The following is a 57,671-nucleotide window of genomic DNA, read 5'->3' as shown; positions in this document are numbered from 1 at the left end:
CAGTGCGAGGCGCACGATCGGGTCGGCTCCGAGCCGGCCCACCGACTCGCCGCCGACCTGGGCGAACGAGTCCGCCCGTCCGCGGGCCGGCTCGCCGGGGGCGACGCCCAGGGCGTCCAGCATCTCCCGGCCGGCCTCGAGCGAGCGCTCGTCCCCCGTGACCACGTACCACTCGACGAGCCCCGCCGCGTACGGCGCCAGCACCCCGGGATGCGCCCACTGCTCGTGCCAGAAGTCCAGCGCGCACTGCCCCACCCTGATGAACGCCAGCAGGTCGTCGTCCAGGACCGAGCCGGCCGCCCGAGCCCGCGTGAGCTCCACGAGCGCCAGCAGCGTCTGCGACCTGTCGCGGCTGCCCGGCGCCGATTCCGCGGCCGCGAGGTAGGCCCTGACCAGGTCCTCCTCGCCGGGCGCCGCCAACGCGAGCGCCGCGGCCAGCTCCGCCCGGTAGGCCACCTCGCCGGGCGCCCCCAAGGCCGCCCTGAACAGCACGTGCACGGCGTCGTCGAGGAGCTCCCGCGCGCCCGTCTGCCCGTGCAGCCGGACCAGCCCGCCGCCGAGCAGCGCGAGCGCGCCGGGCGCCCAGGATGGGTCGGCCGAGCGCATGGCCTGCTGTAACAGCAGCTGCTCGAGCCGGTCGGCGGCGTCCACGGTCGGGTGGGCCACCGCACGGCGGACCAAGGCGTGGATGAGCAGCCCGACGTGCTGGTACGCGGCCGGGTCCACGTGCAGGAAGATCTCCTCCAGCAGCCCGGCCCACGTGCCGGCCGATTCGCCGGGCGGCATGCCCGAGCTGCGCAGCTTCTCCGGCAGCCGCCCGGGGTCGACGACGGCTACGGCGGCGAAGAAGGCGCCCGCGACCGCGGCGTCCTGCGTGGTCCGCTGGTCGAGCCGGTAGCGGGCCAGGTGGAGCATGCCGATCAGGCGCCAGGCGGCAGTGTCGGACCGGTCGCCGGCGCACGCCCGCATCGCCTGCTCGGCCTCGTCCAGCGCCGCGGGATCCCAGATCAGCCCGGGATCCGCGGCCTGCTCGAACCGCTCGATGCGGGCGGCGAGCGCCGCGGCCGGATCGGTCATGGGCACAGGGTCCCACCGGCGGACGCGCCCGTACAGGACCGCGGCTCAGCCTGACAGCTCGATGAAGGACACCCCCGGCATGGGCAGGTCGAAGCGCAGCGTGACTCCGGTGCCGGTGACCGTGGCGGGCGGGTCCAGCTCGTCGAGGGTGTTGGCGGCGCGGAGTTTGTCCCACTGCTCGTCCGCCGGCCAGTCTCCACCCCCCATAGCGTGCCAGACGGTCTCGATGTTGGAGTGATCGTGGTCGATGCGGTGGTGGGTGAGCGTGCGTGGGCGGCCGTCCAGGCCGTCGACGGTCAGGGTGATCGTGCGGGCCAGCTCGGGGGCGCCGGTCGCCTGGGAGTGGTTGAGCGTGCCGTTCCAGAGCAGCACGCCGATCCGGCCGTCGTCGTGCCGGGCCGCCCACGCCTCCACGCCGGCCACGTCCCCCTCCAACGTGGCCGGCAGCTCGGCGTCGCCGAGGCGGGCGGCGAGCGCGAGCGCGTGGAAGCGGGGTTTGCGCAGGTTGCCGACGGTGAGGAGGCCGAAGCCGCCATGGAAGAGCCGGGGCGGCCGGCCCAGCTCCTCGAAGTGGTCGGAGGCCACCCAGTGCGACAGCGCGCCGATCCTGCCCGCGGCCGACTTCATGCCGTGCAGCAGGAACGCCGCCCCGAACGGCCCGTCGCCGATGCCGTGGAAGTGGGTCGGCGTGGGACCCCATTCGGTCCACCAGATGGGGATGTCCCGCCCGTGCCTGGCCAGGGCCGGGCGCCAGTCGAGCGGGGCGTTGCCGTAGGTGTGCGTGGACAGGAAGTCGAGTGCCGCCCCGGACTCGGCGACGTGGGCGAGCAGCTCCTCGATCCAGCCGTTCGCGGCCGAGGCGGGGCCGCCGACGCGCAGGTCGGGGTGCACGTTCTTCACGGCGGCGGCGGTGACGTCGTAGAGCAGGAAATACTCCTCGGGCGTGCCGGACCAGAAGACGGCCAGGTTGGGCTCGTTCCACACCTCGAAGGCCCAGTGGTCGATCAGCTCGTGGATGCCGTACCGGGCGGCCAGGTGCTCGACCAGGGCCCGCACCAGATCGCCCCACGCTTCGAAGTCCTTGGGCGGCGAGATGATCGCCTCATAGCCGAACACGGTCTTGGACGGATCGGCGGCCAGGTCCCGCGGCATGAACCCGAGCTCCACGACCGGGCGCAGACCCAGGCCGGTGACGGTGTCGTAGACCCGGTCCACGCCGCTGAAGTCGTAGACGTCTCCCTGCTTGTACACGCCCAGGTCGTCGCAGAGGATGCCGTGCGCCCGCACCGTCTCGACGCCGAGCTCGTCCCGCATGATCCGCAGCGCCTCGGTCAGCTCCTCGCCGATGGGCCGCCCGCCGCTCTCATCGGTGTTGAGGAGGTACGACAGGTGCTCCGAGCCCACCATGAGCTTCCATGGGCGCGGCAGGTCACCGCTCGTCCGCCGGGCGTCGACGTGGACGGAGACCTCCCGGGCGGACGCGGCGGGCCCGGTCTCGACCGCCGGAGACAACGGCCCGATCGTGTCCATCGCGGAGATGGCGGCCACCGCGTAGTCCGCCGCGCCGTGGCCCGTGTCGACGTACCGGCAGGACGGGACGGCCGGCACGTCCACGTCCGGCTGCCCGATCGGCTCCTCGTCCCTGTGCAGCAGGTAGCCGATGGCGCCGGGCACGGGATCCCAGGTCAGCGTCACGGCCCCGGCGCCGGGCACCGCCCGGAGGCCGGTCGGGGCCTCTAGGACGGGCCGGGAGGCCGCGGTGATCTCGCCGGACGCCTGGCCGATGCGGTCCTGCCAGTCGCGATGGGCGGGCGTGTTACTCAATGGCTCTTCCCCGTTTCATCGAACATCCCATTCCTCGAGCTGCATCACCGGGCGGAGCTTGGCCTCAACGCCGGAGCCGGCGAAGTAACGGTGCAGGTTGCCGCCGGCGAGCACGTTGCCGAGGGCAGCCATGACCATGCCCTGGTCGAGCGCCAGGTACCACGTCGACACCACCCCGGAGCGGACGGCGATCGCGTCGTAGAAGCCGCCGGGGCCGTAGGCGTCGAAGTCGCGGCGCAGCTTGGCCAGGTTGTCCATGGCCGCCGCCTTCGCGTACGGCAGCGCCAGGAAGCTCGCGTGCGGCGTCACCACGCCGTCGCCGTAGGCGGTGGGCTCCGGCTGGGCGGGGCGGCAGCCCTCGTAGCCGGGGTCGGTGCTGGTGCGCTCGCGGTCGGAGGTGTAGCCCGGCGCGTCCATGCCGAGCGGGTCCACGCCGTACTCGCGGTAGCCGCCGTGCGGGTCGTTGGACGGGGAGAAGCCCCAGTAGCCGTACTTGGCCTCGTTGAGCCCGTGCTCGATCTGGGCCTGGACGAAGACCGGGTGGTTGCGGCCCCAGCTGCGCGGCGCCCACGCCGCCTCGGGGACGACGAGGTCGGGCATGAGGGCCTCGAACATGGAGCCGCCCCAATTGGGGACGTACCGCATGCCGCGGTAGCCGTAGGTGCCCTCCCAGACGTTCACGCCCAGATACCGCTTCCACGAGCCGACCGGCTTCTGTTCCTGCCAGCCGAAGTCGCAGCCGTTGTCGGGGAAGGTCCGGTACGGGCCGAAGTAGCTCTCGCGCGGGAGCTGGCCGAGCGCGATGCCCACGTACTGGCCGATACGGGTCTCGGCGGGCGCGCCATAGTGGTGGCAGGTGGAGTAGACGGTCGTGCCGGTGCCGGCGTAGTCGCTCTCGACGTAGCAGCCGTCGGGCGGCTCCGGCCAGAATCCGCCGCGCAGCAGGCCCGTGCCGGCATCAGGGCGGGCCGCCGGATCGTAGTACGACGTGAAGTTCATCGAGGTCAGCAGCCGGTTGGAGCGGACGGCATGCTGCGGGGTGGCGTTGCGGACCATCATGAGGGCCGTGGCCAGCCAGCCGTTGTCCACGCTGGAGGCGAACAGCCGAACCTGGTCGCCGGTCTCCGGCCAGGTGCGGACGAGCTGGAGGGTTGCGGGGTCGTACCAGTTGTAGAACTGGCCGGTGGGGGCGTTGCGTTCCAGCCGCTCCAGCGCCGTGAGGACCCTGCCGATCCTGGCGGCGGCATCCTGGCCGGTGATCAGGCGCAGGTCGCGGGCGGTGAGCGTGCTCCACAGGTACGTGCCGATGTTGGTGGGCGAGGTGACCTTCGCCCGGGTCTTGAGGTCGCCGGTCACCTTGTCGGCGGGCAGGCCGGTGGCCGGCTCGACCATGGCGGCCATCGACCGCCAGGTGTCCTTCGCGTAGCGGTGGAGCGTGCTGTCGGCGTTCGCGGGAGCGGCCGGCACCGTGAGCGCCAGCACGACTAAGCCGGACAGGACGGTCTTACGCATGAGGGGCTCCTCTTACTTGAGTCCGGAGGTGGCGATTCCCTGGATGAAGAAGCGCTGCAGGAACACGAACAGGAACAGGATCGGCGCGATCACCACGACCGACCCCGCGACCAGCAGGTTGTAGTGGGTGCCTTCGTTGCCGTTGAGGATGTTGAGCGCGACCGGGAGGGTGTACATGTTCTCGCTCTGCGCGACCACGGCCGGCCACAGGAAGTTGTTCCACGAGCCGAGGAACGTGATCAGCCCCAGGGTGGCCAGCGGCGGCCCGCAGAGCGGCAGGATGATCGTGAAGAAGATCCGGAACTCCCGCGCGCCGTCCACCCTGGCCGCGTCGATCAGCTCGTCGGGCAGGTCGGAGATGAACTGCCGCATCATGAACACGCCGAGCGGCGTCACCACGGTCGGCAGGATGATCCCGATGAACGTGTTGACCATGCCGAGTCTCGCGATCAGCACGAACTGCGGCATCATGAGCACGATCGCCGGGATCGCCAGCTGGACCAGGACGAGCCCGAACGCCAGATTCTTGCCGCGGAAGTCGAGCTTGGCGAAGGCGTAGCCCACCATGGAGCAGAACAGCAGGTTGGTGGCCACCAGCACGAGCGCGATGATCATGCTGTTGGCGAACGCGGTGCCGATGTTCACCCTCTCGAACAGCTCGGCGAAGTTGTCCAGCGTCCACGTCTCGGGCCAGAACGTCGGCGGGTCGCGCCTGATCTCCCGCTCGGGCTTGACCGCGCTGAGCGCGGTCCACAGGAACGGCCCCACGACCAGCGCCAGGCCGAGCGTGAGCCCGAGGTAGACGACCGCGTGCTGGCGGCGAGTCCTCTTCACCTGCTCCTCCCCAGCCTCAGCTGCAGGACGGCCAGCGCCACGATCACGGCGAACAACACCGTCGAGGCGGCGCCGGCGTAGCCGTAGTTGCCGACCCCGAACTGGTTGAAGATCGCCAGCGACGCCGACAGCGTGGCGTTCAGCGGTCCGCCGCGGGTCATCACCAGCGGCTCCTCCAGGAACTGCATGAACCCGACCGAGCTGTAGACGGTGCAGAACAGCAGCACGGGGCGGAGCGAGGGCACGGTCACCGAGCGGAAACGGGCCCACCGTCCGGCGCCGTCCACCTCCGCGGCCTCGTACAGCTCTCTCGGGATGGTCTGGAGCGCGGCCAGCAGCACGACCATGTTGAAGCCGAAGCTACGCCAGGCGGTCATGACGATGATCGCGGGCAGGGCGGTGCTCTGGTTCTGCAGCCAGTTCGGGCCCTGGACGCCGACCAGCTCCAGCAGCCGGTTGACCAGGCCGGCCTCGGGCTCCAGGAGGAACTTCCACGCCACGGCGATGCCGATGATGCTGGTGATGTTCGGCAGGTAGTAGCCGAGCCGGAAGAACGCCGCGGGCAGGCGGGCGATGCCCGAGTTGAGCAGGACGGCGGCGGCCAGCCCGAGCCCGATGGTCAGCGGCAGCGTCGTGACCACGAACACGAGCGTGTTGACCGCCGCCCGCCGCATGGCGCCGTCGTTGACCAGCCGCAGGTAGTTGTCGACGCCGACGAGGTCGACGGCGAACGGGTTCGTCACGTCGGTGCTGCGCATGTCGGTGAAGCTCATGCCGATGCCGACGAGCAGCGGCCCCAGGTAGAACACCACGAACAGCACCACGAACGGCAGGATGAACATCCAGCCGATCCAGCTCCGGCGTAACGCGATCCGGACGACGTCCGCCGCCCGTCCCGTCGTGGGGACCGCCAGGTTCACAGGCCGGTCCCGATCGTGTCGGCCTGCGACTGGATGGACTTGGCCGTCTGCTCGGGGGTCTGGGCGCCGCGGGCCAGCTTCTCCAGCTCCGCCTCGAGCACCCTGGCCACCTGCTCCCACGTCGGGAACGGCGGCGGCGTCTTGGCGTCCTTGAGCTGCTCGCCGAAGACGGCCAGCTGCTTGTCGGCGGTCAGCTCGGGCTCCTGCCAGGCCACCTGCACGGCAGGCAGCGCCTTGACCGTCGTATACCACTTGGCCTGCACCTTCGGCTCGCTCAGCCACTGCAGGAACGTCCAGGCGGCGTCACGGTTCTTCGCCTTCTTGAACACCGCCATGGCGGAGCCGCCGATGAAGCTGGTGCCCGAGACGGGCCCCTTGGGGTAGGGGGCGACGTCGAACTTGTCCTTGAACTCCGGCCCGCCGTCGTTGTTGAGCACCCCGATCATCCACGGGCCTGAGAAGAAGCCGCCGACCTCGCCCTTGATGAAGGTCTGCGGGAAGGCGCCCTCGGCCGTGTTGGTCGGGGCGAGCTTCTGCTTGAACAGCGACTCGTACTGCTTGAGTGCGGTCACCGCCTCGGGGGTGTCGAAGGTGTATCGGCCGTCCTTGACGATCTCGCCGCCGGCCTGCCAGATCAGCGGCAGCGTCTCCTGCCAGGACGCGCCGAGCGTGTAGCTCTGCTGGAAGCCGTCCTTGGCCCCGCCCTTGTCCTTGAGCGCCCTGGCGAACTCGGTGAACTCCCGCCAGGTCTTCGGCGGCTCCACTCCGGCCTTCTTCGCCTGGTCGGTGCGGTAGTAGAGGACGCGGGTCTCGACGTACCACGGCACCCCGTACGCCGTGCCGTTGAGCTCGACCGTCTGCCACGCGCCGGGGAAGAACGCCGCCTTGTCCACCAGATTGGGCGGGGTGGGGTCGAGGGCGCCGGTCTTGGCCAGCTCGCCCGACCAGGTCGAGCCGATCATGCTCACGTCGGGGGTGGCGCCGCCCGCGATGGCCGCGGTGATCTTGTCATGCGCCACGTCCCATCCGATCGCCGTGACGTTGACCTTCACGCCGGGGTTGGCGCTCTCGAAGTCCTTGACGAACGTGCCGAGCGCCTTGCCTTCCTCCCCCATCGCCCAGACCGTGACCTCCCCCGTGACCTTGCCGGTCGTGACGTTCTGCGCCTGCTCGGGCGCCTGGGCGGCGTCGCGGCCGCAGCCTGCGGCCAGGATCGCGAGAGCCAGCAGGCCGCCGATGGCGCGGGCTCCGGCGCGCCGGGTGATGGTGTTCACGTTCTTACCTCCTGGGGGTGGGGACCGCAGCTGGCGCGCACGACCAGCTCGGTGGTCAGGATGAGGTGGCTCGGCGTGTCGCGGACGCCGGTGATCAGCTCGTCGAGCGCGCGGGCGGCGCGGGCGCCGAGCTCGCGCATCGGCTGGCGCACGGTGGTCAGCGCGGGTCTGGCGTGGCGGGCGGCCATGATGTCGTCCCAGCCGGTGACGGCCACGTCGCCGGGCACGTCGAGGCCGAGCTCCTCGGCGGCGAGCAGCGCCCCCAGCGCCACCTCGTCGTCGGAGCAGACGATGGCCTCCGGCCGCTTGTCCTTGAGCAGCGCCCTGGCGGCGTCGAAGCCGCACTCCACGGTGTACTCCCGCGTGGCCACGGCCTCGATCGCGCCGCCGAGCACCGACCGCACGCCGCGCCAGCGCTCGTCCACGTCGTCGCCGCTGGTCAGCGGCGCGCCGAGGAACGCGAAGCGCTCGTAGCCGTGGCCGGCCAGGTGCTCGGCCAGCGCCCGCGCCGAGGCGGTGTTCTCGCTGCGCAGCGTGTCCGCGCCGGGCAGCGGGTCGCGGGAGATGACCACCAGCCGCACGCCGAGCCTCACCAGCTCGGCGATCAGCGGGTCGGGGACGGCGTGGCCGAAGACCAGCAGGCCGTCCACGCGCCCGGCCAGGTCCTTGATCAGGTCGTTGACCCTGGTGCGGCCCTTGGTCGACAGGATGACCACCGAGCGGCCCAGCTCGGAGGCGACCTCCTCGTAGCCGAGCAGCACCTCGGTGTAGTAGGGGCCGGCGAGGTCGGGGAAGACGACGCCGTTGGCGGCGTGCCGGCCCTCGGCCAGGCTGACACCGAGGCGGCTGGGCGTGAAGTTGAGCTCCTCGACGGCCTTGAGCACCTTCTCGCGCGTCTTGGCCGCGACGGGTCCGGTGCCGCGCAGGGCCCTGGACACGGTCGCGATCGACACGCCGGCGCGTTGGGCCACCTCGTAGATGGTCACGTCCATAGAGCCACTCCTTTGTGTAAGCGCTTTCATCATGGGGCGGTGTAAGCGCTTACACAAATGCAGTGTGCCAGTCTTGTTAACTTCTCGTACAGACCCCGTCGAGTAACGGTGAGGTCACGCCGGAGGTGGGTAGCTGCACGGCATGCTCTATGGCAAGGAACACGTCCGGCGCTATCAGGAGACCGACGGCGCGGAAGGACACGACTGGAACAACACCACAGTCCTCCTCCTCACCACCAAAGGCCGCAAATCGGGCAAACCATACACGACCCCGCTCATCTACCAGCGGCACGGCGACGACCACGTGGTCGTGGCCTCCAAGGGCGGGGATCCCGACCATCCCGAGTGGTACAAGAACCTGAAGGCCAACCCTGACGTCGAGGTGCAGGTCAAGGGCGACAAGTTCAAGGCCCGTGCCCACACGGCGAGCGGCGAGGACAAGCCCGTGCTCTGGCGGCTCATGACGAGCACGTGGCCGGACTACGACGAATACCAGCGCAAGACCGACCGCGACATCCCGGTCGTCGTTCTCGAGCGCATCACCTAAATGGCCGGAAGGCCCCGCCGAAGCGGGGCCTTCCGCTTGAATCACTTGATCTGGTACGCCCTGATGACGGTCTCGGCGAAAGCGTTGCCGCCGGTGTCGGCGGCCTTGACGCGCAGCGAGGCGAATGTCCCCCGCGCCCCGGCCGGGTGCCAGGTCTCGGCGGACCAGCCGCCCTTGGCCGACGGATGCACCAGCGTGGGCAGCCAGGTGCGGCCGTCGTCGTAGGAGATCTCCACCGTGAGCGTGCGCAGCTTCAGGTCGGGCGAGCCGTCCTGGCGCTGCAGGCGTAGCGGGATGCGCATGTGGCCCACGGCTGCCCGGTTGCGCTCGTCCAGCTCTGGGCTGATCTTGACGGCCAGCAGCGGCAGCACCTGCCGCTTGCCCGGCTCGGGGGTCTTCGACCGGAACCGCCACTCGGCGCTGACCCGCGTGGACATCTTGGTCTGGGCCGGATCGCGGTCGGCGGTCATGGTGAGCCGGTAGTCGCTCTCCTTCTGCTCTGCGGGCACGTCGATCCAGCCGGGCAGGTAGTCGGCGGCGTAGATCTCCTTTCCGTCGCGGTAGAGCTTGGCCTGCGGGGAGGCGTACTCGCCGTAGGAGATGCGGTCGGGGGTGCCGTCCTCGAACAGGCCGGCCGCGAACTGCAGCATGTTGTCCTCACGCCAGTTGAGGTCCCCGCCGGGGCTGAGCCCGGCCGCGAAGACGCCGTTGTTCCAGCGGTCGGTGGTCTTCTGGCCGGCCCGGTAGACGGTGGTCTTGCCGAAGAAGAACTGGTCGAGGTCGTTCAGGCCGTCCGGGGGCGTGCGGTACTGGACGAAGGACGGGTACCAGCCGGTGTCGCCGGGCGTGTAGTACTCGGTCCTGCGGAAGGGCAGCGAGAGGCGGGAGACGTGGCTGTAGGGCATCCACGCCAGCTCCGTTCCGTACAGCACGGGCAGCGCCATGTGCTCGCCGAACTTCACGTCGTGCTGCGTGGCGTACGTGGAGGTGACCTCGGCCAGGTCGCGGCGGCGCGGGCGGTAGCCGGGGTCGGCGGGGATGCGCGGCTCGGCCTTCATCAGGTGGTAGAAGTACGGGCTGTCGTCATAGCTGCCGTCGTCTTTGGGCTTGGCCCACTGGGTCCAGCGGTAGTAGGCGAAGTTCTTGCTGGCCGTGCGGGTCGTCGGGATGGCCTTGATGCCTTCGATGCGGTCCGCGCCCCACAGGGAGTTCAGGTCCACGTCCAAACCGAAGGGCTGCATGCCCTCGACGAGCTGCAGCATGCCGAACAGGCCGATGGCCAGCCGCGCGGTCGGCTCCTCTGTACGCACGTCCACCGGCTTGGCCCGGCGGGCGTCGGCGGTGACCGTGCGGTCGGCGTCGAGGGTGAACTCCGGCTCGGCCGCCATCACCAGCGTGCCGTCGTGGTCGGCCATCAAGGTGACGACCGTGTAGCGGTGACCCTTGAGCAGCCGCAGGTCCAGGGTGCCGCCGGCGATGTCATAGTTGGTCTGTTCCTTGACGTCGAGGTCGATCACCCCGGCGAAGGCGTTCTGGGCGGGCCGCCCGTCCGTGCCGGTGAAGGTCAGCTTGAGGCCGCGCTTCTCCGGTTCGACGCGCATGCCGATGCCGGTGCGTACGGTGACGCCGCCGCCCTCGGCCACGACCGTGCCGCTGTAGATGCCGGTGGCGCCGGGCCGGGCGGTCACAGTGACCTGGGCGGTGCCGTGCGCGGGCACCTCGACCGTGGTGGCGCCGAGCGCGAACACCGTCGCCGGCTCGCCGTGCCCGTCCTTGGCCGTCACCTCGAGCTCCAGCCGGATGGCGGCGTCGCCGTCGTTGCGGTAGGTGAGCGTGCGCTCCTTCGGCTGGGTGTCGGGCAGCTCGACGTCTCCCATGGAGAGCGAGACCGGCTCGGCCGTGACCTGCTGGGTGATGGCCCGGGCGACGTCCACGCGGCCGGAGCCCTGGACGTAGGCGCCCAGCTCGGCACCGGGGGCGGTGGACGCCATGAGCGCGGCCTTGATGCGGCCGGCCTTCCAGTCGGGGTGCAGGCCGGCGACGATCGCCGCGGCGCCCGCCACGTGCGGGGTGGCCATGGATGTGCCGCTCATCGCCGTGTAGGAGTCCTCACCGGGTTGTCCGGCGGCGGCCCTGGCGGCGACGATGCCCACGCCGGGCGCGATGAGGTCCGGCTTGACCGCGGCGTCGCCGGGGCGCGGGCCGGTGCTGCTGAAGTCGGCCACCCTGTCGGCGTCGCGGTGGGAGGCGCCGACCGACAGCGCGCTGTCCGCGCTGCCCGGGGAACCGAGGTGCTGGGGCCCGTCGTTGCCCGCGGCGATCACGAACAGCGTGCCGTACTTCTCCGTGAGGTTGTCGACGGCCTGCTCCAGCGGGTCGGTGCCGGGCGCGTCGGGGCCGCCGAGGCTGAGGTTGGCGACGCGGGCGCCGTTCTCCGCCGCCCACGTCATGCCCTCGATGATGCCCGAGTCGGGACAGAACCCGCTCTGGTCGCAGACCTTGCCGACGAGCAGCCGGGCGCCGGGGGCGACGCCCTTGTGCGTGCCGCCCGAGGCGGCGCCGGAGCCGGCGATCGTGGAGGAGACGTGGGTGCCGTGGCCGTGCAGGTCGCGCGTGTCCGGCTCGGAGGTGAAGTTCTCGGCCTTGACGACCAGGCCCTGCAGATCGGGGTGGGCGGGGTCGTAGCCGGTGTCGAGGACCGCGACGGGGACGTCCTTGCCGGTGTGGCCGGCCGCCCAGGCCGCGGGCGCGCCGATGTGCGGGACGCTGACGTCGAGCGACACCTTGGCCTTGCCGTCGAGCCAGATCTTCGCGGGCGTCACCGCCGTCCTGGCCTGCGCGGTCAGTGTCTTCCAGAGCGCACCGGTACGGGGCTCGTTCCTGGCCACGCCGTTGATCGCGGGCAGCGGGCGCCCGCCCGCGGCCCTGAGCGTGGCGACGCCGGCCTGCTCCGGGTACGTCAGGATGAGCGGGAGCCCGGGGCTGGCGGCGTCGTCGTAGCCGAGCGCGGCCAGCTTGGTGACGTTGAACAGCCGGGGGTCTAGTGTGCCCGTCGCCAGGAGGGGCATGGCGTCCACGGGCACGATACTGAGCCCCTCTGTGGACCGGCGGTGCACGAAGTCGATCTTCTCCCGGCCGGGGGCGGGAGCGATGTCGAGCTGGGTCTGCTTGTTGGGGAGCGCGCGGAGGGTGACCTTGTCCCCGGTGATGAGGGTGATCGTCTTCGCGGGCTCTACCTGGGCGGGGGGCGGGGTGGGTGCCGCCTGAGCCGGTACGGCGGCCGTTGTGACGGCCAGTAACACGGCGCCCAGAAGGGGGATTCTCTGTTGCACACCCCGCTTTCTAACTGCCAGTGAATTTTGGGGACAAGGTGATTCCTGTGGCCTATTGCGGCAACTGCCGGAAATGGCCAAGATCGGGGCCATGCTAGAAGACGGCCGGGCCCTGGAGGTCGTGGGAATCAGCGCGTTCGATGAGCACGTCTACCGGTGCGTGCTGGCCTGCCCCGGCATCACCGTGCAGGAGCTCGTCATGAGGAGCGGCGAGAGCGCGGGGCGCATCCAGTCGTCGCTGAGCAGGCTCCGCGCCAGGGGCCTGATCAGCCGCCTATGGGGGCGCTCGCCCCGCTGGACGGCGACGAATCCGGGCACCGCGATCCGCTCGCTGGTCCGGGGCATGCAGAGCGAGCTGGACCGGCTCACCGACACGGCCGACGAACTGGAGGCGGCCTTCCGCAACGTCGGCACGGACCCCGAGGGGAGCGGGCAGTTCGAGGTCCTGGCCGGGCCCGAGGAGCAGGCCCGCTGGTACGTCCGGCTGCAGCAGGAGGCCAAGGAGGAGGTGCTGACCTTCGACCGGCCCCCGTACGTGCTGGACTACCACAACCCGCTGCAGACCGACCTGCTCCGCAGCGGCGTGCGCTACCGCACCATCTACGTGCCGGAGGCGTTCGACCACACCGGGGCGCTCGACGAGGTGGGCAGCCTGATCAGGGCGGGCGAGGAGGCGCGGATCCTGCCCTCGCTGCCGTTCAAGATGGCGCTCGTCGACCGCCGGCGGGCGGTCATGCCGCTGCACATGGACCCGCCGCTGACGCGCGGCGTGCTGATCAGGGGGTCCACCATGGTCGTGGCGCTGGTGGAGCTGTTCGAGCGCCTGTGGCGGGAGGCCCTGCCGGTGCGCCCCGAGCTCTGGTCGCACGACAGCTCGCCGGAGCCCGCCCAGGAGGACGAGCCGGCGACGGACCTCGGCCTCGACGACCGCAGGCTGCTGGCGTTGCTGGCGGCCGGGCTCAAGGACGACGCCATCGCCCGCCAGCTCGGCACCAGCCCGCGCAGCCTCCGCCGCCGCCTGCGCCACCTCCTCGACGAGCTGAACGCCGAGACCCGCTTCCAGGCCGGCGCCCAGGCCAGCCGCAGAGGCCTCGTCTGACCGCCACCGCCCTTGCTCAGGGGCGCAGTGCCGAGTACAGCTCCATGGTGCGGTGGGCGATGCGTTCCCAGGAGAAGTGCTCGACGGCCCTGACGCGGCCCGCCTTCCCCATCGCGGCGGCCCGGCCCGGGTCCGCCAGCAGGGTGTTGACACGTTCGGCCAGGTCCGCGGCGAAGCGGTCCGGGTCGTGCGGCGTGCCGTCGGCGCCCTGCTCGATCGGCACGAGCAGCCCCGTCTCGCCGTCGGCCACCACCTCGGGGATGCCGCCGGTGGCGGTCGCCACCACGGCCGTCTCGCAGGCCATGGCCTCCAGGTTCACGATCCCCATCGGCTCGTAGACCGACGGGCACACGAACACCGTCGCGTGCGTCAGCAGCTGGATCACCTCGGGCTTGGGCAACATCTCCTGGATCCAGACGACGCCGTCGCGGTCGAGGTCGCGGACCAGCTGCGTCACCTCGGCCGCGATCTCCGTCGTGTCGGGCGCGCCGGCGCACAACACGAGCTGGGCGTCGGGGTCGAAGGAGCGTGCCGCGTGCAGGAGGTGGATCAGGCCCTTCTGGCGGGTGATGCGGCCCACGAAGACGACGTAGGGCCGGCTCAAGTCCACGCCGTGCTTCCGCAGGACGTCCAGGCCCGGGTCAGGGACGTATTCGGCGGTGTCGATGCCGTTGTGGATGACGCTGACCTTGTCCGGCGAGATCTCCGGGTAGGCGGCCAGGACGTCGCGGCGCATGCCCTCCGAGACCGCGATCACCGCGTCCGCGGCGGCCAGGGCGGTGCGCTCGGCCCACGACGAGATCGTGTAGCCGCCGCCGAGCTGCTCGGCCTTCCACGGCCGCAGCGGCTCCAGGCTGTGCGTGGTGACCACGTGCGGGATGCCGTGCAACAGCTTCGCGACATGCCCGGCGAAGTTGGCGTACCAGGTGTGGGAGTGGACGACGTCGGCTCCCTGGCAGGCGGCAGCCATCTCCAGGTCGACGCCGAGCACCTGCAGGGCCGCGTTAGCGTCCTGCAGCCCGCCCGGCACCCGGTAGGCGGAGACGCCGGGCTCGTCGCGGTCGGCGCCGAAGCAGCGCACCCGCACGTCGGCCAGCCGCCGCAGCTCTCTGGCCAGGTATTCCATGTGCACGCCGGCGCCGCCGTACACCTCCGGCGGGTACTCCCGGCTGAGCAGATCAACACGCATGAGACGACCTTACGGTCAACGTGAGCATAGGGAACACAATCGACGAGCCCAAGGTCGGTAACCCCGGCTCGGGCCATTGAACGGCAAATCAGGACACGAAGGAAGTTCTCCGTGCCGGGATTCGTCGATAGATCGGCCATTTGAGGGTAGCGTCTCGGGCATGAGGTCCCGGAGGGTGCTTGCGGTTGTGCTGGCAGGTGGAGAGGGTAAGAGGCTCATGCCGCTCACGGCGGATCGGGCGAAACCGGCGGTGCCGTTCGGGGGGATATATCGGCTCATAGATTTCGTGTTGTCGAACCTGGCGAACGGCGGGTTCCTGAAGATCGTCGTCCTGACCCAGTACAAGAACCACAGCCTGGACCGGCACGTCTCGCGGACGTGGCGGCTGTCGGCGATGCTGGGCAACTACGTGACGCCCGTGCCCGCGCAGCAGCGGCTCGGGCCGCGGTGGTTCTCCGGGTCCGCGGACGCGCTCTTCCAGAATCTCAACCTGATCTACGACGAGATGCCCGAGCACGTGATCGTGTTCGGGGCCGACCACATCTACCGCATGGATCCGCGGCAGATGGTCGAGCAGCACGAGGACTCCGGCGCCGACGTGACGGTGGCCGCGATCAGGCAGCCGCTGTCGCTGGCCGACCAGTTCGGCGTGATCGAGACCGACCCCCAGGGGCGCAGGATCGTCGCCTTCAGGGAGAAGCCCAAGGACGCGGTGGGGCTGGCGGACTCCCCCGACGAAGTGTTCGCCTCCATGGGCAACTACGTGTTCAAGACGCAGTCGATGATCGACGCGCTGCGGGAGGACGCGCTCGACCCGACCAGCAAGCACGACCTGGGCGGAAACATCATCCCGATGCTGGTCAAGTCGGGCGGCGCCGACGTCTACGACTTCGCCAACAACATCGTGCCGGGGTCGAGCGAGCGCGATCGGGGCTACTGGCGTGACGTGGGGACGCTGGACGCCTACTACGAGGCCCACATGGATCTCATCTCGGCGCACCCGGTGTTCAACCTGTACAACGACAAGTGGCCGATCTTCACCGGGCACGACCCGCTGCCGCCCGCCAAGTTCGTGCACAACGACGGAGACCGCGTGGGACGGGCGATCGACTCGCTGGTGTCGCCCGGCGTGATCGTCTCCGGCGGCACGGCGATCCGGTCGGTCCTGTCCCCCAAGGTGGTGCTGCACTCGCACGCGCGGGTGGAGGACTCGGTGCTGATGGAGAACGTCAAGGTCGGGCGGGGCGCGATCGTGCGCAAGGCGATCATCGACAAGAACGTGGTGATCCCTGACGGGGCGCGGATCGGATTCGACCTTGAATACGACCGCACCCGGTTCGCCCTGACCCGGGGCGGGGTCGTGGTCATCGGCAAGAACGAGATCGTCGACCGGTAGGCGGCGCGCGGCGGCTCGGGCAGGGTCGGACAGGCGCGCGGCAGGGAGCCGTGGTGCCGCCTGAGGCACTAGTAGCCCAGGCTGTAACCTGCGGGATCGCCCGTGCTGCTGCCATTGTCGGTGCTGACGTCGTCGTAGCCACTCGTCGAGTCGTCGCTGTACTGCTCCTCGCAGGAGATGACCTCGTGCTGGGCGGCGTAAATGCCCGAGCCGCCGCTGCCGAGGGTGTGGACCTGACCGCCGATGGTGAGTTCACATTCGGCCGGGCGGGCGTCGGCCGGGCTCGCCATGGCGACGACCGCGGTGGCGGCAAGGGCGCCACCGGCAGCTATGAGGTTGACTTTCATGATCTCTCCCTGCGGTCGCTTATGGCAACACATCATCACTCTAAGTAGTCATTCCGGGAACATGCGGTAACGCCACGCGCAGTCGTTGCGTCGCGTTGCGGAGGCTGTTGCACAAGATCGCGAGATATGGGTGGTTTCAAGGCCGACCGCCAGGACGCGTGGTCCGTCCATCGCCGATTGGGTCTTGATGCGGCCGTCGTTCGGGATCACGCTGAACGACAGGAGGCAGTGATGTCGCACCCACTCGGAGTCAGCCGCCCGGATCTCGAAGTCACCGACCTGCCCACGCCGGAGGAGGTCTTCAAGGTCTCCAAGATCGGCCCCAAGGAACTCTTCAAATACGCCGTCGGCCCCAGCCTGATCGCACTCGGCATCTCGATCGGGAGCGGCGAGTGGCTGCTGGGCCCGCTGAGCGTCGGCCAATACGGATTCGTCGGCGTCGGCTGGGTCATCCTGGTCTCGGCGCTGCTGCAGACCTTCTACAACGTCGAGTGCTCCCGGTATGTCCTCGCCACGGGCGAGACCCCGGTGGTCGGCTGGGGGCGGGTGCCGCCGGGCTGGCCGCTCTGGGTGCCGCTCTCGGTCTTCATCGTGATCTTCGCGTTCATCGCGGGCGGCTGGGCCGCGTCGGCGGGGCAGGGCGTGTACGCGCTGGTCCACGGCGTGCCCCCGGCGGCCGGGGACGCGGAGCCGCGCTGGTGGGCCATCGGCCTGCTGGTGCTGGTGTTCCTCATCACCGCCGCCGCACGCCGCGTCAGCCGCGCGCTGGAGCTGGCGAACTGGGTGCTGGTCGGGACGATCCTGCTCGCCCTGCTGGCCGTGGACCTGCTCGTGGTGCCGTTCAGCCAGTGGTGGGAGGGCATCCGCGGCTTCATCACGCCCGCCGCGCCGCCCGCCGGGATCACCGCGACCCAGCTCGGCGCCCTGGCCGGCTTCACGGCGCTGGCGTCAGGACTCAACTGGTACGTCATGGGTCACTACCGTGACAAGGGCTATGGCATGGGCCACCGCGTCGGCTACATTTCGGGCCTGCGCGGCGAGCGGCGGCCGATCCTGGCCAGCGGCGTCACCTTCCCCGACGACGAGCGCAACCGGGGCCTGTGGCGCCGGTGGTATCGGCTGCTCATGGTGGACATGTGGGGCGTGTTCTTCGTCGGCGCGATCCTCGGCATGCTGCTGCCCACGATCCTCATGGCCCAGGCGGTGCAGCTGTCGGGCGAGCGGCCCACGCGCGCCAACGTCCCGACGTTCGTGGCCAGCGCGCTGGGCGGCGAGTACGGGCGCACGGTGTTCTACATCGCGCTGGTGGTGGGCGTGCTGATCCTGTTCTCCACGCAGCTCGGCATCTTCGAGGCGATGGTGCGGGTGACGACGGACGCCGCCAACGCCACCAGCCCCCGCCTGCGCCGGCTGATCGAGGGCGACCCGCGCCGGTTCTACTACCCGTTCATGCTCCTGCTGCTGGTGATCATCTCGATCATCATCTTCCAGTCGCTGCCGGTGGGGCTGGTGGAGTGGTCGGCCAACATGTCCAACCTGGGCGCGCTGTTCTATCCGTTCCTGCTGATGTATCTCAACAGCAAGCTCCCGCGCCCGGCGCGCCCGCGGCCGTGGCATTACATCATCCTCGTCCTGAACTTCCTGTTCTTCGGCTTCTTCTTCGTCAACTTCATCGCCGACTTCGTGGGCGACCCGCTGGTGACCTTCTGAGCTCAGCTGATCAGGAAGACGTCGCCGTTGCCCAGTGCGGCGCCCCCGGACGGGGCGCCGTACGTCAGGCCGGAGATCGCCACCTGGCCGGCAGCGGTCGTGGTGGCGTACAGGTTCGGCTCGGCGAAGGGGTCGACGGCGTCGTCCCTGGCGGTGCCGAGCTGGGCGGCGGCACGTTGCGTGCCCCGGCCGTCCAGGCGTGCGGTCAGCACGTCGGCGCCGCCTGCCGGCACCCCGATCCGGCCGCGGGTGTAGCCCACGACCTCCACCTCGCCGCCCGGCAGCGCCGCCACGGCGGCGCCCTCGTCGGCGGCCGGGGTGGCGAGCGTGTGCTCCCAGCGGCGGCGGCCCTGCCCGGTGTGGGCCACCGTGTACCCGTCGCCGCCCGATGCGCCCGTGGCGACGGCGAGGCCCTCCGTGGTGACGGTCACCGCATTCAGCCGGTCGTCGCCGGAACCGCCTGCCGTCGTGGCCCACGCCCTGCTGCCGTCGGCGGCGGCGAAGGCGGCGAGCCAGCCGTCGAGGCCGCCGAGCGCGGTCGTGCCGGGCGGGGCCGCGGTGGCGCTGCCGGTGACGTAGAGCGTCGTGGCGTCCGCGGCGACACCGTACGCCTTGTCCTCGCCCGTGCCGCCGTACTGCCTGATCCAGGACACCTCGCCCGCGGGGGTGAGCCTGGCGACGATGGCGTCCTTGTCGCCGCTGTTCGGCCCGTCCAGGGAGCCCTTGGTGTAGCCCGCCACGTACGCGCCGCCGTCGGGCGCGGCGGCGAGCCCGTAGAGGCGGTCGGCGGCGTCCGGCGCGCCGAACTGGGTGATCCACCGGACCGTGCCGTCGGGGCCGAGCCTGGCCACGAACGCGTCGTCGGCCGTAGTGCCCGGATGCCGGCCGTCGAGGTCGCCCTTCGTGTACCCGGCAGTGAGCACGCCGCCGTCGGGCAGCGGCGCGACGCCGTACAGGCGCTCGTCCGCCGGGGTTCCGAACTGCCTGGTCCAGCCGCCGATCCGGGACACCACGGCGTCGAGCCGGCCTGCGGGAGACTGGCCCGCCGCGTACCCGATGGTCAGGGCCCCGTCCGCGTGGGCCGCGACGCCGCCCGCCCAGTCGGTGGCGGCCGTGCCGTGCAGCGGGGCGGGCAGGCCGGTCGGGGGCGTGACACTCAGCCCGGGGCCGAGCTCGGCCATGGCCTGCTCGAAGGCCGGCGTCCAGACCGACCAGTCGTGGCCCCCGTCCATGACGCGCAGCTGCGCGGACAGGGCGGGTGAGCGCCTGGCGGCGTTATAGAGGGCGGCGGACTCGAAGTCCAGGTCGTGGCGGGCGTCGGCGGGGTCGGGGTTGGCGTACTCGTCGTCGCCGACGGCCACGAACAGCCGCACCGGCAGATCGGGGTCCAGATCGGGCAGCGGCGCCGGGTAGGCGAGCTCGCGGTAGACCTCGTCGGAGAACTTCTCCTCCCCTCGGCCGAAGGCGCCGTAGTCGCGGGTGGAGGAGTCGGACGGCGGCAGCGGCGTGTAGACGGCCGGACTGAGCACGGCGGCGGCGCTGAACACGTCCTGGTGGGCGAGCGCGAACCGCAGCGCGCCCGCGCCGCCCATCGAGTAGCCGCCGACCAGGCGGGCCTCCCGGATCGGTGCCGTGCGGTACGTGGCGTCCACGTGGGCCACCAGGTCGCGGGTGAGGGCCGTCTCCACCGGACGTCCCGGCAGGTCGACGCCGGTGTAGCGGGAGTCGACGTACCAGTTGCCGCGCTCGCTCCACGGCGCGTCCGGCATGACGGCGATGACCGGCGGGATGCGTTTGGTGCGAATCATGTCGTCGAGAACACTCTTGACGCGGGTCCACGCCTGCATGGTGTCGCCGCGGCCGTGGAGCAGGTAGAGGACCGGGTGGCGGGCGGCGCCGCGGTCGTAGCCGTACGGGAGGTAGGCGGTGTAGGCGATGCGCTCGCCGTCCAGCGCCGGGGACGGCGCGGAGCCGGTGATGAGCGTGCCGGCCGCGCGGATGTCCGTCTCACCGGGAACGGCGAGGAGGAAGAGCGCGGCGAGTGCGGCCAGTGTGGCGGCGCCGAGCTGGCGAGGTAAGGGCATCGACCGCTCCTGTAAACGTTTACGGAAGGCACCTTGTGGTGTTTCGGCAGAGTTTCCAGGGAGGGGTGTTGCGATGTCAACCAAGGCGGCTCGATAGGTTGGAGCGTCATGTGTGTGCACATCGACGCCGTAGCCACAGTCCGGCGGCCGGCCGACGGCGGGGACGGCGAGCCCGGCGACGGGCGCAGCGACCGGGGCGAGTGCAGCGACCGGGGCGGCGACGGGCGCGGCGACCGGGGCAGCGGCGGGGGCGGCGATGTCTGAGGGGGACGGTCGCGGGAGGCGGGTGACCGCCGTGTTGCTGGCTCACGCCGCCGCCACGCAGGTCATCACGTTCGTGCTGCGTCCCACCATGTCGTACCGGGCGATCGAGCTCGACGTCCCCGCAGCGTTGCTCGGCCTGCTGGGCGCGAGCTTCGCGATCGCACCGCTGCTCCTGGCGCTGCCCGCCGGGCACGCCGCCGACCGGTACGGCGAGCGGCGCCTGGCCTTGACCGGTGCACTCCTGCTCACCGCCGCCAGCGTCGCGTTCTTGACGATCGGGCACACCATCCCGGGGCTGCTCGCGGCCGGGGTGCTGCTGGGCACCGGGCATCTGGGCTGCGTGATCGCCCAGCAGGCACTCGTGGCCAACACCACCCGGCGCGGCGGCCACGACACCGCCTTCGGCCACTACACATTCGCCGCCTCGCTGGGCCAGGCCGCCGGCCCGGTGCTGATCGCGGCGTTCGGCGGGGAGCGGGCGATCCCGGACACCGATCGCATCTTCGCCTGGTCGTGCGGTCTGGCCGTGCTGCTCGTCGTGTTGTCGGCGCTGCTGACCCGCAGCCCGCACCCGGCCGACGGTGAACGAGAGGCGGCGGGCAGCGTGCGCTCCCTGCTGCGCCTGCCCGGCCTGCCGCACGCCCTGGTGACGAGCTGCGTGGTCATTGCCGCGCTCGACATCACGCTGGTCTACCTGCCCGCGTTCGGCACCGAGCGGGGCCTCACCTCGGGCACGATCGGGCTGCTGCTGACCATCCGCGGCGTGGCGTCGATGGCCTCCCGCTTCTTCCTCGGCCGCTTGTCGCGGGCCGTCGGCCGGCGGCGGCTGCTGGTGACGAGCACGGTGGCGGCCGCCGCCGCGATGCTGGTCACGCCCGTGCCCATGCCGCTGTGGGCGCTGGCCCTCGTGCTACTGATCCTCGGGTTCGGGCTCGGGGTGGGGCAGCCGCTGACCATGTCATGGCTGGCCGAGTCCGCCCCTGCGGGGCTGCGCGGCCGGGCGATGTCACTGCGCCTGGTCGGGAATCGTACCGGGCAGCTGATCCTGCCTGGCCTGGCCGGGCTGGTGGCGGCCGGCATGGGCGCCGCCGGAGTGCTCCTGGTCACCGCGTTGGGGCTCGGCTGGGCCGGCGTGGCGGCCAGGCGGCTGCCCGTCGACCCGTGACCCGCGTGCCGCAGGCTCCTTGCGCCCTCAGAACGGTGACCTGCCGCCCCGCCGGGGTGCGTTGTGTGCCGCCGACCTCCACGAACGATGATCAGAGCGAGTTCCTGACGCGGTCGCGCCGCCACGCGCCATGGGCTGAAGCTCCTCGAGTACAAGCCGCGCGAGACGACCTGGTGCCCGGTCGACGGCTCCACCGGCTACGTCTGGGTCACCACTCGAGCCGTGGTTCAGCGGGTCAAGCGGGCGGCCTCGGGCAGGGCGCCGTTCCAGGCGGGGCCGTGGACGTACGCCAGGTCGGCCTCCATGCGGGCGGCCGCGTCCTGGAGCGCGGGCAGGACGTCGCGCACCAGGTCATCGGGGGTGGCGCGGCTGGCGTGCGTGGCGACGTTCACGGCCGCGACCACCCGCCCGGCGCGGTCCCTGATGGGGACCGCCAGTGAGCGCACGCCCTCCTCCAGCTCCTGGTCGACCAGGGCGTACCCGTCGGCGGCCGCCTGCCGCACCGCCGCCTTCAGCTCGGCGGTGGTGGTGATGGTGTGCCGGGACAGCGGTCTTGGGGTGATGGCGTCCAGCCGCTCCTCCGGCTGGCCGGCCAGGAGCACCCGCCCCATCGAGGTCGCGTACGCGGGGAAACGGGTGCCGACGGTGATGTCGACGCTCATGATGCGCTGGGTCGGCACGCGGGCCAGGTAGACGATGTCGTCGCCGGAGAGCACGGCGACCGAGGCGGACTCGTGGACGCGGGCCACCAGGTCGGCCAGGTGCGGCTGGACGACGGCGCGGAAGGCGCGGCCGGACAGGTGGGCGTAGCCGAGCTCCAGGACCTTGGGCAGCAGGACGAAGCGGGGGCCGTCGGCGGCCACGTAGCCGAGCCGTTCCAGTGTCTGGATGGCGCGGCGCACGGTCGCCCGCGGCTGCCCGGTGACCCTGGCCGCGTCGGCCAGGGTCGAGCCGCCCGGCACCGTGCCGAGCGCGACCAGCACGGCCAGGCCGCGGGCCAGCGACTGCAGGTAGCCGGCGCCCAGTTCCTTCTTGGCGGCCCGGGAGGTGTCCTCGGCGGCGATCCCCCTGCGCGGCTCGGGGGCCGGCCGGGCCAGTCTGGCCTCCATCTCCGCGACCGTCTTGAGCAGCCGGGGCAGGGCGTGCTCGCGCAGCCCGGCGACGGTGTGCCTGCTGGTGTGGCTGACCACGCTGACCGCGCACACCGGCGTGCCGTCCGGATCCCGTACGGGCACCGCGACGGCCACCAGGCCCGGCTCGACGAGCTGGTCGTCCTCGGCCCACGACGCCGCCGGGTCGAGCAGCGCGAGCCCGGCCGCGCACCGGCCGGCGGGCAGCAGGTCCCCCACCCGGAAGGCCACCGACATGGTGCGCCGCCGGGTGAACTGGCCGATGAAGCGCACGTGCTCCGGCCCGGGGTCGCCGTCCTTCACGGCCAGCGACACCGACTCGTCGAGGTCCTCGGCCAGCCGCTCGGCCAGCGGGGACAGCACGTCGCGCACGCCGCCGCAGGCGAGGTAGGCCTCCCCGAGCTCCATCAGGCGCGGCGTCAGGTGCACCTCGCGCCCTTCCAGCCGGAGGTAGCCGAGATGGGCGAGCGTGGCCAGCACGCGGTCCACCGTGGACCTGGCCAGGCCGGTCGCGCGGACCAGGTCGGTGGGCCCCAGGCGGCGGCGCGGGTCGCCGGCCAGCACGCACAGCACGGCCAGGCCGCGGTCCAGGGTTCCCGCCGGTTCCATCGCCCACCTCCTCGAGATCCTTTGACAGGAGCGCCTCTCATTACAGATACTCGACCACACAATAGTGGACAAAAGTTCACTATGCGAACACTCCCGGTGAATGGAGCGTCGTGCGGAGAGACAAAGTGGTCGCGACCGCCGAGGAGGCGCTGGCCGGCGTGCGTGACGGCGCGTCGTTCGCGGTCGGCGGCTTCGGGCTGAGCGGCATCCCCAACGTGCTGATCCAGGCCCTCTACAACACCGGGGTGACCGGCATCGGCGTGGTGTCGAACAACTGCGGCGTCGACGGCGGCGGCCTCGGCGTGCTGCTGGCGGCCGGACGCATCGCCCGGGTGACGGCGTCGTACATCGGCGAGAACAAGGAGTTCGCCCGGCAGTACCTCGGGGGCGAGCTGGAGGTGGAGCTGACCCCGCAGGGCAGCCTGGCCGAGCGGCTGCGCGCGGGCGGCAGCGGCATCCCCGCCTTCTACACCCCGGCCGGGGTCGGCACGCCGGTGGCCGACGGCGGCCTGCCGCTGCGCCACAACCCGGACGGCTCGATCGCGGTCGCCTCGCCGCCCAAGGAGGTGCGGGAGTTCGACGGCCGCCCGTACGTGCTGGAGTACGGCATCACGACGGACTTCGCGCTGGTCCGGGCGGCGAAGGGCGACCGGCACGGCAACCTGGTCTTCAGCAAGGCCGCGAGGAACTTCAACCCGCTCGCCGCCATGGCGGGGCGGATCACGATCGCCGAGGTCGAGGAGCTGACCGAGTTGGACCCGGACGAGGTGCACCTGCCGGGCGTCTTCGTCCAGCGGGTGCTCGCGCTCACCCCCGAGCAGGCCGCTGACAAGGGCATCGAGAAGAGGACTATCCGCTCATGAGCTGGACGCGTGACGAGATGGTGGCCCGCGCCGCGGCCGAGCTGCGCGACGGCGACTACGTCAACCTGGGCATCGGCCTGCCCACCCGCATCCCGTCCTTCCTGCCGGCCGACGTGGACGTGATCCTGCACTCTGAGAACGGCATCCTCGGCGTCGGCCCCTACCCAGCCGAGGACGAGGTCGACCCCGACCTGATCAACGCGGGCAAGGAGACGGTGACCGTGCGGGATGGGGCGGCGTTCTTCGACTCGTCGCTGTCGTTCGGCATGATCCGCGGCGGGCACATCGACGTGGCGGTGCTGGGCGCGATGCAGGTCTCGGCCGGCGGCGACCTGGCCAACTGGGTGGTTCCTGGGAAGCTGGTCAAGGGTATGGGCGGGGCGATGGACCTGGTCCACGGCGCGCGCAAGGTCATCGTGATCATGGACCACACCGCCAAGGACGGCTCACCGAAGATCGTCAAGGAGTGCTCGCTGCCGCTCACCGGCAAGGCGTGCGTCCACCGGATCATCACCGACCTCGGCGTGCTCGACGTCACGCCTGACGGGTTGCGGCTGGTGGAGTGCGCGCCGGGCGTGAGCGTGGAAGAGCTGCGGGACCGTACGGGAGCCGAGGTGCTGGCATGAACACCGTTTACATCGTGGACGCCGTCCGCACCCCCTTCGGCCGGCACGGCGGGGCGCTGGCCGGCATCCGCCCCGACGACCTGGCCGCGCACGTCGTCGCGGCGATCGCCGAGCGTAACAACGTGGTGGCCCCGGACGAGGTGATCTTCGGCAACGCCAACGGCGCGGGCGAGGAGAACCGCAACGTCGCCCGCATGGCCGCACTGCTGGCGGGCCTCCCGGTGACCACCCCCGGCGCGACCGTGAACCGGCTGTGCGGCTCCGGCATGGAGGCCGTGATCCAGGCGTACCGGATGATCGCGCTCGGCGACGCGTCCACCGTGATCGCCGGCGGCGTGGAGTCCATGACCCGCGCCCCTTGGGTGCTGCCCAAGCCGGACCGGGCCTTCCCGGCGGGCGGGCAGGAGCTGGTGTCCACCACGCTCGGCTGGCGGCTGATCAACCCGAAGATGCCGGCCGAGCACACCGTGCCGCTCGGCGAGGCCGCCGAGCTGATCGCCGACAAGCACGGCATCTCGCGGGAGGAGCAGGACGCGTACGCGCTGGCCAGCCACCAGAAGGCGGCCAAGTCGTCCTTCGAGCGCGAGATCGTCCCGATCGGCGACGTGACCAGGGACGAGGGCATCCGCGAGGACACCTCGCTGGACAAGCTCGCCCGGCTCAAGCCGGTCTTCCGCAAGGACGGCACGGTCACCGCGGGCAACTCCTCCCCGCTCAACGACGGCGCGGCGGCGTTGCTGCTCACCGACGAGGCCGGGCTGCGCGGCCGCGAGCCCCTGGCGCGGATCACCGCGGGCGCCGCCAGCGCGCTCGAGCCCCGCTACTTCGGGCTCGGGCCGGTCGAAGCCGCGCAGAAGGCCCTCGCCAAGGCGGGCAAGGCCTTCGGCGACCTGGACACGGTCGAGCTGAACGAGGCCTTCGCCGCCCAGGTGCTCGGCTGCCTGGCCGAGCTGCCCGATCTCGACCCCGCCCTCGTCAACCCGAACGGCGGCGCGATCGCGCTCGGCCACCCCCTCGGCGCCTCCGGCGCCCGCGTCACCGGCACCGTGGCGCACCGCCTGGCGGCGGCCGGCTCCGGCACCGGCCTGGCTACTCTCTGCATCGGCGTCGGCCAGGGCCTGGCCGTCGTGCTCGAAAGGTAGGCGCAATGACCCCACCCCTCACCCAGGCGGACATCGATCAGGAGATCGCCGAGCTGCACAAGGCCGCCGACGGCCAGGAGGCGAACCATCCGCCGCGGGACTTCGTCCCCTACCGCAGCAGCGTGCTGCGCCATCCCAAGCAGCCGCTGATCGCGGTGCAGGACCCCGAGGCGGCCGAGCTGTCCGGTCCCGTCTTCGGCGTCACCGACGTCACCGCGCTGGACGCGGACCTGACCAAGCAGCACCTCGGCGAGCCGCTCGGCGAGCGGATCACCGTGCAGGGGCGGGTGCTCGACCGCTCGGGGCGGCCGGTACGCGGCCAGCTGGTGGAGGTCTGGCAGGCCAACGCATCCGGCCGGTACCTGCACCAGCGTGACGATCACCCCGCGCCGCTGGACCCCAACTTCACCGGGGTGGGCCGGTGCCTGACCGACGACGAAGGCCGCTACGCGTTCACGACGATCAAGCCGGGCGCGTACCCGTGGCGTAACCACGTCAACGCCTGGCGTCCCGCGCACATCCATTTCTCGGTGTTCGGCGCGGCCTTCACGCAGCGGCTGGTCACGCAGATGTACTTCCCGAACGATCCGCTGTTCGCCTACGACCCGGTGCTGCAGTCGGTGACGGACGAGCGGGCCAGGCAGCGGCTCGTCGCCGCCTACGAGCATGACCTGTCCGTGCCCGAGTGGTCCCTGGGTTACCGGTGGGACATCGTGCTGGACGGCCCGGCGGCGACCTGGATGGAGGAGGGCCGATGAACCCGACGCCTTCGCAGACCGTAGGCCCGTTCTACGGCTACGCGCTGCCGTTCCCCGGCGGCGGCGACGTGGCCGCCGGCGGGATCACCGTCCAGGGGTACGTGTACGACGGGGCCGGCGAGCCGGTGCCGGACGCGCTGCTGGAGTTCTGGCAGGCCGACCCGTCGGGCGACCTGAGCGGCGCTCCCGGGACGCTGCGGCGCGACCCGGTGACCGGGGCCGTCATCGGGCGGCACGGGCTGGACTTCACCGGGTTCGGGCGGGTGCCGACCGACGCCGACGGCCGGTACGCGCTGCACACGCTGCCGCCCGGCAACGGCTACATCAGCGTGTGCGTGTTCGCCCGCGGCCTGCTCCACCACCTGTACACGCGCATCTACTTCGGCCAGGACGCCTTCCTCGACGGGCTGCCACCGCACCGGCGGGAGACGCTGGTCGCGGTGCGGGAGCGCGAGGGCGTCTACCGGTTCGACATCCATTTGCAGGGCGAGAAGGAGACGGTCTTCCTTGACTTCGGGTGACGTGCCCGGCGCGGACCTCGGGCTGCTGTCCCCGATGCGGGGCGCGGCCGAGGAGACCGGCGACGTCGCCTTCCTGCAGGCCATGCTGGATGCCGAGGCGGCGCTGGCGCGGGCGCAGGCGGCGCTCGGGCTGGTGCCCCGGGAGGCGGCCGAGGCCGTGGCGGCCTGCGCGCGGGTCACGGCGTTCGATCTGCCGGGGCTGGTCGAACGGGCTCGTTCCGGCGGCAATCCGGTCATTCCCTTGGTGGTGGATCTCCGCCAGGCCGCGGAGCCCTATGGCGCGTACGTCCATCGCGGCGCGACCAGCCAGGACATCGTCGACACGGCGATCATGCTCGTCGCGTACCGCACGCTGGGCGCGGTCCTGGCGGACCTCGACCGGGTCGTGGGCGCGCTCGGCCGGCTGGCGGCCGGCCACCGCGACACCCTGATGGCCGCACGGACCCTCACCCAGCAGGCGGTCCCGACGACGTTCGGGCTCAAGGCGGCGGGCTGGCGCCTGCTGGCCGCCGACGCCCGCACCCGCCTGCGTGCCGCCCGGGCCGCGCTCCCGGCCCAACTCGGCGGCGCGGCCGGCACCCTGGCCGCCTTCCACCCCACCCGGGGAACGGCCGCGCCTGCCGGCCCGCCGCCGAACGGCGCCACCGACGCGTGGGCAACCGACGGCGGCGTAGCGGGCGGCGGCACGGCCGACGCGGGTGACAGCACGGCGGCCAGCGGCGGCACGGCGGGTGGCGGCATGGCGGGTGGCGGCATGGCGGGTGGCAGCGCGGCGGGTGGCGATGCCGGGTTGCTGCTCGTGGCTCGGTTCGCGGCGGAGGTCGGGCTGGCGGAGCCGCGGCTTCCGTGGCACGTGTTGCGGACGCCCGTCGCCGACCTGGCCGGCGCACTGGCGTTCACGGCGGGGGCGCTGGGCAAGATGGCGGCCGATGTGCTCGTCCTGTCGCGTACCGAGATCGGCGAGGTGTCCGAGGGCGTCGGCGGCGGGTCGTCGTCCATGCCGCACAAGCACAACCCGGTCAGATCCACGATGATCGCTGCCGCCGCCCGCCAGCTGCCCTTGCTCGCCGCCATCCTGTACGGCTCGCTCGCCGCCGAAGACGAGCGCCCGTCCGGCGCCTGGCACGCGGAATGGCAGCCGCTGCGCGAGGCGCTGCGCCTGGTGGCCGGAGCCGCACGTGACGCCGCCGAACTGGTCGCGGACCTGCGGGTGCACCCGGACCGCATGCGCGCCAACCTGGCCCTGTCCAACGTGCCCGAGTCCGGCACCCTGTCCGACGTGCCCGGGTCCGGCACACTGTCCGGATCGGCAGGTTCCGCACGGGCCCTGGTCGAGCGGGCGCTCGAGGAGGAATGACGATGTTGCAGCACCGGCTGGACGGCCCGGAGAACGGCGAGCCGCTGATCCTCGGCCCGTCGGTGGGCACGTCCCTGCGGGTGTGGGAGCCGCAGGTGGCCGCGCTCGCGCGGACCTTCCGGGTGCTCAGATTCGACCTGCCCGGCCACGGCGGCTCACCGGCGGCCGCCGTGAGCTCGATCGACGACCTGGCGCGCATGGTGCTGGAGGTGGCCGACGCGCGAGGCTTCGGCGGCTTCCACTATGCGGGCATCTCGATCGGCGGCGCGATCGGCGCCACCCTGGCGCTCGGCCACCCCGGCCGAGTCCGGTCGCTGGCGATGGTCTGCTCCTCCGCCAGGTTCGGCGAGCCGCAGGCGTGGCGGGACCGGGCGGGGCTGGTCCGCGCCGAGGGGACGGGGCCGCTGCTGGAGGCCACGGCCAAGCGCTGGTTCGCCGGCGCGCCCGCCGACCTCCCCGCACCGCTCGCCCAGGCGCTGCTCGGCGACCTGGCCACCGCCGACCCTGAGGGGTACGCCGCCTGCTGCGACGCCCTGTCGGCCTATGACCTGCGCGACTCGCTGGCCGCGATCAAGGCTCCCACCCTGATCGTGGCCGGGCGGGACGACCCGGCGACGCCGCCCGCGCACGCCAGGCAGCTGGCCGACGGCATCGCCGGCGCCACGCTCGTCGAGCTGGCCGGCGCCGCGCACCTGGCCAACGTCGATCAGCCCGGACGCGTCACGGCCGCGCTCCTTGCCCACCTGCCCGAGGTCCCCGGCATGCGGGTACGCCGGGAGGTGCTCGGTGACGCGCACGTGGACCGGGCGATCGCCCGCACCACCCCGTTCACCAGGGATTTCCAGGACTTCATCACCCGCTACGCCTGGGGCGAGATCTGGACCAGGCCGGGCCTGGACCGCCGTACCCGCAGCTGTGTGACGCTCACCGCGCTCGTCGCCCACGGCCACCTGGAGGAGCTGGCCATGCACGTGCGCGCGGCCCTCCGCAACGGGCTGACCCCGGACGAGATCGGCGAGGTGCTCCTGCAGAGCGCCGTCTACTGCGGCGTGCCCGCGGCCAACGCCGCCTTCGCCGTCGCCCAGCGGGTCCTGGACGAGGCCGACGCCGGAGGAGCGTAGTGCGCCCCGCTCCTTAAGGACCGGCGCCCCCGGCGTACGAGACGCAGGCCAGAGCATGAACACAACGTAAGCAATTCGCTCCATTCCTGCGTGTATTCTGCCCCTATGTGGGGTTTGGAGCTGCTTTTCCGTTCACGGTTCGTGAGCGTGAGGAAGGGCTGAGGCGGTGCGGGAGGAGGCCGCCTCACACTGTGGCTCGTCTCGTTTGGACGAGCTGCTGATCAAGGCCGTCGCCGGCACGGGCGCCCACATCGGCGCCGTCTATCTTGTGGCGGAGGACGGCGAGGTGCTGCTGATGGACGCGCAGGTGGGCATGCCCGCGCGGGCCGCCCGCGCGTGGGCCAGGATCAGGAGGAACGACCCCGTGCCGGTCGCGGCGGCGGTGCGCGATCGGCACATGATCTGGCTGTCCGACCGGGAGCACATGGCCCGCGCGTTCCCCACGGCGGCGCTCGCGCTGCCTTACCACTACGCGGCGGCGATCTCCCCGATCCGCACCGAGGACACCGTCTGGGGCGGGCTCGTGCTGCTGTTGCCTTCGGGGCCCGCGACCATGCTCAGCCGGCGCCTGCGTACCATCATGGACGCGACCTGCGCCCGCATCGGGGAGGTGCTCCGGGAGGCGGCCGACGAAGGCCGTCCGATCATCCCCGGGCCCAGGCCCCGGGTCCTGGATCCCCGTCTCGTGCACACGGCCGAGCCGAACGGGCAACTGGTGGCCATGGAGTGTCTCAACCGGCTCCCCGAGGGATATTGCTCGCTGGACGTGGAGGGCCGCGTGACCTTCCTCACCACGTCGGCCTCGGACCTGCTCGGAATCTGCTCGTCGGAGCTGCTCGGTGAGCGCCTGTGGAAGGCGCTGCCATGGAATCCGGTCTTCGAGGACCGCCACCGTGCCGCGGTCTTCAGCCGGCAGGTCACCTCGTTCACCGGCCGCAACAAGGACGGGCGGCTGCTGTCCTTCCGGCTGTTCCCCGGCCTGACCGGCATCACGGTGCGCATCACGCCCGACGAGGCGGACCACGACCGCACCCGCCACGTGCCGGAGACCGGCGCGGACCGCCCCACCCGGGTGATCGCGCTGCACGAGATGCTGCACCTGGCGACCACGCTCGCCCGGGCGGTGACCGCCCAGGAGGTGGTCGACCTCGTCGCCGACCACGTCATGCCCGTCTACAACGTGCAGGCCCTGGCCATCCTCACCTCAGGGGCCGGCAGGATGCGCGTGGCCGCCTCCCGGGGATACAGCAGGGAGGCCGTCGAGGAGTTCGACGGGCGTCACGTGATCCCGCCGGCTTCCGAGCGGCATCCGTACGACATCGGCAAGCCGGCCTTCTTCTCCTCCTGGGACGAGCTCCGTGCGGCCTACCCGGACGCCCTGCGCTCCGACGACATGTCCGCCTGGGCGTTCCTGCCACTGATCACGTCCGGGCGGCCCATCGGCACCTGCGTTCTGGCCTACGACCGCCCGCACCACTTCAGCACCGACGAGCGCGCCACGCTGACCGCGCTCGCCGGGCTGATCGCGCAGGCGTTCGAGCGGGCCCGGCTCTACGACGTCAAGCATCAGCTCGCCCAGTGCCTGCAGTCGAGCCTGCTGCCGCGTACGCTGCCCGAGGTGCCCGGCCTGGAGCTGGCCGCCCGCTACGTGCCAGCCAATCCCGGCATGGACATCGGCGGTGACTTCTACGACCTGATCCGGCTGAGCGACACCATGGTGGCCGCGGTCATCGGCGACGTCCAGGGGCACGACGTCACCGCCGCCGCACTCATGGGGCAGGTGCGCACCGCCATCCGCGCCCATGCCACGTCCGGCGCCACCCCCGGCGAGGTGCTCGCGCACACCAACCGGCTGCTCATCGAGCTGGCCCCGGACCGGTTCACCAGCTGCCTGTACGTCAGCCTCGACCTGGAGCGGCACATCGCCTGCCTGGCCAGCGCGGGACACGTGCCGCCGCTGCTCGGCCGGCCGGGCAGGCCCGCCCAGGTCATCGACACGTCACCGGGACTGCTGCTCGGCATCGACCCGGAGGCCGAGTACGCCACCACGGAACTGGACCTGCCGCCCGGCTCCGTGCTGACCCTCTACACCGACGGCCTCATCGAGGAGCCGGGCCTCGACCTGGGCGAGTCGATAGCGGACCTGGCCGAGCGCTTCACCCCGATCCCTGGCGTGCCCCTGCACGACCTGGCGGAGTCCCTCATCGAGGAGGCCTCCGTGGACCAGCGTGCGGACGACATCGCGGTGTTGCTCCTGCGTGACGCGACGCGCGGGTCAGCGTACGGGGACGAGGTTGAGCACCGCCTTGCGCGACGACAGCGACACGATGCTGAACTTGATGCCGCTGACGGTCGCGGACCCGCCCTTGCTGAATGACGCTCCCGCGCCGATGCCCGGCCCGGTACCCTTCACGGTCACAACTTTCCCGGTGAAGCCGACGGACAGCCTGGTGATGCCGAAGCGGGAGCTGACCCGGAACGTCACACGCTTGGTGAGGGTCAGCTTGCACCTGCCGTCGTAGCAGGCACGCAGGTTCGGCTTGGCACTGACGCCGGCCACGGCGGCGGGCACGGTCGCGGGCCCGGCGGCGGACACGGCGGCGGGCACGGTCGCGGGCCCGGCGGCGGTCGCGGATGCTTGGCCGGCCGGGGCGAGGCTGATGACGGATGCGGCGACGACCAGGGCGGTGGTGATCCTCGGGGGCATGATCCTCCTCATGCGTAACGACGCGGTCACCCGGTGAGTCTGCCAGGATTCGCCCGGGACCGCCCTGATTCGCGGATCTTTCCCCCATTGAGCCTCACCCGCGGGCGCGGAGGGCGCCGGCGAGCAGGGCGACCGGGGCGATGACCAGCAGGAGGGCGAGCGCGGCGTAGCCGTGGGCGAGGGTGGCGGCCGTGGCGACGGCGGCGACCAGGAGCGGGCCGCCCGCGTCGCCCAGCTCGCGGCCGAGCTCGGCGGTCCCCATGGTCTGGCCGAGCCGCTCCTGCGGCGTTGAGGCGGCCAGGGCGGCGAAGCCCAGCGGGGTGATCAGTCCTGTGCCCGCCCCGATGAGCACGGCCGACGCCAGCACTCCCGCCAGGCCCGGCACCACCGCCAGGGCCAGGCCGGCGGCGGTGATCGCGAGACCGGCGGCGAGGCCCGCACGGGTGGTGATCCGGCCGGCGTCCAGGGCCCGCCCGGCGGCCGGTTGCACGATGGCGGCGCAGGCGGCCAGCACGGACACTGCGGCCCCGGTGGCGATGGGGCCGAGGCCCGCGGCTGCCCCGGAGACAGGCAGGAAGCCGACGCCGACCGACAGCGCGGCGGTGGCGGCGGCCAGCGTGGCCGTGGGCTGCCAGAACGTCCGCTCGGCCAGGCGGCGCGCGAGGTCCACCACGGTCTGCCGGGTCCTGGGCAGCGGCGGCACACGGGGCACGGCCAGCGCGGCCCACACTGCGACGGCCGCCGCGAGCACCGCCATCACCGCGAACAGCAGCCGGAGCCCGCCCGCCCACACCAGCACGCCGCCGAGCAGCGGCCCCAGCGTGTAGCCGAGGCTCTTGTAGAAGCCGTAGCCGCCGAACGCGCGGCCGTGCGTGCCGGCCGGGTTGAGCCTGGCGACCAGGGCGGAGGCCGACGGGGAGAACGCGGAGGCGGCGGCGCCCTGGCCGAGGCGGGCGGCCCACAGCGCGCCGGGGTTGTCGGCGAGCGCGTACACGGCCGAGGCGCAGGCGAAGGCGACCAGGCCGCCCAGCAGCACCGGGCGGGCGCCGATCCGGTCGGCCAGGGTGCCGAAGACCGGCTTGAGCAGCACCTCGGCGCCGTCGTACAGCGCCAGCAGGCCACCCAGGACCAGCAGCGACGTCACCGCGTCCGGGGACTGGCCGCCGAGGCTGGCCGCGACGCCGTGCGCGCCGAACGCGGTGGTGAACCCGGCCGCGTACAGCGGCCACATCCGCCCGCGCGGCGTGGCCGGCGCCTGCGCGCCGGACGCCGTCATGCGCGCCCGCCCGGCGACGGCGTCCGCCGCTGGCGGTGCTGTGTCCGGGCGCTCATCCGCGCCCGCCGGGCGACGGCGCCCACCGTCCGGGCGCTCATGCGGGCGCTCCCGGCGTCTGGTGGAGGGCGGCGAAGACACGTTCGGCGTAGTCCTCGCAGGCCGCCGTGCACGCCGCCAGCTGCTGGGCGGCCTGCTCGGCCTCCGGGGTGCCGAACACGTCGCGTGCGGTCAGGGCGCGGTGCCAGCGCCGGAGCCGCTCCAGCGACTGCTCCTCCTCTTCCAACTCGGCCAGCGTGAACTTGGCCTGCCGGATCTCCTTGGCCAGCTCCTCCTCGAATTTTCCGCAGTCGGCGAGGAACTCGGTCCAGTCCTCCCGGCGGGCGGCCGTGAACATGGCCTGCAGGCGCTCGGAGTCGGCCGGCGTGCGACCGGCCGCCTCCAGCACGACTGCCTCTCCCCCGGCCGTACCGGTGAGCTCGACGGCCCGGGCCAGACCGTCGGCGAAGACCGGCACGTCGGGCACCGTCCAGGTGCCCTGCCCCAAGGACACGGCCCCGAGCCTGCGCAGCTCCCGCCACACCGCGACCCGGTGCCGTGACGGACCGGCGGGCAGCCGGACGAGGAGCACCACCCACTGCGTTGTCACACTGCCGAATGTAGCAGTTGTTACATCGAGTCGGCGATGTGGTTGGCGGCGACGTAGCCGAACGTCATGGCGGGACCGAGGGTCGAGCCCGAGCCGGCGTAGCTGTGGCCCATGACGGCGGCGCTGGCGTTGCCGGCCGCGTACAGGCCGGGGATGACCGAGCCGTCCGCCCGCAGCACGCGTGCCCGCCCGTCCGTGACCATCCCGCCCTTCGTCCCGAGATCCCCCGGTACGATCTTGAACGCGTAGAACGGCGGCAGCCACAAGGGCGCCAGGCAGGGGTTCGGCTTGACGGACGGGTCGGTGTAGTAACGGTCGTAGGCGCTGTCGCCGCGGTGGAAGTCGAGGTCCTTCCCGGTCGCGGCGAACTCGTTGAAGCGCGTGACCGTGCCGCGCAGCGCCCCCGCGGGCACGCCGATCCGCTGGGCCAGTTGCTCGATGGTCCATGCCTTGTGCACGGCGCCGCTGTCGTACCAGGAGGCGGGCAGCGGCAGGAGCGGGGCGACGTCCTTGAACAGGTAGCGGTTGCGATATTGCTGGTCGACGATCAGCCAGGACGGGATGTGCTGGTCGGCGGGGGTGTTGCGGTCGTACATGACGTGCACGACGTCGCTGTAGGGGGCGCCCTCGTTGACGAAGCGCACGCCGTCGCCGTTGACGATGATGCAGCCGGGCAGCGTGCGCTCGGCCAGGCAGAAGTACGGCTGATCGGGCAGCGGGATGGCGGGCCCCCACCAGGCGTCGTCCATCAGCCCCAGTGCCGCCCCGGCGCGCTCGCCGGCCTCGATGCCGGCTCCGGTGTTCTCCTTCGCGCCGACGGTCCAGCTCGTCCCGATGGGCTGGCGCTGGAACTCGGCCCGCATGGCCGCGCTGTGCTCGAACCCGCCCGAGCCGACGATGACGCCGCGGGCGGCCCTGACCAGGGTCTGGGCGCCGTTCCTCGACACCACCACGCCGCTCGCGCGCCCGCCCTCGAGGTGCAGGTCGGTGAGCGGGGTGTTGAGCCACACCGGCACACCGGCCGACAGCAGCCCGGCACGCAGTCCGGCGGCCAGGGCCTGGCCCATGGTCAGCGGCTTCTCGCCGCGCAGCGCGGCCTCGGTGCCCCGCAGCAGGCATTCGGCGGCGACCGCCGCGCCCTTCGCGTTGACGAGAGCGAGCGTCAGCCACTTGTAGTCGGCGCTGAAGACGACCATGCCGGCCGGACTGGGGATGTACGGGGCGTTCAGCCGGTCCAGCTCGGCGCCCAGGATGCGGCCGTCGAGCTGGGCGGGCTCGATGGAGCGCCCGTTCGGCATGCCGCCGGGGAACTCCGGATAGTAGTCGGAGTAGCCCTCCATGAACCGGAACAGCAGCGGGCTGTTGCGCATCACGAACGAGATCATGGCCGGCCCGGCCGCCAGGAACGCCTGCTGCCGCTCGACCGGCACGTCGCCGCCGACCACCCGGGCGAGGTAGGCGGCGGCCTTGGCGGGGGTGTCCGGCACGCCGGCGGCCAGGATGACCTCGTTGTTCGGGATCCAGATCCCGGCGCCGGAGCGCGCGGCCGACCCGCCGAACGTGGGCGCCTTCTCCACCACGACGGTACGCAGGCCCCGCTTGGCCGCGGCGAGGGCCGCGGTCATACCCGCGGCGCCGGCGCCGACCACGACGACGTCGTACTCGACCTCGGCGCGGGCGGGCGTACCGCCCAGCGCCGCGCCCGTCACCAGCGCGCCGCCGGCGACGGCGGCCCCACGCAGCAGCGTGCGCCGGCTGGGACCCTCGGGGGCGGGGTTTGCGTGCGTCGCTTCGGCCATGGCGGGTCGGTCCCTTCGCTCGTGGGGCGTTCACAGGGCGTACGAAGCGGGCCACGGGGCGTTGGAGCCCCGGCCGTGATCGCCACTCGAAGGATCACACCACATCGTGATCGAAGCAAGCGCTTGGGCAATTCTATCTCGCGAGCGGGCGGACGGAGAGGGCATGGCGGAAGACGTTCCGCGGATCCCAGCGGCTCTTGACCCGCTGCAGGCGGGCGTAGTTGTCCCCGTAGTAGATCGTGGACCACGGCACGCCGGAGGTGTTCCACGCTGGGTCGGCGTGGTCGATGTCCGGGTAGTTGATGTAGGCGCCACCGCAGTCGCCCCCGGGCACCGGCACGCCGCCCGTGGCCGCGAACGTCCGCTGGTGCAGGCGGCGCACCCACGCCAGGTGCGCGGCACCGTCCTGGCCCTCGTCCCAAGTGACCAGGTGGAGCGCCTTCAGGATGGACTGGCGTTCCACGGTGGCGGTCGCGGCGGGCGGCACCGTGTTGACCTGGCCGCCGTACGACAGGAGCCACAACACGCCCCTGGAGGAGACGTCGCCGGCCTGGTGGAGGGCGTCGAAGGCCGCGTCCGCCTGTTCGTCGGCGAACGGCTTGCGCAGGTAGGCGGACTTGCCCTTGTAACGGCCCGACTCCGCCTCCGCGCTGAGCGACAGCGTCCGCACCGCCTGGAACCACGGCTCGCGCGTGAGCGGCGGAACGAACACCTGAGGGGTGACCCCGTCGGCCACGGCGGTGAAGTGGTCGCGCAGGACGCGCTCCGCGTCCGGCACGGAGGCGTCGATCTGGGCGGGCAGGATCATTCCCCCGGGGTCGGCGCCCGCCTGACGGCCGGGGATCAGCAGGGAGCCCCACAGCGAGACCTGCGGGCTTGCCGGGGCGCTGTTGCGGAGGTGCCATTCGGCGTAGTTGCGCAGCAGCCTGCGGAACGACTCCTTGGTCATGCCGTCCCACGACCAGACGGCCACGCCGGACAGCACCTCGGCGGGCGGCTTGGGCAGCAACTCGGCCGGGTCGCCGCCCTTGGCGTTCGGGTCGCGCATCCAGTAGCGGGTGACGATGCCGAAATTGCCGCCGCCACCGCCGGTGTGCGCCCACCACAGGTCGTGGTGGGGGTCGGCCGGGTTCCTGGTGGCCACCACGGCGCGGGCCCGGCCGGTGCGGTCGACCACCACGACCTCCACGGCGTGCAGGTAGTCGACCGTGAGGCCGTGGCGGCGCGACAGCGGGCCGTACCCGCCGCCCGCGATGTGGCCCCCGGCGGCCACGCCCCCGCATTGGCCGCCGGGGATGGTGACGCCCCACCCGAGGTAGAGCTTGCGGTACGCCTGCATGAGCGTGGCGCCGGCCTCGATGGCGAACGCGCCGCGCTCGGCGTCGAAGTACACCTCGGACATCTCGCACATGTCGATCACGACCTGGGCGCCGTCGCCGACGAAGTTCTCGTAGCAGTGGCCGCCGCTGCGGACGGTGACGCGGCGGCCGGCGCGGACCGCCTCGTTGACGGCCGCGACGACCTGCTCGGTGGAGCCGACCACGTGGAAGTAGTCGGGCCGCGGCCGGAAACGCTGGTTCGTCCTGCGTACCGCCAGGTCGTCGTAGCGGGGGTCGGCGGGGCGAACGACGACGGGGCCGAAGGGCGGGCCGCCGGCCGCCTCCGCCGGCGTCGTCAATCCCGCGAGTTCCGCTGTCATCGCCACGCCGCCGAGCGCCGCGGTGCCACCGAGGAATCCCCGGCGTGTGACCTTGCCCATGACCCACTCCCCCTGCCGTTCGTCCGGAATCTGCGTCTTCGACGCTAGAAGTGCGGACGTGGCCGGAGAATGCATCCAGATGTACGCAGAGGTGGAGGTAGCTCCACCTCCGCGACGACGGTCATGTCCGAATCCAGCCAGACAGCACGCCGGTCCACCCACGATGCTCTGGTCTCAGAACAAGGCGTAACGGAAGGAAGATCAGCATGACCGATCAGGCGGCCCTGTTCCGGGCCCTGCACCGCGGCGGCGCCGTGCTCGTGTTGCCCAACGCCTGGGACGCCGCCTCCGCGGCCGTGATCGAGGGCGCGGGGGCGCAGGCGATCGCGACGACCAGCGCCGGCGTCTCCTGGGCGAACGGCGCGCCCGACGCCCACGGGCTCAGCCGGGAGCGGATGGCGGCGGCGGTCGGCCGCATCGTGGCGGCCGTGAGCGTGCCGGTCACCGCTGACATCGAGGGCGGGTACGGGGACGTGGCGGCCACCGTACGCGCGGTGATCGAGGCCGGGGCGGTCGGCGTCAACCTGGAAGACTCCGGCGGGGCGCCCTTGCTTTCGCCGAAGGATCAGGCACGGCGCATCTCCGAGGCACGGGCGGCGGCCGATGCCGCCGGGGTCGACGTGTTCATCAACGCCCGCACCGACGTCTACCTGGCCGGAATCCCAGGGGACCAGCCGGCCGAGGTGGAGGAGCGGGCGCGGGTCTACGCCGATGCCGGGGCGGACGGGCTGTTCGTGCCGGGCCTGCTCGACCTGGACACCATCGCCCGCCTGGCCGGCGGGCCGCTACCGCTGAACGTGATGGCCGGGCCCGGCGCACCGTCCGTGGCCGAGCTGGCGGCGGCCGGGGTCACGCGGGTCAGCGTCGGCTCCGCGATCGCCCAGTCCGCGTACGCGTGCGCCGCGCGGGCGGCCGCCGAGCTGCTGGGCGCCGGCACGTACGACACGCTCGCGGACGGCCTGGACTACGGCGGGCTCAACGCCGCGCTGTCTACTTGAGCCCGTAGGTGTGGACCACGATCCCGGACGTGAACCGCGTCGTGCCGAGCAGGTTCAGGTGGGTGAGGTCCAGGCCGTCCAGCAGCCGCTCGCCGCCGCCCGCGATGGTGGGGAACACCCAGAAGTGGAACTCGTCGACCAGCTTGTTGTCGATCAGTGTGCGGTCGAGCCGGCCGGTCCCGAACTTGAGGATGTTCTCCCCCGGCTGCCGCTTCAGCTCGGCCACCGCCGTGGCGACGTCGCCTTCGATCAGGGTGCCGTTCCAGGCGCTCGTCTCCTTCAGCGTGGTGGAGGCGACGTACTTGGGCATGCTGTTGATCTGATCGGTGTACGGATCCCCCGACCGCGCGGGCCACGCCTCGGCGAACGCCTCGTACGTCGCGCGGCCCAAGAGCAGCGCGTCGGCGGCGAACATCAGCTTGTTCGCATACGCACCGTGCTCGTCGTCCCAGTATGGCCGACCCCAGACGTGCGGGTCGCTGATGACGCCGTCGAGGGTGACGAACGTCGACTCGATGAGCTTCCTCATGGCGGATCTCCTTCACCTTGCGGTCGTGCTTCCTGGGCACAACCCTGGCCGGAACCGCTTACGGATTCATGCTCATGCGCTTAAGGTCGCGCCGCCGGCCGGCCAGGACTGACTCAGAGCGCGAACGCGGCCCGGACGGCCTCGCCGATGCGCCGCTGCACGGGATCGGCGTCCGGGCCGAACATGCGCTCGTCCACCTCGGCCACCGCCTGCTTGGCCCGCTCCAGGAGGCGGGCGCCCTCGGGCGTGACCTCGATCGTCGAGGCGGAGCCCGCGCGGGCGGTATGGTCGTGCACCAGTCCCGCCCCGACCAGCGCCTTCACCGCGGTGTGCACGCTCTGCACTGTGGTGCCCGACATCCGGGCCAGGTCGCTGAACGACACCCCGGGCACCACGGCGATGTGACCGAGCAGCCCCAGCCTGCTGACGGTAAGCTCCAGCGGCGAGAGGGCGGCGTTGAGCTCGGTCTCGATGCGGCGGGCCAGCGTCAGCAGGATGATGGAAGGGCTCGTCACGGGCGGGGCGGGACGGTCGTTGCTCACCTCCCCAGTCTCCCCTACCGGGCGGGTGGGGCCCGTCAGCGCGGATCGCGGCGCAGCGGGTGGTCGGACGGGACCTGGACCAGGACGATGCGATGGCCGTCCGGGTCCGCGATCCACGACTCGACGAGCCCCCACGGTTCCAGGCGGGCCTCGCGCAGCACGGTGACGCCCGCCTGACGCAGGCGTTCCTCCTCGGATGCCACATCACGCACCTGCAGCCAGAGCGACACCGCCGGGCCGGCCCCGGCGTCGCTGTGCCCGGAGAGCTCGAGGAATCCCTGGCCCAGGAAGAACACCGTCCCTGGGTGGTCGGCCGGCCCGAACTCGCGATAGACGGCCAATCCGAGCGTCTCGGCATAGAAGCGGCGGCTGCGCCCGAGATCCTTCGGACGCAGCAGCACGCGGCTGCTCAGCACTTCCATGCCGCACCTGTTCCCCGGAGGCCGCGGAAGACGCACGGCCGCGGCGTCCCGGGAGGGAGGCGAGCGCCCGCGGCGACCGCTCGTCATTGCGCGACCTCGATGTAGTCCAGGTTCGGGTTGCCGCCCGCGGTGTTCGCGGTGATCCGCACCGTGTTGGCGCCCGAGCGCAGGGTCACGGGCACTGCGGCGGTGGCCCACGTGGTCCAGGCGCCGGTGCCGTTGAAGGGCTGGTCGGCGGCGACCGTGGCGCCGTTGACGGTGATCGTCGCGGGGCGCCCGGTGGTGGTGCCGTTGGCGTAGCGGATCCTGAGGGTCGCCGCTCCGGCGGCGCCGTTGACGGTCCACTCGACGTACGAGCCCGCCGCGTTGTCTCCGTTGACGAAACCCGTGCCGGAAAAGCCCGCGTGGTTGGACTCGACCACACCTTGCGAGATCGTCGCGTTCTCCGCCTCGTAGCGCGTGACGCCCCCACCGCCGCCGGGGACCGCCTTGTACGACCTGAGTCTCGTCAGCAGCAGGTGGCAGTCCTGGAGCGAGCCCGACGTGTCGCCCAGCGACCGGTAGATGCCCCATTTGGGCCGCACGCGGTCGCCGAGGAACGTGTCCACACCCGTCGTCGTCGCGTCCACCACCGTGGTGCCGGCGTTCCTGACGGCCCACCGGACCGCGCCGGCCGAGCCGTCACCGATCTTGATCTCGTAGTCGATGTCGATCCACTTGTTGTGCAGCGGCTCCAGATCGGTCCGCCCGACCAGGATGTTCGGCTCGAAGATCTTGTGCTCGATGGTCTGCCTGCCGTCCACCCGGCGCAGCGAGGTGACCGTGATCGGCGACGTTCCCGAGCCGGGCATCTTGGTCTGGAAGATGTGGGTGAAGGTCGTGGTGGCCTTGAGCGTGCTCGGGATGTACATCGCGTACGTGACCCGCCACAACTCGCCGGTCTTCCAGGACAGGTAGCTGCTGCTGGAGGTACGGTTGCCGGTCACCTCGTGCCGCTGCCGGTCCGTGCTGGTGTCACGGTCGACCATGTGCATGGTGAAGCGGTAGTTGTCGCTGTCGGGGCGGATGTGGGGCGCGCCCGCCGGATGGGAGTCCGCACGGTCGTCCTCGATGCTCTCCCACGCCCCCATGCCGTTGGCCGAGGCCGACGGCGACCACATCAGCTGCCACGTCATCCCGGACGGGAGCAGGGTGGGCGCCGCGAACGCGGGGCGCGCGGGCAGGAGCGGCACGGCGGCGGCCGCGCCGAGGAGGAGTCCGAAGCGGCGCCGGGACAGGGGTTGTGTCATGGGGTCACTTCCTGGGGGGTGATTACTGAATGGTGGAGCGGCGGATCGTGTCGGCGGAGCCGTCGCCGTTGTTGTCGGAGTTGGTGGAGCCGAACCAGATGGCGCTGGCGCCGGGCACCTTCTCGACCGCGCGGAGCCTGCCGTACGTGCCGTTGAAGTAGGAGTTGACCGTCGAGACGTTCTCGCCGTTGAGCACGATGCGCCACAGCCGCTGGCCGCGCAGCGCCGCCATGAAGACCGTGTTGCCGACGATGGCGATCCCGCTCGGTGAGGCCTCGGCGACGCCCCAGGTGTACTTGGGGTTGGTCATGCCGGACACGCTGCAGGTGCCCTCGCAGGTGGGCCAGCCGTAGTTGCGGCCCGGCAGGATGAGGTTGAGCTCGTCGCGCGATGAGTTGCCGAGCTCCGACGACCACAGGCGGCCGGCCGAGTCCCAGGCCAGGCCCTGCGGGTTGCGGTGGCCGTAGCTGTAGACGCGGGTGCCGAACGGGTTGCCGGGCGCGGCGGCGCCGGTCTTGGTGATGCGCAGGATCTTGCCATTGAGCGAGTCCAAGTCGGGCGCGTTGCTCGTCTGCTGGGCGTCGCCGGTGGCGACGTAGAGGTAGCCGTCGGGGCCGAACCTGATGCGCCCGCCGTTGTGGTAGCGATTCTTGTCGATGCCCTGCACGACGCCGGCGTAGCCGCTGAGCGTGGTGCCGTTGAAGCTCATCTTGGCGATGCGGTTGCCCTCGGAGGCGGTGTGCATGAAGAACACGTCCTGGTCGGTGGTGCCGTTCCAGGTGGGCGAGAAGTCCAGGCCCATCAGGCCGCCCTCGCCGTCGGTGGTCTGCGTGTTGGGCACGGTGCCGACCTGCGTCTTCGTCCCCGACGGGGTCACCTTGAAGACCCGGAACGTGTCGCGCTCGGTCACCAGCGCGTACGTCCCGTCGGGCGCCCAGGAGATGTCCCACGGCACGTCCCAGCCGCCGGCGACGCTGGTGGGCGTCTGCGGCACCGTGCCGCAGGTGCCGGTGGTGAAGGACGCGGACGGCGCGCTCGGCGTGGACAGCTGGTTGGCGCTGTCGCGCGCCACGACGTGCACCTGGTAGGTGCGGGCGCATTCCAGCGGCACCGTGGCCGTGGTCGCGGGCGGGGTGCCGGTGACGGTGGCGAGCACGGCGTTGGTGGCGTGGTCGCGGACCAGGTAGGCGCGCACCCCGTTGTCGTCGGCGGAGGCGCCCCAGGTCACGGTGGCCGAGGTGGCCTGCACGCCGCTGACCGTGGGCTGCCCGGGTTGCGACGGCGGGTCGTCGGCGGGCGCGGGCAGCGTGCGGCAGTTCGCCTCGGGGCTGCTCAGCGACACGTTGCCGGAGGCGTCGCGGGCGAACACCGACAGCTGGTAGCCGAAGTCGGGGGTGAGCCCGGTCAGCCGGTACGGCGGCGCCGGAGCGGTCGCGATCTGCTGGCCCTGGTGGTAGATGTCGTACGCCACCACGCCGATGTTGTCGGTGGCCGGCGGCCAGTCCAGCGTCAGGGCGTTGTGCGCGATGGCGGAGCAGACCGGCTGCCCTGGCGAGGTGGGCTTCTCGGTGTCGCCGGGGCCGGTGACCCGGAGCCGGTCGAGGTTGGGCCCGCCGCCGTCGGTGGTGGCCGTGGCCCGGATCGTGTTGGCGCCCGCGGTGAGCGGCGCGTCCAGGGCGACCTCCTGCCATGTGGCCCAGGCGCCGGTGCTCGGGAAGGACCGGGCGGTGGCCACCGCGGTGCCGTTGACGGTGATGGTCATGGGCCGGTCGGCGGTGGTGCCGTTGGCGTAGCGGAAGGTCAGGGTCTGGGTGCCTGCCGCGGCGGCGCTGATGGAGAACTGCACGTACGAGCCGGTCACGTTGGCGTAATTGACGAACCCGGAGCCGGTGAACCCGGCGTGGTTCGATTCGACGGCGCCCTCGGAGATCGTCGCGTTCTCCGCCTGGTAGTCGGTGAACGCACTGGCTGGGACGTCGGCGTCGAGGTAGTCCCAGTTGGGGTTGCCTCCCGCGCTCGCGGCGGTGGCCCTGATCTTGTTCGTGCCGGCGACGACCGGAGCGGTGAGGGTGACCGTGGCCCAGGTGGCCCAACTAGCGGTGGCGGGGAAGGACCGGCTCGCCACCACGGTCGTGCCGTTGACCGAGATGTCGCTGGGGCGGTCCGCGCCGGTGCCGTTGGCGTAGCGGAAGGCCAGCGTGGCGGTGCCGGCGCTGGGCGCGGTGATCGTCCATTCGGTGGAGGAGCCGGCGACGTTGGTGCCGTTGACGAAGCCGGTGCCGGAGTAGCCGGCGTGGTTGGACTCGACGGCTCCCTGGGAGATCGTCGCGTTCTCGGCTTCGTACCGGGTGGGTGCCGCGGCGGCGGGGAGGGCGGCCATTCCCATGACGAGTAAGCAGGCGATGGCGCAGGCCCGGGACTTGCTGAAGTTCATCGGGCACTCCTGGCTGAGAGTGATGCCTCGAGTAAGAGATTGGAGCTCTAGATGGTTTTCCCGCAAACCGCCGCGGCCGTCAACACCTGGAACGATCCATTGTTTAGGAAAGTTTCCTAACTCGAATCGAGTGCGTGCACGTGGACAGCCCGCCGCACCTCATCAGTCGGCGGGACGTTCGACAAGGCCCATCAGGGCGTTGGAGCGAGACATAGGATGTCTTCAGCCCTTGGTCGCGCCTCCAGTGAGCCCCTTGACGAAGTGCTTCTGCAGCAGCAGGTAGAAGATGAGGATCGGCAGCGTCGCCAGGAACATGAGGGCGAACATGCCGCCGAAGTCGGCGGCGTACTGGCCGAGCGACTTGTACACGCTGGCGGTGGCCGGCCGCAGCAGCGGCGACGAGCGCCACCTCAGCCGTTGGCGTCGCCGCAGGCGCACTCCTGGACGGTGAACGTCGGCGCGTAGGAGGTCCACGGGCCTCAACTCCACGGGATCGACGGCGGCGGGAATGGCCGCGCCCCTGAGGAGTATTGAAGTGCTCCCCACTGCTAAGGCCGGGGGATTTCAGCCGGTCCGGGACTCGCCGCAGCGAGGTCGGGGGCCGCTGTTGCTTGGCGGTTCACCTTCCGGCCCACGCGGTTGCGTGGTTTTCGCGCCCCAGCCCGCGCGGCCGATCTGGCCGTCGCGAGCTCCGCCCTCCCGGCGGTGAGGATGTTCTTGGCGGCGTTCACATCCGCATGGTCCACATGGCCGCAGGCTGTGCAGACGAAATCCGCTTGGCTCTTGCGGGACTTCGCATCCACATGCCTGCACTGGTCGCAGGTGACAGACGTGTACGCCGGGTTAACAGTGATCACATTCGTGCCGGTGTAGCGGGCCTTGCTTCGCACGGCCAGCTCGATCCGATGCCAGCCCTTGTCCAGGATGGCCTTGTTCAGGCCCGACTTGGCGGCGGCCCCGTTGGACAGGTAGGCCCCCGGCCGATCGGGATCCGGCCGTGGCGCGACAGTCTTGGTCATGTTCTGGATCTTCAGCGCCTCGAACATGATCAGGTCGTGCTCGAGGGTCAGCACGTGCGCGGTCTTGGCCGCGAAGTCCTGACGTCGCCTGCAGATCCGGGCCGAGAACGCTCGCAACCTTTGAGCGGCGCGTCGGCGGCGGTTGGATCCTTTACGGGTGCGGGACAGGTCCTGCTGCAGCTTGGCGGCATGCTGCACTTCCCGGTCAGTGGCAAACACCTGGTGATGGAACCGCCCCGCGCTGGTGGTCACGATCTTTGCCACGCCGCGGTCGACGCCGATCCCGGTGCCTGGTTTGGCATGCCGAGCGGGAGTCTGCCGGCCGTCGTCGACCAGGAAGCTGATGAACCAGCGCAGCCCCTCGCGTAGCACGGTGGCGTTTTTGATCGGCCCGCCGAGCGGGCGACTCCAGCGGAAGCGGACCCAGCCCAGCTTGGGCAACTTGGCCCGCGCCCAGCGCCGGTTCAGCCGCTCCACCACGATCTTGCCGCCCTCGGGAAACCGGAACGACGGCCGAGTGCGAGTCTTGGACTTCCAACGCACCTTCCACGTGCCATGCTTGGCGCACGCATCATCCAGGTCGATCAGAGTCTGCTGCAGGCAGTGCCCGGGCACCTCGGCCAGCCACTGCAGGCCCGGCTCGGCCTTGGCCTCCACCAGCTGCCGCGCCTGCTCGTGATAACCGATGAACCCACCCCGCCGCCGGTAGGTGCGGCGCTGCTCCAGCGCGGTGTTCCACACCGCACGGCACGCCCCGCCGATCCGCTCGGCGAACGCCGCCTGCTCACCAGTGAGATCCAGCAGATATTTGCGTCCGGTCAGCACGGCAGCTCACCGGCTCTTCTGGTCACGACGAACCGCGTGACCCCATCTTGACAGGCGCCACCCACGGTGGCCGCCGAGGAGTTGGTCAACACGCTGGACCGACGGCTTTTCCGGTACGGAAGCCCTCGCGCAACACTCGGCAGGTGCGCTTGGCAGCCTTGCCCGGCCGGTAACCACCGTGCTGGGGATACACCGCGACCAGTGGGTGCAGATGGTCAGACATGACCTCCAGCTCCACCAGCCACTCCTCTTCCTCGATCACCTTGCCGATGAGCCTTCTCGAGCTGCCCTGGTCCCGCGCCCCCGATCTGAGCAGCCCGCGCTCCCCTGGCGGTGCATAGCGCGAGGAGGAACCCAAGCTCGAATACCGCTCACCTGTTCGACCGATGCTCACGCTACCGTTACAGAACGCGACACTGCAAGTTGTTTTCGTTACAGCATGCTCAGCGCCAGCGCCTTCCACTCCGGACTTACCCCGTGGCCGAAGCCAGAGTTAGCGGCGTAAACGTCCGATCGCATTGACTCCCTGATAGGAAAATCGCCCAAAGAGTGGCAGAGAAACATGCCTTGACCGCATCGCCGTCCCGCAGTATTCATCGGATGTCTAGCAAGATGGCCACCTCCGTGAGGGAGCGATCCCGGTGAGACCTCGAGCCCGTGCCGCCACCCTTCTCTTCGCATTGATCCTGACCCTGCTCGTCGCCCCCGCCGCCCGCGCGGAGGTCGAGCACCCCCGGCAGCAGTGGTTACGCGACTCCACCGCGGGCTTGTTCCTGCACTGGGGCATGTTCACGGCGCCCCGCCATCTGGACTGCGCGGCCTGGGAGCGCGACGTCACGGAGGGCGGCTGGACCGCGGACTATTGGGTCGACGAGGCCCGCAAGCTGGGTGCCTCGTACATCGTCCTGGCCACCTTCCACAGCAGGCTCGGCTACGCGCGCCCGTGGCCGTCGGAGATCCCCGGCAGCTGCGCGACGAAGCGGGACCTGCTCGGCGAGCTGGTGAACGCCGGCAAGGCGAAGGACGTCCGGATCATCCTCTACATGACCGACGACCCCCAGTGGCACAACGAGCAGGGGGTGGAGACACTCGACTCCGCCGCCTACTCCGCCTACAAGGGCCGCCAGGTCGATCTGACCACGCGCGCCGGGTTTGGCATGTACAGCTACGACCTGTTCTTCGAGGTCATGGAGAAATATTCGGATCTGGCCGGATTCTGGATCGACAACGACAACGAGTACTGGGAGCAGAACAAGCTCTACGAGCAGATCAGGGAGAAGCGGCCGTCCTGGTTGCTGAGCAACAACAACGAGGACACGCCCATCATGGACACGGTCAGCAACGAGCAGAAGACCGGCATGACCCCGTCCTACGACTACCCCCAGGCGGCGTGGACGCCGATGCCGCGCCTGGTGGAGGCCGACTACAAGCTGCCCACCACCGGCGACTGGTGGTACGACGGCGGCAACCACCCCGTGGACTTCCGGCTCAGCACCGGCCGCTACATCACCAACGCCGGCTCGTCGATGAAGTCGCTGATGGCCGAGACCCCGATGGTCAACGGACGCTTCCCGCCGCAGCAGGAGGCGTTCAACGCCTTCATGTCCACGTGGGTGCCCCCGATCAAGGAGTCGCTGCAGGCCACCGAGGGCGGCGGCTACATGTACGGCGGCATGCGGCCCGGCTTCTGGAACGACGGCGCCCACGGCGTGATCACCATCTCCCGCGACGGCGCCAAGGTCCAGTACGTGCACGTGGTGACCAGGCCCAGCACCGACATGGTGCGGCTGCGCGACAACGGCTACCGGGTGACCCGGGTGAGCGACCTGCGCACCGGCGAACAGATGCGCTTCAGCCAGTCCGGCGGCCATCTGGCGATCCTCGGCATCACCCGATGGGACCAGTACGACACCGTGTTCAAGGTCGAGACGGCCGGCCGGCAGCACTTCTACGACCCGTCCACCCTCAAGGCCGCCGCCTCGTCCGCGCGCGAGGGGCACCCGGCCGCCGCCCTCGTGGACGGCAGCTTCCAGGACTACTGGGACAGCGACGCGCAGCTCCCGGTGTCGGTGACGCTGGACCTCGGCCGCGCCCGCAAGGCGTCCTCCCTGGCGGTCAACCAGCGCGAATGGTCGCCCACGTATGCCAGGGAGACGTTCGGGCGCCCGGAGGACTCCGCGCGGATCAAGGACTATCGGGTCTACGTGAGCGACGACGGCAAGCGGTGGGGCGCGCCCGTGCGCGCCGGCGCGCTGCCGAGCGCGCGCGGCGTGCAGGTCATCGACGTCGGCGAGCAGCATGCCCGCTACATCAAGCTGGAGGTGCTGAACACCTGGGCTGGCCCGCAGGCGCCGCGCTTCGTCCGGCAGTTGCAGATCGACGAGATCCAGGTGGCGCACGGCTACCCGCTGTCGCCGGCCACCCCCGTCCCGCTGGAGGCCGAACGCCAGCAGCGCTCCGGCACGGCCCGGCTCGACGCTTGTGCGGCGTGCTCCGGCGGCGCGCAGGTCACCGGGCTGGGCGGCGGCTCGCGCAACGCGATCACGTACCGCGAGGTGACGGTCGCCGAGGCCGGTGATCACCGGATCCAGATCGACCACACCACCGCCGCGGCGACCTCGCTGTCGGTCTCGGTCAACGGCGCCACCCCTGTCAAGGTGGCGGTCACCGGGGACAACGCGGGCGTTCCCGCCGCCACGGCACTCGCCGTGCCGCTGCGCGCGGGAGCCAACACGATCACGGTGTTCAGCGACGCCGCCAAGGGTCCGGGCGTCGACAGAATCGCGGTCGCGCCCCTGCCACCCACCTCGTACGTGCCCAAGACGACCATGACCGTGGACCCGTCCGGGCTGCAGTGGGCAGGCCCCGGACAGCAGTCGATGAAGGTGTCGGCCAAGCTGCGCCTGGACGTCGAGGACGCGCTCGACCAGGTCGAGCTGGCCCCCGCCGCCCCCGCCGGGTGGACGGTCGAGGGCGGCCCGGCCACGGCGGCCACCCTGCGGCTCGGGCAGACGCTGGAGGGCTCCTGGACGCTCACCTCGCCGCCCGGCCAGGACGTCGCCTCGGCCGACATCCCGATCAGGGCGTCGTTCCAGGTGCTCGGCCGGCCGAACACGGTCACCAGGCAGCTCCGGGTCCGGCTGCGCCCCGCCGACCGCGTCTTCATGCGCGAGGCCGAAGACTCCCGCAACCAGCTCGGCAGCGCGGGCATCACCAACTGCGGGCCGTGCTCGGGCGGGCAGAAGGTACGCAACCTCGGCGGCGGCCCGGACGCCTACGTGTTGTTCGAGAACGTCACGGTGGACACGGCCCGCCAGTACACGCTGTACATCGACTTCACCGTCAACGGCGAGCGCTCGTACTTCGTGACCGTCAACGGCGAGCCGCCGATCGAGGTGAAGGTGAGCGGCACCGGCAACAACACCCCCTACACGACATCCGTGCCGGTCACCCTGCGGGCGGGGGCCAACACCATCAAGACCCACAACGACACGGCGGCGGCGCCCGACCTGGACCGGATCTCCCTGGGCTGACCACTCCCCTCCGCCGCGTTCGTCGTCGTCCGTCCCACGCTGAGCCAAGCGGACGACGACGAACCCGGCGTAAAGACGTCCTATGTCACGGTCCAATTCAATTCTTGAGGAAGTTAATTAGTGCTACGATTACCGCCATGCATCCTCGGCTCACCACCACCCGCGCTGAGGCCACCGTCTTCACCATGGTGCTCACCCAGGGTCCGGTGACCCGAGTGGAGATCGCCAGGCGCAGCGGGCTGTCGTCCGCCGCCGTGACCAAGGCCGCCCGCCCGTTCATCGAGGCAGGTTACCTGGAAGAGCTGGAGGCCACGGAGCGTACGGCGCCCGGCGCGGGGCGGCCGGCCAGCCCCCTGATGATCAGGGCGGACCGGGAGTTCTTCGCCGGCGTGAAGATCACCGATGACGAGCTCATCGGCGTCATCACCGACCTGCGGGCCCAGCCCCTGGTGTCGGCGCACCGCCGCCTGGCGACCACGTCTCCCGAGGGCGTGGTCGAGGCACTGGCCGAGCTGGTCGCCGACCTGCTGGCCGGCGATCCGGCCTACGGCGAGCGCTGTCACTGGCTGGGGCTGGCCGTGTCCGGGGATGTGGACAAGGCGCTCGGGCTGGTGCGGTACTCCCCCTTTCTGGGCTGGCGGCAGGTTCCGCTGGCGCGGATGGCCGGCGCGGCGACGGGACTCAACGTCACGGTCGATAACGACGTCCGGTCGCTCACCGTGGCCGAGCAGTGGTTCGGCGACGGCGTGGGGGCGTCGTCGTTCGCGCTGGTCACGGTAGGGGCCGGCATAGGGTGCGGGCTGGTGGCCAACGACCGGGTGGTGGCCGGCTCGCACGGCGTGGCCGGGGAGATCGGCCACATCCCGGTCGGCGGTGAAGAGCCCGAATGCCACTGCGGCGGGCGCGGCTGCGTCGAGGCCATCGCTGGGAGCGCGCCCATCGTGGCGGCCGTGCGTGCGGTCACCGGCGACGCGTCGCTGACCATCGACGCAGCCATCGACGCCGCGCACGCGGGGAACCCGGCGGCGCGGGAGGTCTTCGCCCGAGCCGGGCACGCCATCGGGCTCGGCATCGCGGCGATGGCCAATCTGTTCGGACCGGAGCGGATCATCGTGACCGGCGATGTGCAGGGGCTTGCGGCGTACGACCTGTTCGAGGAGCAGATCAACCGGTCGTTCGCCAGCCAGGCGTTCGGCGCGGCGGCCGACTGCCGTCTGCTGCTGCGGCCACGGACCTTTGAGCAATGGGCCCGCGGCGCTGCCGCGGTCGCCATCCAGACCCTCTTCACCTCCCAGGAGCGCTGACTTGACCGCCGCTTCCGGTATCTGGCAGCCACACGACGGAACGCCACGGCCACCGGAGGAGATGCGCTTCCAGGCGGCCGGCCTCACCTTCACCTGCACGGCCACCCCCTTCCCGCCGCCACTCGCCACCGCCGCCCCGGAGCCGACCTCAGCCGGAGGCGACGCGGGCCGAGCGCCCGGTGCCTCAGGCGACAGGGGTCAAGCGGCCCAGGCTGGGCAGGGCTCGACCTCCCCGGAGGCCGCGCCCGACTCCACGGGCATCGCGCCCGACGGCACCGAGCCGGGCGGTGCGATCAACGCCGGAGCCGGGGTCTTGGGGAGCGGTGAAGGCGGCGGGGCGAGGTGGGTGGTTGCCGAGACTGCCCCAGGCGTGCTGGAGGTGCGGGTCACCCCCGAGAGGGCGGCCACGGTACGGGTGGCGTGGCGCGTGCCGTGTGTGGACGCTACCGCGTTCTGGGCCGCCGACGGCGGCGAGCATCGCGGGTTGCCGCCGTTCTGGCGGCGCCCCCGCACGGCGGCTCTGGAGAAGAACGCCCCCGTGGGATGCCTGGTGGGAGCCGGGGACGTGGCGCTGTGCACGTACGCCGCCGCCGAGGTCGTCAGGCCCGTGCGCACCCGCACCGGAGTGGTGGAGGAGACCGGCGAGTTCGGGTTCTGGGTGGAGCACGAGGCCGAGCCGGGGAAGGGGGTGGTGCTCCGGATGGACCTGACCCGCCGGCACTTCGCGACGACGCTGGCCGAGGTCGCCGAGTGGTGGGGATCGCGGAACGGCCTGGCCCGCGACGTCCCGCGGGCCGCGCGCATGCCCGCCTACTCCACGTGGTACGCCATGCAGCAACACGTCGACGCCGCGAGCGTGGAGCGGCAGGCGGCCCCGGCGGCCGAGCTGGGCTGCGAGGCGATCATCGTGGACGACGGCTGGCACAGCGACGACCGGGGCCGCGGCTACGGCTACGTCGGCGAATGGGAGCCCTCCCGAACCTCATTTCCTGATATTTCGGGACACGTGGCGAAGGTTCGCGGCGAAGGCCTCGCCTACCTGCTCTGGTACGCCCTGCCGTTCGTCGGCCGCCACACCGCGCTCTGGGACCGCGTGCGACCGTACACGCTGGCCTACAAGGAGCACATGAACGCCGCCATCGTCGACCCGCGTTACCCCGTCATCCGAAAGCTGCTCGCCGACCACGTCACCCGGGCGGTAAGGGAGTGGGGCATGGACGGTCTCAAGATCGACTTCATCGACCAGTTCGCGGTCGAGGACCCGCCGCCGCCAGGCCCCGAGGCCGACTGCGCCACGGTGAACGAGGGCGTGCGCAGGCTCCTCGCCCAATTGCCCGGCGACTGCCTGGTCGAGTTGCGCCAGCCGTACGTGAGCCCGGGCCTGTGGCCGTACGCCACCATGATCCGCGCCTCCGACTGCCCGCTCAGCCCCGCGCACAACCGGCAGCGCACCGTGGACCTGCGCCTGATCGCCGGCCCGCTGGCCGTGCACGCGGACATGCTGATGTGGCACCCGGACGAGAACCCGCAGCGGGTCGCCGGCCAGCTGATCAACGTGTTGTTCGCGGTCCCGCAGATCTCGGTGGACCTCACCGCGCTGACCCCGGCGCAGGAGGAGGCGCTGCGGTTCTGGTTGTCGTTCTTCAGGGACCACGCCGACGTGCTGCAGCGGGGCCGGTTCGAGCCCGCCCGGCCGGACCTGGCCTATCCGCAGGTGACGGCGCGCTCGGACGACACGGTCATCACCGCCAGGTACGCGCCGATGCCCGTCCGCGTTCCCGATACCGGCACGTTGTGGCTGGCCAATGGTGATGCCTCCGCCGACGTGCTGCTCCAGGTCGCCACGCCGGGCACGGCCCGGGCCACCGTGGTCGACTGCCGGGGCCGCACCGAAGGCGACGAGCTGGTCGACCTCGCCCCCGGGCCGGTGGAGGTCACCGTGCCCGAGGGCGGGCTGCTGCGGCTGGAGCGGCAGGGTCAGGCGGGGCGCAGCCGGTCCCGCAACTGAGCCTCGTAGAGCGAGGGCGGGAAGAGCCCGGGCTGGCCGGTGCCCTCGATGTAGCCGGCGGGCTGCTGGAAGGGCCCGTCGCCGGTGATCGTCCCGCGGCAGCCGATGGCGTAGTTCTGCGCGGTCGGCGGCTTCTGGACGATCAGCCTGCTGGTGGCGACGTCGCAGTTCCAGGCCACCGAGTGGGCCGCGGACCAGCCGTGCGAGGTGCCGTAGCGGCCGCGGTTGTACAAGCCCAGCGTGTAGTCGTAGTGCGGGTCCACGTCCCGGTGGCCGTCGAACAGCAGGCCCTGTGACCAGCGGCGGTGGCCCTCGCTGGAGTTGAGCGCGTATTCGGCGGTGCCGCGCAGGAACACCACGCCGGAGACCGTGCTGTGCCCGTTGGAGACGAAGGCGTGCCTGGCCTTGTAGGCGTGGCAGTCGCGGAAGAGCACCTGCTGGGAGTAGGTGTAGGTGTTGAAGTTGTAGCGCCTGCTGCCGGTCACGATGCTGACCGGGTCGATGGCCCGGCAGTTCTCGACCGTGGCACGGGTCGTCTCCTGGGTGGCGACGCCGGCCTGGGTGAAGTGCAGCATCGTGCAGTCGCGCACCCACGAGTCCTCGGTACGCAGCAGCACGATCGCGTTGTAGGCGTGGTCCTCGTCCTGCTCGGGGTCGCCGTGGTATTCGATGTCCACGCGCAGCCGTTCCACGCCCACCTCGGTGACGAGCCCGGCCCTGTCCCACGTGTAGAGGTAAGAGGTGGCGTGGGCGCGGTTGAGGTGGTTGAAGACCGGCACGTCGATCGTCACGACATTTCCGGACACGTCGCGGACGTAGCGATTGTAGATGATCGGGTGCTCGCCGACCTTCCAGGGCGGCCCGACGTCGTGACCTCCGTAGTCGATGGCCTTGAGCCACTCCTCGGTGCAGGGGTGCGTGATGACGACGTTGTCGCCGGGGCGCAGCGCGCCCGGGCTCGCCACCTCGAACGAGCGCGATCCCACCTGCACGAACCCGGTGGTGATCTCGGTACGGGTGCCCGGGACCTCGCCCTTCCAGCCGCCGCCCGCGACGCCGCCGGCCACGATCACGTTGCGGTCCTTGGGGTTGTTCCCGGTCGCCTTGATGATCGTGTTGCCCGACGGGTCCTCGCCGTCGCCGAGGCCGCGTAACACGGTGCCACTGGCGCGCACGTACACCGTGCCCGCCACCGGGTACACGCCCGGCAGCAGGAGCAATGCGCCGCGGCGGGCACGCGGCAGTGCCCCGATCGCGTCAAGAGCCGCCTGGATGTGGGCGGTGTTGTCGCCCTCGATGGGCCGGATCGTCTTGACGACCGGCACGTGCGGGATCGGCCGCTCGCCGTTGCGGTAGCCGGCGTGGCTGAAGTCGGGGACGCGGTTGGCCTCGGCGTCCTGCTCGTAGGCCAGCCGCCCCCACCGGTCGTAGTGCACGAGCCGGGACTGCCACGGCTGCGTGGCGGCGGCGGGCCGCGCGCCGGCCGCCGCGGTCAGCGCCAGCGCGCCGCCTGCGGCCAGCACGGCCCGCCTGCTGAGGTCATGTGCCATGGGGATCCCTCACTTGATGACGATTTTGTCGAGCTCAGGCGAGCGCGCGGTGTGGCTGTAGAAGCGGATCGTGTTGACCCCGGCCACCAGGTCCACCTGCACGGTCGCAGTGGTCACCGTGTCCTTGGTCCCGGTCATCGGCACCTGGATCGCATCGCCGCCGTTGACGCTGACCGCGTACGTCTGGGAGCCGTCCACCAGCGCGTGCACGGTCATCTGCCTGGTCCCGGTGGTCTCCGACAGCACGCCCCTGACCACGGCGTAGTCGTAGACGTTGCCGCCGATGAGGATCACCTTCCGCCCGCCGGAGCAGACCGCGCAGTAGGCGGGCTCGGCCGCGCCCTCCCACACGTTGCCGGCCCGCTCGGCCTCGTACGTGCCGGGGCTCCGGTCCGGCGGCGGCAGCGTGACCGGCGGCGTCGCAGGCCCGAACTGGTCCGCCTTGAGGTCCTTGACCAGCAGGTAGGTCTCCTGCAGCCCCGCGCTCCTGATGCTGCGGTAGATGCCCCACTTGGGCCGGTTGTACTGCTCCGGCGTCCACCACAGGTCGATGTTCCCGACCTTCTGGTCGACGATGGTCCGCGACCCGTCCCAGAGCACCCATCGCATGTAGCCGTCGTCGGCGGACTTGAGCTCGATGGTGACGCCGACCCACTTGTTCTGGATCGGCTCCAGGTCGGCGGTGGCGAAGTCGTGGGACTTGTTGTCCTCCAGCGTCCAGTACCGCGCCGCGATCTTCGGCACGCCGTTGACGACCGGCAGCGACAACTGCGCGACCGGGGTGCCGATGTCGGACGTCTTCAACTGCCAGATGTGGGTGAAGCCGGTGGTCGCGTCGAGCGTGTCCGGAATGTACATCTGGTACGTGATCCGCCACGTCTCGTCCTTGCGCATCTCCAGCGGCCGGCCGTCGGCGGCTCGCATGCCGCGTACCTCGTTCCGCATGCGGTCGGAGCCGTCGCGGTCCTCCAGGTGCGCGTCGAACCGCCAGGCGTTGCCCGCGACGTAGACGTGCGGCTGGCCCTCGGGGTGCGAGCCGCGCCGGTCGTCCTCAAGCGCCTCGAACGCTTTCACGCCGTCCCGCCACGGGCTCGGACTCCACCGGGTCTCCCAGCGCGGCGCCCCGGCCCCAGCTCCATGCCCGTTCCCCGCCGCGTCGCCGGCCTGGGCCGACGGGGCGGCGGCGAGGAGCAGCGCGAGGGCGCTGGTGAGTGCCAGGGCGGCTAAGACGCCCCCTCGTCGTTCGGTCATGAGAGTGTTCTCCTCAGGTGCAGCGTGAATCCGCCGTTCGGGGCGACGGCGAGGTCGAGCTTGCCCCCGGCCGGGACCGTGACGGTCTCGGTGGCGATCCGGTCGCCGGGGGCGTCCTGGTAGATCTCGGCCGTCCACTCCCCCTCGTCGAGGAAGTCGAACGGCACGGTGAGCGTGCGGGCCTCACCGGACACGCCCGCGCCGACGTACCACTCGCCGCCGCTCCTCCTGGCCAGCATGATGTGGTCGGCGGGGTCGCCGGACAGCAGCCGCGTGTCGTCCCACGCGGCTGGGACGGTGGACAGCAGCCGCAGCGCCTCGGGCCGGGCCTGGTAGGCCTCGATGGAGTCGGCGAAGTGCTGGATCCCGGACTCGAAGAGCACCGACAGGGCGAGCTCGAATCCGGCCGAGATGGCCCGCACCGCGGTGAACGTGCACGGTGTGAAGTCCATCGGGCCCTGCACGTTGCGGGTGAACGCCAGCGACAGGTAGTGGGTGGCCGGGTAGAGCGGCTCCTTGCCGGGCTTCGGCTTGATCCATTCGGCGCCTTTGACCGCCTCGGCGGTCATGAACTGCGGCCAGGTGCGCTCGGTGCCGCGCGGGATCGTGCCGCCGTGGAAGACCACCATGAGCCGGAGCCGGGCGGTGGCGGACAGGATGGCGTCGAACCAGCGCATCCGGTCCTGGCCGTCCGACTCGGTGAAGTCGATCTTCACGCCGACCGCGCCCCACTCCTTCCAGAGCGCGAGCTTCTCGCGGTGCTCCAGCTCGGTGTCGACGTGCTGCCAGTGCGACCAGAGCCAGACGCCGACACCCCGGTCGCGGGCGTAGGCGATCAGCTCGGGCATCCACTCCTTGTTCCAGCCGGCGTCCGCCAGCAGGTACGGCCAGCCGTTCGCGGCGGCGAAGTCCACCCAGCGCTTCTGGGCCTCCAGGTCCCGCGTGGAGGGTCCGTCGGACCACCACGACCAGGCGGCGGCTCCGGGCCGGATCCAGGAGGTGTCCTCGACCTCGGACGGCGCGGCGAGGCTGGTGACCAGGTCGCTCTCGACGATCGTGGCCAGATCACCGACGATCATCGTGCGCCACGGGGTGACGAGCGGGCTGGCCGTGGTCACGTACGGGTCCGGCAGGTCGAGGCGGAAGGCGTGACCGTCGAAGCGCAGGCGGGAGCCGGCGTATCCGGCGTCCAGGTTCGACTCGGTGATCAGCATCCAGGCGTCGCCGGCCTGGAAGAGCGACGGGTAGCCGTACAGGATGGGCTCGGCGCCGGCCACCGTGGTGTGCCGGTGGATCTCCTCGTAGTCGCAGCGCCCGTTCTCGTACGGCAGCAGGACCGCGCGGGCGTCACCCGGCACGACGTACTCCGAGATCTCCTCCACCACGGTCACCGGACCGGTCCAGGGAATCACGTAGCGGTAGGCCACGCCGTGATCGCCGATCCGGATTTGCAGGTCGAGCCGGTGCCCGCCCGCGGTGAACGACAACGTCCATTCGCCGGCCGCGTACCGATGCTCGCGCCGTTTCCCGGTCACCGTCCGGTAGGACTCCTCGACCCGCCGCTCGGACATCCCGGCCGCGACCAGCTCCGTGCTCAGATCCGCGTGGGCGGTGCGGACGCCCAGCCTGGACGGCTCCAGCACGGTCCGTCCCGCGTGCCGCAGCTCCAGCGTGAGCTCGCCCGCCGCGGACAGGTCGAGCACCGCCTTCAGATCCCCGTCGCTCAGCGTCCAATTCGGCACGTGACCCTCCATGGTGAAAGAGATAGGAGGAGTAGATCGCGTCCTGCCGCCCGGTGACGGCGCTGCCGCTCCGGCCACGCAAGGCACCCGACGCTCCTCACAATGCGCAAGAGCCTAGGTTGCGACGGGTTTCAATTCAATTCTTGACGAAGTTAATTAGTCGGTCTACGGTGCGGTCATGCCTCACGGACTGTCGCCGCAGGACCACACGACCCCCGCTATACATCCGACCTCTAGTGCCCGGCTGGCGGAGTTCCGTGAGCAACGGTTCGGGTTGTTCATCCACTGGGGCCTGTACGCGCTGGCCGCCCGGCACGAGTGGGTCAAGCAGCGGGAACGACTCAC

General features: G+C 71.3%; 47 protein-coding genes (2 of these 47 running past the window's edge). 19 read left to right on the top strand and 28 right to left on the bottom strand.

The window, feature by feature from the left end:
• The 7 genes in view from Q9G87_RS48980 to Q9G87_RS48950 are tightly spaced (at most 45 nt apart) and all read right to left on the bottom strand, a layout consistent with a single transcriptional unit that may run on beyond the window.
• A protein-coding gene (locus Q9G87_RS48980) for a tetratricopeptide repeat protein (protein WP_305923546.1) crosses the window boundary here: on the bottom strand, positions 1-1,077 show its start. Its footprint begins 2,097 nt before the window's first position; only the first 1,077 of its 3,174 coding nucleotides appear in the window; it begins with the start codon at positions 1,075-1,077; its stop codon lies beyond the left edge, outside the window.
• A 45-nt stretch (positions 1,078-1,122) separates the two neighbouring features.
• Positions 1,123-2,901, bottom strand: a complete 1,779-nt coding sequence (locus Q9G87_RS48975; protein WP_305923545.1) for a GH39 family glycosyl hydrolase — start codon at positions 2,899-2,901, stop codon at positions 1,123-1,125.
• Positions 2,902-2,916: 15 nt separating this feature from the next.
• On the bottom strand, positions 2,917-4,413 hold the full coding sequence (locus Q9G87_RS48970) for a glucoamylase family protein (protein WP_305923544.1): 1,497 nt from the start codon (positions 4,411-4,413) through the stop codon (positions 2,917-2,919).
• A 12-nt stretch (positions 4,414-4,425) separates the two neighbouring features.
• Positions 4,426-5,247 (bottom strand): carbohydrate ABC transporter permease, encoded by an 822-nt coding sequence (locus Q9G87_RS48965; RefSeq protein ID WP_305923543.1) that lies wholly within the window; start codon positions 5,245-5,247, stop codon positions 4,426-4,428.
• Positions 5,244-6,167, bottom strand: a complete 924-nt coding sequence (locus Q9G87_RS48960) for a carbohydrate ABC transporter permease (RefSeq protein ID WP_305923542.1) — start codon at positions 6,165-6,167, stop codon at positions 5,244-5,246. Before Q9G87_RS48960 ends, Q9G87_RS48965 begins: the two co-directional genes overlap by 4 nt.
• The gene (locus Q9G87_RS48955) at positions 6,164-7,441 is read right to left on the bottom strand and encodes a sugar ABC transporter substrate-binding protein (protein WP_305923541.1); all 1,278 of its coding nucleotides are present in this window, start codon (positions 7,439-7,441) and stop codon (positions 6,164-6,166) included. Before Q9G87_RS48955 ends, Q9G87_RS48960 begins: the two co-directional genes overlap by 4 nt.
• Positions 7,438-8,433 (bottom strand): LacI family DNA-binding transcriptional regulator, encoded by a 996-nt coding sequence (locus Q9G87_RS48950; protein WP_305923540.1) that lies wholly within the window; start codon positions 8,431-8,433, stop codon positions 7,438-7,440. Before Q9G87_RS48950 ends, Q9G87_RS48955 begins: the two co-directional genes overlap by 4 nt.
• 142 nt (positions 8,434-8,575) lie before the next feature.
• Here Q9G87_RS48950 and Q9G87_RS48945 point away from each other — a divergent pair, with 142 nt between their 5' ends.
• Entirely contained in the window at positions 8,576-8,980 is a 405-nt protein-coding gene (locus Q9G87_RS48945; protein ID WP_305923539.1) for a nitroreductase family deazaflavin-dependent oxidoreductase, read from the top strand.
• Between the two features lie 41 nt (positions 8,981-9,021).
• Here Q9G87_RS48945 and Q9G87_RS48940 read toward each other — a convergent pair whose 3' ends face one another.
• On the bottom strand, positions 9,022-12,312 hold the full coding sequence (locus Q9G87_RS48940; protein WP_305923538.1) for a S8 family serine peptidase: 3,291 nt from the start codon (positions 12,310-12,312) through the stop codon (positions 9,022-9,024).
• 91 nt (positions 12,313-12,403) lie between these two features.
• Here Q9G87_RS48940 and Q9G87_RS48935 point away from each other — a divergent pair, with 91 nt between their 5' ends.
• Complete coding sequence (locus Q9G87_RS48935) at positions 12,404-13,411, top strand: TrmB family transcriptional regulator (RefSeq protein ID WP_305923537.1); 1,008 nt, start codon at positions 12,404-12,406, stop codon at positions 13,409-13,411.
• A 16-nt stretch (positions 13,412-13,427) separates the two neighbouring features.
• Here Q9G87_RS48935 and glgA read toward each other — a convergent pair whose 3' ends face one another.
• Positions 13,428-14,600, bottom strand: coding sequence for a glycogen synthase (gene glgA, locus Q9G87_RS48930; RefSeq protein ID WP_305923536.1), 1,173 nt, complete (start codon positions 14,598-14,600; stop codon positions 13,428-13,430).
• Between the two features lie 160 nt (positions 14,601-14,760).
• Here glgA and glgC point away from each other — a divergent pair, with 160 nt between their 5' ends.
• On the top strand, positions 14,761-15,996 hold the full coding sequence (glgC, locus tag Q9G87_RS48925) for a glucose-1-phosphate adenylyltransferase (protein ID WP_305923535.1): 1,236 nt from the start codon (positions 14,761-14,763) through the stop codon (positions 15,994-15,996).
• 68 nt (positions 15,997-16,064) lie between these two features.
• Here glgC and Q9G87_RS48920 read toward each other — a convergent pair whose 3' ends face one another.
• The gene (locus Q9G87_RS48920) at positions 16,065-16,343 is read right to left on the bottom strand and encodes a hypothetical protein (RefSeq protein ID WP_305923534.1); all 279 of its coding nucleotides are present in this window, start codon (positions 16,341-16,343) and stop codon (positions 16,065-16,067) included.
• Positions 16,344-16,574: 231 nt separating this feature from the next.
• On the opposite strand from Q9G87_RS48920, the gene Q9G87_RS48915 reads away from it, so the two are divergent.
• Positions 16,575-18,053, top strand: a complete 1,479-nt coding sequence (locus tag Q9G87_RS48915) for an Nramp family divalent metal transporter (protein WP_305923533.1) — start codon at positions 16,575-16,577, stop codon at positions 18,051-18,053.
• A 2-nt stretch (positions 18,054-18,055) separates the two neighbouring features.
• Here the strand turns inward: Q9G87_RS48915 and Q9G87_RS48910 are convergent, their stop codons facing one another.
• Positions 18,056-20,137, bottom strand: a complete 2,082-nt coding sequence (locus Q9G87_RS48910) for an alpha/beta hydrolase-fold protein (protein WP_305923532.1) — start codon at positions 20,135-20,137, stop codon at positions 18,056-18,058.
• Between the two features lie 108 nt (positions 20,138-20,245).
• Between Q9G87_RS48910 and Q9G87_RS48905 the strand changes: the two genes are divergently transcribed.
• Together Q9G87_RS48905 and Q9G87_RS48900 are read left to right on the top strand one after the other, a co-directional pair.
• Positions 20,246-20,401: a hypothetical protein gene (locus Q9G87_RS48905; RefSeq protein ID WP_305923531.1), complete on the top strand. Its 156-nt coding sequence runs from the start codon at positions 20,246-20,248 to the stop codon at positions 20,399-20,401.
• A 22-nt stretch (positions 20,402-20,423) separates the two neighbouring features.
• Complete coding sequence (locus Q9G87_RS48900; RefSeq protein ID WP_305923530.1) at positions 20,424-21,566, top strand: MFS transporter; 1,143 nt, start codon at positions 20,424-20,426, stop codon at positions 21,564-21,566.
• Between the two features lie 227 nt (positions 21,567-21,793).
• Here Q9G87_RS48900 and Q9G87_RS61000 read toward each other — a convergent pair whose 3' ends face one another.
• Positions 21,794-23,305 carry an IclR family transcriptional regulator domain-containing protein gene (locus Q9G87_RS61000; RefSeq protein ID WP_371825936.1) on the bottom strand — a complete coding sequence of 504 codons (1,512 nt, stop codon included), beginning with the start codon at positions 23,303-23,305 and terminating at the stop codon, positions 21,794-21,796.
• A gap of 110 nt (positions 23,306-23,415) precedes the next feature.
• On the opposite strand from Q9G87_RS61000, the gene Q9G87_RS48885 reads away from it, so the two are divergent.
• From Q9G87_RS48885 to Q9G87_RS48850, 8 genes are all read left to right on the top strand, one after another.
• Entirely contained in the window at positions 23,416-24,168 is a 753-nt protein-coding gene (locus Q9G87_RS48885) for a CoA transferase subunit A (protein WP_305923529.1), read from the top strand.
• Entirely contained in the window at positions 24,165-24,794 is a 630-nt protein-coding gene (locus Q9G87_RS48880; RefSeq protein WP_305923528.1) for a CoA transferase subunit B, read from the top strand. The genes Q9G87_RS48885 and Q9G87_RS48880 overlap by 4 nt, the downstream gene beginning before the upstream one ends.
• The gene (locus tag Q9G87_RS48875) at positions 24,791-25,936 is read left to right on the top strand and encodes a thiolase family protein (RefSeq protein WP_305923527.1); all 1,146 of its coding nucleotides are present in this window, start codon (positions 24,791-24,793) and stop codon (positions 25,934-25,936) included. Before Q9G87_RS48880 ends, Q9G87_RS48875 begins: the two co-directional genes overlap by 4 nt.
• Before the next feature lie 5 nt (positions 25,937-25,941).
• A complete protein-coding gene (gene pcaH / locus Q9G87_RS48870) occupies positions 25,942-26,694 on the top strand; it encodes a protocatechuate 3,4-dioxygenase subunit beta (protein WP_305923526.1) in 753 nt (250 codons plus the stop codon).
• Positions 26,691-27,215 carry a protocatechuate 3,4-dioxygenase subunit alpha gene (gene pcaG / locus Q9G87_RS48865; RefSeq protein ID WP_305923525.1) on the top strand — a complete coding sequence of 175 codons (525 nt, stop codon included), beginning with the start codon at positions 26,691-26,693 and terminating at the stop codon, positions 27,213-27,215. The genes pcaH and pcaG overlap by 4 nt, the downstream gene beginning before the upstream one ends.
• Positions 27,202-28,572: a lyase family protein gene (locus tag Q9G87_RS48860; RefSeq protein ID WP_305923524.1), complete on the top strand. Its 1,371-nt coding sequence runs from the start codon at positions 27,202-27,204 to the stop codon at positions 28,570-28,572. Before pcaG ends, Q9G87_RS48860 begins: the two co-directional genes overlap by 14 nt.
• 2 nt (positions 28,573-28,574) lie before the next feature.
• Entirely contained in the window at positions 28,575-29,693 is a 1,119-nt protein-coding gene (gene pcaDC, locus Q9G87_RS48855) for a bifunctional 3-oxoadipate enol-lactonase/4-carboxymuconolactone decarboxylase PcaDC (protein WP_371825940.1), read from the top strand.
• A 205-nt stretch (positions 29,694-29,898) separates the two neighbouring features.
• On the top strand, positions 29,899-32,070 hold the full coding sequence (locus Q9G87_RS48850; RefSeq protein ID WP_305923522.1) for a SpoIIE family protein phosphatase: 2,172 nt from the start codon (positions 29,899-29,901) through the stop codon (positions 32,068-32,070).
• Here Q9G87_RS48850 and Q9G87_RS48845 read toward each other — a convergent pair.
• The 5 genes from Q9G87_RS48845 to Q9G87_RS48825 all read right to left on the bottom strand — a co-directional run bounded on the left by Q9G87_RS48845 (position 31,969) and on the right by Q9G87_RS48825 (position 37,880).
• The gene (locus tag Q9G87_RS48845; protein WP_305923521.1) at positions 31,969-32,400 is read right to left on the bottom strand and encodes a hypothetical protein; all 432 of its coding nucleotides are present in this window, start codon (positions 32,398-32,400) and stop codon (positions 31,969-31,971) included. The genes Q9G87_RS48850 and Q9G87_RS48845 overlap by 102 nt on opposite strands.
• Positions 32,401-32,494: 94 nt before the next feature.
• Positions 32,495-33,676, bottom strand: a complete 1,182-nt coding sequence (locus tag Q9G87_RS48840; protein ID WP_305923520.1) for an MFS transporter — start codon at positions 33,674-33,676, stop codon at positions 32,495-32,497.
• Positions 33,677-33,770: 94 nt separating this feature from the next.
• Complete coding sequence (locus Q9G87_RS48835; RefSeq protein WP_305923519.1) at positions 33,771-34,322, bottom strand: Chromate resistance protein ChrB; 552 nt, start codon at positions 34,320-34,322, stop codon at positions 33,771-33,773.
• A gap of 20 nt (positions 34,323-34,342) precedes the next feature.
• Positions 34,343-36,121 (bottom strand): 3-oxosteroid 1-dehydrogenase, encoded by a 1,779-nt coding sequence (gene kstD, locus Q9G87_RS48830; RefSeq protein WP_305923518.1) that lies wholly within the window; start codon positions 36,119-36,121, stop codon positions 34,343-34,345.
• A 133-nt stretch (positions 36,122-36,254) separates the two neighbouring features.
• Positions 36,255-37,880, bottom strand: a complete 1,626-nt coding sequence (locus Q9G87_RS48825) for an FAD-binding oxidoreductase (RefSeq protein WP_305923517.1) — start codon at positions 37,878-37,880, stop codon at positions 36,255-36,257.
• A 206-nt stretch (positions 37,881-38,086) separates the two neighbouring features.
• Here Q9G87_RS48825 and Q9G87_RS48820 point away from each other — a divergent pair, with 206 nt between their 5' ends.
• Positions 38,087-38,878, top strand: a complete 792-nt coding sequence (locus Q9G87_RS48820) for an isocitrate lyase/PEP mutase family protein (protein ID WP_305923516.1) — start codon at positions 38,087-38,089, stop codon at positions 38,876-38,878.
• Here Q9G87_RS48820 and Q9G87_RS48815 read toward each other — a convergent pair.
• The 8 genes from Q9G87_RS48815 to Q9G87_RS48780 all read right to left on the bottom strand — a co-directional run bounded on the left by Q9G87_RS48815 (position 38,871) and on the right by Q9G87_RS48780 (position 46,200).
• Positions 38,871-39,407, bottom strand: coding sequence for a dihydrofolate reductase family protein (locus Q9G87_RS48815; protein ID WP_305923515.1), 537 nt, complete (start codon positions 39,405-39,407; stop codon positions 38,871-38,873). The two genes, Q9G87_RS48820 and Q9G87_RS48815, sit on opposite strands and share 8 nt — an antisense overlap.
• A 113-nt stretch (positions 39,408-39,520) precedes the next feature.
• On the bottom strand, positions 39,521-39,949 hold the full coding sequence (locus tag Q9G87_RS48810; RefSeq protein ID WP_305923514.1) for a MarR family winged helix-turn-helix transcriptional regulator: 429 nt from the start codon (positions 39,947-39,949) through the stop codon (positions 39,521-39,523).
• A 35-nt stretch (positions 39,950-39,984) separates the two neighbouring features.
• Complete coding sequence (locus Q9G87_RS48805) at positions 39,985-40,371, bottom strand: VOC family protein (protein WP_305923513.1); 387 nt, start codon at positions 40,369-40,371, stop codon at positions 39,985-39,987.
• An 83-nt stretch (positions 40,372-40,454) separates the two neighbouring features.
• A complete protein-coding gene (locus Q9G87_RS48800) occupies positions 40,455-41,660 on the bottom strand; it encodes a carbohydrate-binding protein (RefSeq protein WP_305923512.1) in 1,206 nt (401 codons plus the stop codon).
• 22 nt (positions 41,661-41,682) lie between these two features.
• On the bottom strand, positions 41,683-44,094 hold the full coding sequence (locus Q9G87_RS48795; RefSeq protein ID WP_305923511.1) for a PQQ-dependent sugar dehydrogenase: 2,412 nt from the start codon (positions 44,092-44,094) through the stop codon (positions 41,683-41,685).
• Positions 44,095-44,316: 222 nt separating this feature from the next.
• A complete protein-coding gene (locus tag Q9G87_RS48790; protein WP_305923510.1) occupies positions 44,317-44,568 on the bottom strand; it encodes an ABC transporter permease family protein in 252 nt (83 codons plus the stop codon).
• A gap of 74 nt (positions 44,569-44,642) precedes the next feature.
• Positions 44,643-45,938 carry an RNA-guided endonuclease InsQ/TnpB family protein gene (locus Q9G87_RS48785; RefSeq protein WP_305923509.1) on the bottom strand — a complete coding sequence of 432 codons (1,296 nt, stop codon included), beginning with the start codon at positions 45,936-45,938 and terminating at the stop codon, positions 44,643-44,645.
• 85 nt (positions 45,939-46,023) lie between these two features.
• Entirely contained in the window at positions 46,024-46,200 is a 177-nt protein-coding gene (locus Q9G87_RS48780; RefSeq protein ID WP_305923508.1) for a hypothetical protein, read from the bottom strand.
• Between the two features lie 379 nt (positions 46,201-46,579).
• On the opposite strand from Q9G87_RS48780, the gene Q9G87_RS48775 reads away from it, so the two are divergent.
• The 3 genes from Q9G87_RS48775 (at position 46,580) to Q9G87_RS48765 (ending at position 52,783) form a co-directional block, all read left to right on the top strand.
• A complete protein-coding gene (locus Q9G87_RS48775) occupies positions 46,580-49,471 on the top strand; it encodes a CBM35 domain-containing protein (protein ID WP_305923507.1) in 2,892 nt (963 codons plus the stop codon).
• A 137-nt stretch (positions 49,472-49,608) separates the two neighbouring features.
• Positions 49,609-50,775, top strand: coding sequence for an ROK family transcriptional regulator (locus tag Q9G87_RS48770; RefSeq protein WP_305923506.1), 1,167 nt, complete (start codon positions 49,609-49,611; stop codon positions 50,773-50,775).
• A gap of 1 nt (position 50,776) precedes the next feature.
• Positions 50,777-52,783, top strand: coding sequence for a glycoside hydrolase family 36 protein (locus tag Q9G87_RS48765; protein ID WP_305923505.1), 2,007 nt, complete (start codon positions 50,777-50,779; stop codon positions 52,781-52,783).
• Here Q9G87_RS48765 and Q9G87_RS48760 read toward each other — a convergent pair.
• The 3 genes from Q9G87_RS48760 to Q9G87_RS48750 are packed head-to-tail and all read right to left on the bottom strand — an operon-like array spanning position 52,753 to position 57,326.
• On the bottom strand, positions 52,753-54,333 hold the full coding sequence (locus tag Q9G87_RS48760) for a hypothetical protein (RefSeq protein WP_305923504.1): 1,581 nt from the start codon (positions 54,331-54,333) through the stop codon (positions 52,753-52,755). The two genes, Q9G87_RS48765 and Q9G87_RS48760, sit on opposite strands and share 31 nt — an antisense overlap.
• Positions 54,334-54,342: 9 nt before the next feature.
• Positions 54,343-55,584, bottom strand: coding sequence for a carbohydrate-binding protein (locus Q9G87_RS48755; protein WP_305923503.1), 1,242 nt, complete (start codon positions 55,582-55,584; stop codon positions 54,343-54,345).
• A complete protein-coding gene (locus tag Q9G87_RS48750; RefSeq protein WP_305923502.1) occupies positions 55,581-57,326 on the bottom strand; it encodes a glycoside hydrolase family 97 protein in 1,746 nt (581 codons plus the stop codon). Before Q9G87_RS48750 ends, Q9G87_RS48755 begins: the two co-directional genes overlap by 4 nt.
• A 178-nt stretch (positions 57,327-57,504) precedes the next feature.
• Here Q9G87_RS48750 and Q9G87_RS48745 point away from each other — a divergent pair, with 178 nt between their 5' ends.
• A protein-coding gene (locus Q9G87_RS48745; protein WP_305923501.1) for an alpha-L-fucosidase crosses the window boundary here: on the top strand, positions 57,505-57,671 show its 5' portion. It continues 1,144 nt past the right edge of the window; 167 of the gene's 1,311 nt are visible here — the first part of the coding sequence; it begins with the start codon at positions 57,505-57,507; its stop codon lies off the right edge, out of view.

Origin of the sequence: Nonomuraea turcica, assembly GCF_030718205.1 — a bacterium.
GTDB lineage: Bacteria > Actinomycetota > Actinomycetes > Streptosporangiales > Streptosporangiaceae > Nonomuraea.
Note: the sequence above shows the minus strand (reverse complement) of the source record. Positions and strands in the feature narration are given on the sequence as shown.

What these genes read in the sequence shown, in the direction of transcription:
- Q9G87_RS48755 (WP_305923503.1), bottom strand. Translation starts at nt 55,584, where the DNA reads ATGACCGAACGACGAGGGGGCGTCTTAGCCGCCCTGGCACTCACCAGC.
- Q9G87_RS48795 (WP_305923511.1), bottom strand. Translation starts at nt 44,094, where the DNA reads ATGAACTTCAGCAAGTCCCGGGCCTGCGCCATCGCCTGCTTACTCGTC.
- pcaH (WP_305923526.1), top strand. Translation starts at nt 25,942, where the DNA reads ATGACCCCACCCCTCACCCAGGCGGACATCGATCAGGAGATCGCCGAG.
- Q9G87_RS48910 (WP_305923532.1), bottom strand. Translation starts at nt 20,137, where the DNA reads ATGCCCTTACCTCGCCAGCTCGGCGCCGCCACACTGGCCGCACTCGCC.
- Q9G87_RS48820 (WP_305923516.1), top strand. Translation starts at nt 38,087, where the DNA reads ATGACCGATCAGGCGGCCCTGTTCCGGGCCCTGCACCGCGGCGGCGCC.
- Q9G87_RS48950 (WP_305923540.1), bottom strand. Translation starts at nt 8,433, where the DNA reads ATGGACGTGACCATCTACGAGGTGGCCCAACGCGCCGGCGTGTCGATC.
- Q9G87_RS48945 (WP_305923539.1), top strand. Translation starts at nt 8,576, where the DNA reads ATGCTCTATGGCAAGGAACACGTCCGGCGCTATCAGGAGACCGACGGC.
- pcaDC (WP_371825940.1), top strand. Translation starts at nt 28,575, where the DNA reads ATGTTGCAGCACCGGCTGGACGGCCCGGAGAACGGCGAGCCGCTGATC.
- Q9G87_RS48915 (WP_305923533.1), top strand. Translation starts at nt 16,575, where the DNA reads ATGTCGCACCCACTCGGAGTCAGCCGCCCGGATCTCGAAGTCACCGAC.
- Q9G87_RS48845 (WP_305923521.1), bottom strand. Translation starts at nt 32,400, where the DNA reads ATGCCCCCGAGGATCACCACCGCCCTGGTCGTCGCCGCATCCGTCATC.
- Q9G87_RS48815 (WP_305923515.1), bottom strand. Translation starts at nt 39,407, where the DNA reads ATGAGGAAGCTCATCGAGTCGACGTTCGTCACCCTCGACGGCGTCATC.
- Q9G87_RS48840 (WP_305923520.1), bottom strand. Translation starts at nt 33,676, where the DNA reads ATGACGGCGTCCGGCGCGCAGGCGCCGGCCACGCCGCGCGGGCGGATG.
- Q9G87_RS48800 (WP_305923512.1), bottom strand. Translation starts at nt 41,660, where the DNA reads ATGACACAACCCCTGTCCCGGCGCCGCTTCGGACTCCTCCTCGGCGCG.
- pcaG (WP_305923525.1), top strand. Translation starts at nt 26,691, where the DNA reads ATGAACCCGACGCCTTCGCAGACCGTAGGCCCGTTCTACGGCTACGCG.
- glgC (WP_305923535.1), top strand. Translation starts at nt 14,761, where the DNA reads ATGAGGTCCCGGAGGGTGCTTGCGGTTGTGCTGGCAGGTGGAGAGGGT.
- glgA (WP_305923536.1), bottom strand. Translation starts at nt 14,600, where the DNA reads ATGCGTGTTGATCTGCTCAGCCGGGAGTACCCGCCGGAGGTGTACGGC.
- Q9G87_RS48970 (WP_305923544.1), bottom strand. Translation starts at nt 4,413, where the DNA reads ATGCGTAAGACCGTCCTGTCCGGCTTAGTCGTGCTGGCGCTCACGGTG.
- Q9G87_RS48805 (WP_305923513.1), bottom strand. Translation starts at nt 40,371, where the DNA reads ATGGAAGTGCTGAGCAGCCGCGTGCTGCTGCGTCCGAAGGATCTCGGG.
- Q9G87_RS61000 (WP_371825936.1), bottom strand. Translation starts at nt 23,305, where the DNA reads ATGGAACCGGCGGGAACCCTGGACCGCGGCCTGGCCGTGCTGTGCGTG.
- kstD (WP_305923518.1), bottom strand. Translation starts at nt 36,121, where the DNA reads ATGGCCGAAGCGACGCACGCAAACCCCGCCCCCGAGGGTCCCAGCCGG.
- Q9G87_RS48875 (WP_305923527.1), top strand. Translation starts at nt 24,791, where the DNA reads ATGAACACCGTTTACATCGTGGACGCCGTCCGCACCCCCTTCGGCCGG.
- Q9G87_RS48920 (WP_305923534.1), bottom strand. Translation starts at nt 16,343, where the DNA reads ATGAAAGTCAACCTCATAGCTGCCGGTGGCGCCCTTGCCGCCACCGCG.
- Q9G87_RS48760 (WP_305923504.1), bottom strand. Translation starts at nt 54,333, where the DNA reads ATGGCACATGACCTCAGCAGGCGGGCCGTGCTGGCCGCAGGCGGCGCG.
- Q9G87_RS48935 (WP_305923537.1), top strand. Translation starts at nt 12,404, where the DNA reads ATGCTAGAAGACGGCCGGGCCCTGGAGGTCGTGGGAATCAGCGCGTTC.
- Q9G87_RS48770 (WP_305923506.1), top strand. Translation starts at nt 49,609, where the DNA reads ATGCATCCTCGGCTCACCACCACCCGCGCTGAGGCCACCGTCTTCACC.
- Q9G87_RS48905 (WP_305923531.1), top strand. Translation starts at nt 20,246, where the DNA reads ATGTGTGTGCACATCGACGCCGTAGCCACAGTCCGGCGGCCGGCCGAC.
- Q9G87_RS48825 (WP_305923517.1), bottom strand. Translation starts at nt 37,880, where the DNA reads ATGGGCAAGGTCACACGCCGGGGATTCCTCGGTGGCACCGCGGCGCTC.
- Q9G87_RS48880 (WP_305923528.1), top strand. Translation starts at nt 24,165, where the DNA reads ATGAGCTGGACGCGTGACGAGATGGTGGCCCGCGCCGCGGCCGAGCTG.